The organism is Proteus sp. FME41 (genome assembly GCF_014897315.1).
Classification (GTDB): Bacteria; Pseudomonadota; Gammaproteobacteria; order Enterobacterales; family Enterobacteriaceae; genus Proteus.
This window is the reverse complement of record NZ_JABUYL010000016.1, coordinates 1-57671: the sequence shown is the minus strand read 5'-3', so window position 1 is coordinate 57671 and position 57671 is coordinate 1. Positions and strand designations below refer to the sequence as shown.

General features: G+C 39.4%; 53 protein-coding genes and 1 riboswitch (1 of these 54 running past the window's edge). Of the genes, 27 read left to right on the top strand and 26 right to left on the bottom strand.

The features are described 5' to 3' along the window. The 6 genes from bioB to INT04_RS14600 form a co-directional block, all read left to right on the top strand. On the top strand, positions 1-334 hold the final stretch of the coding sequence (gene bioB / locus INT04_RS14625; protein WP_193016832.1) for a biotin synthase BioB. It extends 704 nt beyond the left edge of the window; only the last 334 of its 1038 coding nucleotides appear in the window; the start codon falls outside the window, past its left edge; its stop codon occupies positions 332-334. Beyond that, entirely contained in the window at positions 334-1497 is a 1164-nt protein-coding gene (bioF, locus tag INT04_RS14620) for an 8-amino-7-oxononanoate synthase (protein WP_193016831.1), read from the top strand. Before bioB ends, bioF begins: the two co-directional genes overlap by 1 nt. Beyond that, on the top strand, positions 1472-2236 hold the full coding sequence (gene bioC, locus INT04_RS14615) for a malonyl-ACP O-methyltransferase BioC (protein WP_193016830.1): 765 nt from the start codon (positions 1472-1474) through the stop codon (positions 2234-2236). Before bioF ends, bioC begins: the two co-directional genes overlap by 26 nt. After that, a complete protein-coding gene (gene bioD, locus INT04_RS14610) occupies positions 2229-2912 on the top strand; it encodes a dethiobiotin synthase (RefSeq protein WP_193016829.1) in 684 nt (227 codons plus the stop codon). Before bioC ends, bioD begins: the two co-directional genes overlap by 8 nt. A gap of 470 nt (positions 2913-3382) precedes the next feature. Further along, complete coding sequence (gene uvrB / locus INT04_RS14605; protein ID WP_193016828.1) at positions 3383-5392, top strand: excinuclease ABC subunit UvrB; 2010 nt, start codon at positions 3383-3385, stop codon at positions 5390-5392. Between the two features lie 189 nt (positions 5393-5581). Beyond that, positions 5582-6532, top strand: a complete 951-nt coding sequence (locus INT04_RS14600) for a DUF1266 domain-containing protein (protein WP_193016827.1) — start codon at positions 5582-5584, stop codon at positions 6530-6532. A gap of 112 nt (positions 6533-6644) precedes the next feature. Here the strand turns inward: INT04_RS14600 and yvcK are convergent, their stop codons facing one another. Next, a complete protein-coding gene (gene yvcK, locus INT04_RS14595; RefSeq protein WP_193016826.1) occupies positions 6645-7571 on the bottom strand; it encodes a uridine diphosphate-N-acetylglucosamine-binding protein YvcK in 927 nt (308 codons plus the stop codon). Between the two features lie 278 nt (positions 7572-7849). Next, positions 7850-7992: riboswitch (molybdenum cofactor riboswitch) on the top strand. Between yvcK and moaA the strand changes: the two genes are divergently transcribed. The 5 genes from moaA to INT04_RS14570 all read left to right on the top strand — a co-directional run bounded on the left by moaA (position 7982) and on the right by INT04_RS14570 (position 11091). Further along, complete coding sequence (moaA, locus tag INT04_RS14590; RefSeq protein WP_193016825.1) at positions 7982-8962, top strand: GTP 3',8-cyclase MoaA; 981 nt, start codon at positions 7982-7984, stop codon at positions 8960-8962. (Overlaps the previous riboswitch by 11 nt.) 39 nt (positions 8963-9001) lie before the next feature. Then, entirely contained in the window at positions 9002-9481 is a 480-nt protein-coding gene (gene moaC, locus INT04_RS14585) for a cyclic pyranopterin monophosphate synthase MoaC (RefSeq protein ID WP_193016824.1), read from the top strand. After that, entirely contained in the window at positions 9478-9723 is a 246-nt protein-coding gene (gene moaD / locus INT04_RS14580) for a molybdopterin synthase sulfur carrier subunit (protein WP_193016823.1), read from the top strand. The genes moaC and moaD overlap by 4 nt, the downstream gene beginning before the upstream one ends. 1 nt (position 9724) lies before the next feature. Further along, positions 9725-10186, top strand: a complete 462-nt coding sequence (gene moaE / locus INT04_RS14575) for a molybdopterin synthase catalytic subunit MoaE (protein ID WP_193016822.1) — start codon at positions 9725-9727, stop codon at positions 10184-10186. A 194-nt stretch (positions 10187-10380) separates the two neighbouring features. Further along, a complete protein-coding gene (locus INT04_RS14570; RefSeq protein WP_072070555.1) occupies positions 10381-11091 on the top strand; it encodes a Bax inhibitor-1 family protein in 711 nt (236 codons plus the stop codon). Between the two features lie 136 nt (positions 11092-11227). On the opposite strand, the gene INT04_RS14565 is transcribed toward INT04_RS14570, so the two are convergent. From INT04_RS14565 to cecR, 6 genes are read right to left on the bottom strand one after another with little or no spacing between them, the layout of a single operon-like run. Beyond that, positions 11228-11668, bottom strand: a complete 441-nt coding sequence (locus INT04_RS14565; protein ID WP_193016821.1) for a glyoxalase — start codon at positions 11666-11668, stop codon at positions 11228-11230. 29 nt (positions 11669-11697) lie between these two features. Then, positions 11698-12807: an ABC transporter permease gene (locus INT04_RS14560; protein ID WP_193016820.1), complete on the bottom strand. Its 1110-nt coding sequence runs from the start codon at positions 12805-12807 to the stop codon at positions 11698-11700. Between the two features lie 13 nt (positions 12808-12820). Next, positions 12821-13972: an ABC transporter permease gene (locus tag INT04_RS14555; protein ID WP_193016819.1), complete on the bottom strand. Its 1152-nt coding sequence runs from the start codon at positions 13970-13972 to the stop codon at positions 12821-12823. Beyond that, a complete protein-coding gene (locus INT04_RS14550) occupies positions 13965-15734 on the bottom strand; it encodes an ATP-binding cassette domain-containing protein (protein WP_193016818.1) in 1770 nt (589 codons plus the stop codon). Before INT04_RS14550 ends, INT04_RS14555 begins: the two co-directional genes overlap by 8 nt. Before the next feature lie 14 nt (positions 15735-15748). Continuing rightward, on the bottom strand, positions 15749-16735 hold the full coding sequence (gene hlyD, locus INT04_RS14545) for a secretion protein HlyD (RefSeq protein ID WP_193016817.1): 987 nt from the start codon (positions 16733-16735) through the stop codon (positions 15749-15751). An 11-nt stretch (positions 16736-16746) separates the two neighbouring features. Further along, a complete protein-coding gene (gene cecR / locus INT04_RS14540; RefSeq protein ID WP_193016816.1) occupies positions 16747-17445 on the bottom strand; it encodes a transcriptional regulator CecR in 699 nt (232 codons plus the stop codon). A 372-nt stretch (positions 17446-17817) separates the two neighbouring features. Between cecR and rhlE the strand changes: the two genes are divergently transcribed. From rhlE to INT04_RS14525, 3 genes are all read left to right on the top strand, one after another. After that, entirely contained in the window at positions 17818-19251 is a 1434-nt protein-coding gene (gene rhlE, locus INT04_RS14535) for an ATP-dependent RNA helicase RhlE (RefSeq protein ID WP_193016815.1), read from the top strand. 9 nt (positions 19252-19260) lie between these two features. Then, positions 19261-20193, top strand: coding sequence for a tRNA dihydrouridine(16) synthase DusC (gene dusC / locus INT04_RS14530; RefSeq protein ID WP_193016814.1), 933 nt, complete (start codon positions 19261-19263; stop codon positions 20191-20193). A gap of 202 nt (positions 20194-20395) precedes the next feature. After that, positions 20396-20644, top strand: coding sequence for a GlsB/YeaQ/YmgE family stress response membrane protein (locus INT04_RS14525; protein ID WP_193016813.1), 249 nt, complete (start codon positions 20396-20398; stop codon positions 20642-20644). Positions 20645-20721: 77 nt separating this feature from the next. On the opposite strand, the gene sseA is transcribed toward INT04_RS14525, so the two are convergent. From sseA to metC, 4 genes are all read right to left on the bottom strand, one after another. Further along, entirely contained in the window at positions 20722-21564 is an 843-nt protein-coding gene (gene sseA, locus INT04_RS14520) for a 3-mercaptopyruvate sulfurtransferase (protein WP_193016812.1), read from the bottom strand. Positions 21565-21577: 13 nt separating this feature from the next. Further along, positions 21578-21763: a hypothetical protein gene (locus INT04_RS14515; protein ID WP_193016811.1), complete on the bottom strand. Its 186-nt coding sequence runs from the start codon at positions 21761-21763 to the stop codon at positions 21578-21580. A gap of 263 nt (positions 21764-22026) precedes the next feature. After that, entirely contained in the window at positions 22027-23394 is a 1368-nt protein-coding gene (gene dcuC, locus INT04_RS14510; RefSeq protein WP_193016810.1) for a C4-dicarboxylate transporter DcuC, read from the bottom strand. 35 nt (positions 23395-23429) lie between these two features. After that, positions 23430-24605, bottom strand: a complete 1176-nt coding sequence (gene metC / locus INT04_RS14505; protein WP_193016809.1) for a cystathionine beta-lyase — start codon at positions 24603-24605, stop codon at positions 23430-23432. Between the two features lie 402 nt (positions 24606-25007). Between metC and purB the strand changes: the two genes are divergently transcribed. Both purB and INT04_RS14495 read left to right on the top strand, forming a co-directional pair. Continuing rightward, the gene (gene purB / locus INT04_RS14500) at positions 25008-26375 is read left to right on the top strand and encodes an adenylosuccinate lyase (protein ID WP_193016808.1); all 1368 of its coding nucleotides are present in this window, start codon (positions 25008-25010) and stop codon (positions 26373-26375) included. Between the two features lie 80 nt (positions 26376-26455). After that, positions 26456-27844 carry an MmgE/PrpD family protein gene (locus tag INT04_RS14495; protein WP_193016807.1) on the top strand — a complete coding sequence of 463 codons (1389 nt, stop codon included), beginning with the start codon at positions 26456-26458 and terminating at the stop codon, positions 27842-27844. Positions 27845-27906: 62 nt separating this feature from the next. Here INT04_RS14495 and fabZ read toward each other — a convergent pair whose 3' ends face one another. The 4 genes from fabZ to INT04_RS14475 all read right to left on the bottom strand — a co-directional run bounded on the left by fabZ (position 27907) and on the right by INT04_RS14475 (position 30401). Continuing rightward, positions 27907-28332: a 3-hydroxyacyl-ACP dehydratase FabZ gene (gene fabZ, locus INT04_RS14490; RefSeq protein ID WP_193016806.1), complete on the bottom strand. Its 426-nt coding sequence runs from the start codon at positions 28330-28332 to the stop codon at positions 27907-27909. Further along, the gene (locus INT04_RS14485) at positions 28313-28570 is read right to left on the bottom strand and encodes a hypothetical protein (RefSeq protein WP_193016805.1); all 258 of its coding nucleotides are present in this window, start codon (positions 28568-28570) and stop codon (positions 28313-28315) included. The genes fabZ and INT04_RS14485 overlap by 20 nt, the downstream gene beginning before the upstream one ends. Beyond that, positions 28521-29402 (bottom strand): dihydrodipicolinate synthase family protein, encoded by an 882-nt coding sequence (locus tag INT04_RS14480; RefSeq protein ID WP_193016804.1) that lies wholly within the window; start codon positions 29400-29402, stop codon positions 28521-28523. The genes INT04_RS14485 and INT04_RS14480 overlap by 50 nt, the downstream gene beginning before the upstream one ends. 90 nt (positions 29403-29492) lie before the next feature. Next, positions 29493-30401 carry a LysR family transcriptional regulator gene (locus tag INT04_RS14475; protein ID WP_193016803.1) on the bottom strand — a complete coding sequence of 303 codons (909 nt, stop codon included), beginning with the start codon at positions 30399-30401 and terminating at the stop codon, positions 29493-29495. A gap of 256 nt (positions 30402-30657) precedes the next feature. Between INT04_RS14475 and dinG the strand changes: the two genes are divergently transcribed. Continuing rightward, positions 30658-32766 (top strand): ATP-dependent DNA helicase DinG, encoded by a 2109-nt coding sequence (dinG, locus tag INT04_RS14470; protein WP_193016802.1) that lies wholly within the window; start codon positions 30658-30660, stop codon positions 32764-32766. Positions 32767-32833: 67 nt separating this feature from the next. Here the strand turns inward: dinG and dps are convergent, their stop codons facing one another. Together dps and rhtA are read right to left on the bottom strand one after the other, a co-directional pair. Further along, complete coding sequence (dps, locus tag INT04_RS14465; RefSeq protein WP_072070537.1) at positions 32834-33340, bottom strand: DNA starvation/stationary phase protection protein Dps; 507 nt, start codon at positions 33338-33340, stop codon at positions 32834-32836. A 275-nt stretch (positions 33341-33615) separates the two neighbouring features. Beyond that, positions 33616-34506 carry a threonine/homoserine exporter RhtA gene (rhtA, locus tag INT04_RS14460; protein WP_193016801.1) on the bottom strand — a complete coding sequence of 297 codons (891 nt, stop codon included), beginning with the start codon at positions 34504-34506 and terminating at the stop codon, positions 33616-33618. A gap of 318 nt (positions 34507-34824) precedes the next feature. Here rhtA and INT04_RS14455 point away from each other — a divergent pair, with 318 nt between their 5' ends. Both INT04_RS14455 and INT04_RS14450 read left to right on the top strand, forming a co-directional pair. After that, complete coding sequence (locus INT04_RS14455; RefSeq protein ID WP_193016800.1) at positions 34825-35403, top strand: TIGR00730 family Rossman fold protein; 579 nt, start codon at positions 34825-34827, stop codon at positions 35401-35403. Positions 35404-35412: 9 nt separating this feature from the next. Continuing rightward, a complete protein-coding gene (locus tag INT04_RS14450) occupies positions 35413-35877 on the top strand; it encodes a GNAT family N-acetyltransferase (protein WP_193016799.1) in 465 nt (154 codons plus the stop codon). Positions 35878-35966: 89 nt separating this feature from the next. Here INT04_RS14450 and INT04_RS14445 read toward each other — a convergent pair whose 3' ends face one another. The 3 genes from INT04_RS14445 to moeA all read right to left on the bottom strand — a co-directional run bounded on the left by INT04_RS14445 (position 35967) and on the right by moeA (position 39952). Further along, complete coding sequence (locus INT04_RS14445) at positions 35967-37667, bottom strand: amidohydrolase (RefSeq protein ID WP_193016798.1); 1701 nt, start codon at positions 37665-37667, stop codon at positions 35967-35969. A 261-nt stretch (positions 37668-37928) separates the two neighbouring features. Further along, the gene (gene moeB, locus INT04_RS14440; protein ID WP_193016797.1) at positions 37929-38705 is read right to left on the bottom strand and encodes a molybdopterin-synthase adenylyltransferase MoeB; all 777 of its coding nucleotides are present in this window, start codon (positions 38703-38705) and stop codon (positions 37929-37931) included. Between the two features lie 5 nt (positions 38706-38710). Next, positions 38711-39952 (bottom strand): molybdopterin molybdotransferase MoeA, encoded by a 1242-nt coding sequence (moeA, locus tag INT04_RS14435; RefSeq protein ID WP_193016796.1) that lies wholly within the window; start codon positions 39950-39952, stop codon positions 38711-38713. Between the two features lie 218 nt (positions 39953-40170). On the opposite strand from moeA, the gene INT04_RS14430 reads away from it, so the two are divergent. The 3 genes from INT04_RS14430 (at position 40171) to yeiB (ending at position 43310) form a co-directional block, all read left to right on the top strand. Next, complete coding sequence (locus INT04_RS14430) at positions 40171-41331, top strand: YbfB/YjiJ family MFS transporter (RefSeq protein WP_193016795.1); 1161 nt, start codon at positions 40171-40173, stop codon at positions 41329-41331. Between the two features lie 155 nt (positions 41332-41486). Next, the gene (folE, locus tag INT04_RS14425; RefSeq protein ID WP_193016794.1) at positions 41487-42146 is read left to right on the top strand and encodes a GTP cyclohydrolase I FolE; all 660 of its coding nucleotides are present in this window, start codon (positions 41487-41489) and stop codon (positions 42144-42146) included. Between the two features lie 12 nt (positions 42147-42158). After that, on the top strand, positions 42159-43310 hold the full coding sequence (yeiB, locus tag INT04_RS14420) for a DUF418 domain-containing protein YeiB (RefSeq protein WP_193016793.1): 1152 nt from the start codon (positions 42159-42161) through the stop codon (positions 43308-43310). 12 nt (positions 43311-43322) lie between these two features. On the opposite strand, the gene sanA is transcribed toward yeiB, so the two are convergent. The 6 genes from sanA to metG all read right to left on the bottom strand — a co-directional run bounded on the left by sanA (position 43323) and on the right by metG (position 50521). Next, a complete protein-coding gene (gene sanA, locus INT04_RS14415; protein WP_193016792.1) occupies positions 43323-44051 on the bottom strand; it encodes an outer membrane permeability protein SanA in 729 nt (242 codons plus the stop codon). Positions 44052-44184: 133 nt separating this feature from the next. Continuing rightward, a complete protein-coding gene (locus tag INT04_RS14410) occupies positions 44185-45882 on the bottom strand; it encodes an NAD-dependent malic enzyme (RefSeq protein ID WP_193016791.1) in 1698 nt (565 codons plus the stop codon). A 213-nt stretch (positions 45883-46095) separates the two neighbouring features. Beyond that, positions 46096-46980, bottom strand: a complete 885-nt coding sequence (cdd, locus tag INT04_RS14405) for a cytidine deaminase (protein ID WP_193016790.1) — start codon at positions 46978-46980, stop codon at positions 46096-46098. A 204-nt stretch (positions 46981-47184) separates the two neighbouring features. Further along, positions 47185-47880, bottom strand: coding sequence for a CidB/LrgB family autolysis modulator (locus INT04_RS14400; RefSeq protein ID WP_193016848.1), 696 nt, complete (start codon positions 47878-47880; stop codon positions 47185-47187). A gap of 2 nt (positions 47881-47882) precedes the next feature. Then, positions 47883-48359, bottom strand: a complete 477-nt coding sequence (locus INT04_RS14395; protein WP_193016789.1) for a CidA/LrgA family protein — start codon at positions 48357-48359, stop codon at positions 47883-47885. 134 nt (positions 48360-48493) lie between these two features. Beyond that, positions 48494-50521, bottom strand: a complete 2028-nt coding sequence (gene metG / locus INT04_RS14390; RefSeq protein WP_193016788.1) for a methionine--tRNA ligase — start codon at positions 50519-50521, stop codon at positions 48494-48496. A gap of 204 nt (positions 50522-50725) precedes the next feature. Here metG and apbC point away from each other — a divergent pair, with 204 nt between their 5' ends. The 5 genes from apbC (at position 50726) to dcuC (INT04_RS14365) (ending at position 56966) form a co-directional block, all read left to right on the top strand. Next, on the top strand, positions 50726-51838 hold the full coding sequence (apbC, locus tag INT04_RS14385; RefSeq protein ID WP_193016787.1) for an iron-sulfur cluster carrier protein ApbC: 1113 nt from the start codon (positions 50726-50728) through the stop codon (positions 51836-51838). A gap of 220 nt (positions 51839-52058) precedes the next feature. Next, positions 52059-52700 (top strand): uridine kinase, encoded by a 642-nt coding sequence (gene udk / locus INT04_RS14380; protein ID WP_193016786.1) that lies wholly within the window; start codon positions 52059-52061, stop codon positions 52698-52700. Between the two features lie 67 nt (positions 52701-52767). After that, entirely contained in the window at positions 52768-53349 is a 582-nt protein-coding gene (gene dcd / locus INT04_RS14375) for a dCTP deaminase (RefSeq protein ID WP_193016785.1), read from the top strand. A gap of 47 nt (positions 53350-53396) precedes the next feature. Beyond that, on the top strand, positions 53397-55328 hold the full coding sequence (gene asmA, locus INT04_RS14370; protein WP_193016784.1) for an outer membrane assembly protein AsmA: 1932 nt from the start codon (positions 53397-53399) through the stop codon (positions 55326-55328). Between the two features lie 276 nt (positions 55329-55604). Next, complete coding sequence (gene dcuC / locus INT04_RS14365; protein WP_193016783.1) at positions 55605-56966, top strand: anaerobic C4-dicarboxylate transporter DcuC; 1362 nt, start codon at positions 55605-55607, stop codon at positions 56964-56966. Positions 56967-57671 lie beyond the last annotated feature (705 nt).

The window sequence follows — 57671 nt, the reverse complement described above, 5'->3', positions numbered from 1 at the left end:
TGACGATGTTGATCCTTTTGATTTTATTAGAACTATTGCCGTTGCTCGTATCATGATGCCACGCTCTTATGTGCGTCTTTCTGCGGGTCGAGAACAAATGAGTGAACAGACACAAGCATTTTGCTTTATGGCTGGGGCGAACTCTATTTTCTATGGTTGCAAATTATTAACAACAACCAATCCAACCGAAGATAAAGATCACCTATTATTCCGTAAATTAGGCTTGAATCCTGAACGATTAGCAGTATCTATGGGCGACAATCAGCAAGAAGACGCTTTGATGCACGCGGTTGCCAATAAAGACACTGAACAATTTTATAATGCGGCACTGTAATGAGCTGGCAAACCTATTTAGATGAACAACTTAATGCGCGTAGAAATACGCCATTATGGCGAAAACGTAAAGTGATCAAACAAGCTGATGGGCGTTTTTTGATCACAACATCAGGCGAAAAATACCTTAATTTTTCAGGCAATGATTATTTAGGTGTCAGTCAACATGCAGATGTTATTAAAGCATGGCAACAAGGTGCTGATGAATATGGCGTAGGTAGCGGTGGATCAGGACATATCATTGGATTTACCCAAGCTCATGCGCAATTAGAACAGCATCTTGCAGATTGGTTAGGTTACGATAATGCGCTGTTATTTTCATCTGGCTACAGTGCTAATCAAGGTGTTATTTCGGCATTACTTGAAAAAGACGATGCCATTATTGCGGATAAACTTTGTCATGCCTCGTTAATGGAAGCCGCTATATTCTCGCCCGCCACTTTGTGGCGCTTTTTACATAATTCACCCAACTCGTTATTTCAACGGCTAAATAAAACAGCGGCTAATAAAACCTTAGTGGTGACAGAAGGTGTCTTTAGTATGGATGGTGATAAAGCCCCATTAAGAGAAATAGCAATAATAAGCCAACAGCATCACGCATGGCTAATGGTCGATGATGCGCATGGTATCGGTGTTTTAGGTACAGAAGGCCGGGGCAGTTGTGATGACGCGGGTATTAAACCTGAGCTATTAGTGGTGACATTTGGTAAAGCTTTTGGTGTCAGTGGCGCGGCTGTACTGTGTAACAAACCAACGGCTGAGTTTTTTGAACAATACGCTCGGCATCTTATTTACAGTACATCCATGCCACCAGCACAAGCTATCGCTTTAAATGCAGCCCTAAATGTCATTAAGCAGGCGGATAATGAGCGAGAATATCTTCAACAATTAATTGATACTTTTCGTCAAGGTGTGGTTTCACTTCCCGTTAATTTATTGCCTTCACAAACGGCTATTCAGCCACTAATTATTGGTGACGAACAATTATGCCAAACACTTTCAGATTATCTGCAATCTAAAGGGCTTTGGGTAAAGGCAATTTTTCCCCCTACCGTACCTCCTCAAAGTGCGCGTCTACGGATAACGTTAACCACTCGCCATCACCTTTCAGATATTAAGCTGTTAATCGAGATGCTTCATGATTTCTTCAATCAAAACCGATAAACAACGTATAGCTCAAACATTTGGTAAAGCGGCTATTCATTACGATAATCACGCCAATATTCAGCGTTATAGTGGCAATAGATTAATGGATTTGGCACGTCATGATAGTGGCAATATTGTGTTAGATGCTGGATGCGGAACAGGGTATTTCAGTCAAAAGTGGAAGCAACAAGGGCGCTTTGTTATTGCACTTGATTTATCACATTCGATGCTACAGATGGCAAAACAACAACAACGAGCTGATGGCTATCTACAAAGTGATATAGAACATTGTGCGATTACACCCCATAGCGTGGATATTGTTTTTAGCAATTTAGCTATGCAGTGGTGTGATGATTTATCTGTTGCAATTCACACACTCATGAAAACGGTAAATAAAAAAGGTACGCTTTATTTTTCAACACTCGCTACGTTGACATTGCAAGAAGTCCGAGACGCTTGGCAATCAATTGATACATATCCGCATGTGAATCCTTTTTTATCTCCATCAGAAATTGAAAAAGCCTGTGTGGGTTTTCTGTGCCAATTTTCTACTGAGATAGTGACCGAGTACTACGATTCTTTACCTGCGCTGTTTACCTCGTTGAAAGGTGTTGGCGCAAATTTTGTGCAAGGTGATCGTCATAAAGGATTAATGACACGGCAAAAGCTTCGTGCGTTAGACAAGGTATGGAAAACCGAATCAGGTAAATATTTGCTCACTTATCAAATCATTATAGGAAAAATATCACATGGCTAAAACATGGTTTTTAACAGGAACGGATACCGAGGTGGGGAAAACTGTTGCAAGCAGTGCCTTATTACAATGTGCAGCTCAGCAAGGATATCAAACGGCGGGTTATAAGCCAGTTGCATCAGGAAGCGAATGGTTAAATGAAGATTTACGTAACTCTGATGCCTTAACACTGCAAAAATTCAGCACTGTAAAACCAGATTATCATCGCGTGAATCCTTATTGTTTTGAAACGCCAACCTCGCCCCATATTGTTAGCCAAGAAATGAATCAGCCTATTGATTTTAATGTGATGTCAGACGGCTTATCTTATTTAGAACAGCGAGCTGATTGGGTTTTAGTGGAAGGGGCTGGTGGCTGGTTTACGCCATTATCAGCAAACCAATTTTTTTCTGATTGGGTTATTAGTGAACAACTTCCCATTATTTTAACGGTGGGCGTTAAATTGGGTTGCATTAATCATGCGTTATTAACACAACAAGCCATTAGCCAGTCTGGTTTAATATTGGCAGGTTGGGTTGCTAATGAAATAGAGCCTGTAGGCAGATATCAACAAGAATATCTAGCAACATTAAAACAGCATATCAAAGCACCTTTTTTAGGCAAAATACCCTATTTAAAGGAAGTAAAAGAGCATAATTTTACTTCTTACCTCAATCTTTCCTATTTAAAGGAAGGTTGATAGTGCATTACTCGATTAATGATGAAAGCCTATTTATTGAGCCAATAAAAAAATAAAAAAAATAAATTTTGCCAATTTTTAGGGGTATTTTAAGGTAAAAAAAAAGACGTAACCTACCGTGAGATAACAACTTTGTGTAGTTATCCACTATTCCTGTGGATAACCTTGTGTATTACCATTATAAAAATACTCTGAATAGAGAGAATACAAGGCATTGCTAAAGATTGGCGCTATTCTCAACTTTTATTTTTAATTCTTATATATCAATTAATTAAATAAAATCAATAGAGCTAGTGATGTCTGTGTGCCTCTTTGAATAATTCACAAAATAGGGGGTTGCTTTTTGAAAAAATTCCAGTGTCAAAACTGGGGATAACTTATGCTAATTATTCAGACAATTTTTATGAGATAGAGATTGAAGCTGGATTTTTATCCAGTATCATAAGGAGTGTCAGCGAGGAGACGAAAATATGAGCAAAGCTTTTAAACTGCATTCTGAATTTAAACCGGGCGGTGATCAGCCTACGGCTATTGCTTCACTTTGTGAAGGGCTAGAAGATGGGTTAGCACATCAAACCCTTTTAGGGGTAACAGGCTCAGGTAAAACGTTTACCATTGCCAATGTGATTGCCAACTTAAATCGGCCGACGATGGTGTTAGCACCAAATAAAACCTTGGCGGCACAGCTTTACAGTGAAATGAAAGAATTCTTTCCTGAAAATGCAGTGGAATACTTTGTTTCTTATTATGATTATTATCAGCCTGAAGCCTATGTCCCAAGCTCTGACACCTTTATTGAAAAAGATGCCTCTGTTAACGAACATATCGAACAAATGCGTCTATCTGCGACAAAAGCCTTACTAGAACGTAAAGATGTGATTGTAGTGTCGTCTGTTTCTGCTATTTACGGTTTGGGTGATCCTGATAGCTACTTAAAAATGATGCTTCACCTAACTAACGGCATGATAATCGATCAACGTGCGATTTTACGTCGCCTTGCGGACTTACAATATACCCGTAATGATCAAGCTTTTCAGCGAGGAACATTTCGTGTTCGTGGTGAAGTGATTGATATCTTCCCCGCTGAATCGGATGACTACGCCTTACGTGTCGAATTATTTGATACAGAAGTCGAACGTCTTTCACTGTTTGACCCTTTAACTGGGCAAATCCATTATAACGTGCCTCGTTTTACGGTTTATCCCAAAACTCACTATGTCACACCTCGTGAACGTATTCTTGAGGCAATGGAAAGCATCAAAGTAGAGCTCGCAGAGAGACGTAAAGTGCTTTTAGCCAATGATAAGTTAGTTGAAGAGCAACGTGTCACTCAACGTACCCAATTCGATCTCGAAATGATGAATGAATTGGGATATTGCTCTGGTATTGAAAACTACTCACGCTATTTATCGGGTAGAGGCCCCGGCGAGCCACCGCCAACACTGTTTGATTATCTTCCTGCTAATGGCTTATTAGTGATTGATGAATCACACGTTACCATTCCTCAAATTGGTGGTATGTATAAAGGCGACCGTTCTCGTAAAGAAACGTTGGTTGAGTATGGTTTCCGCTTACCTTCTGCGCTTGATAACCGTCCATTACGATTTGAAGAATTTGAGGCTTTAGCGCCACAGACTATTTATGTTTCAGCCACACCCGGTAAATATGAACTGGAAAAATCGGGTGATGACATTATTGAGCAAGTTGTTAGGCCAACAGGATTACTCGATCCTATTATTGAAGTTCGACCAGTAACAACACAAGTTGATGATTTATTATCTGAAATACGTATTCGTGCCGCGAAAAACGAACGTGTACTTGTTACCACGTTAACAAAACGAATGGCGGAAGATTTAACGGAATATCTTGAAGAGCATGGTGAACGTGTCCGCTATTTGCACTCTGATATTGATACTGTTGAGCGTGTCGAAATTATTCGTGATTTGCGTCTTGGTGAGTTTGATGTATTAGTCGGTATTAACTTACTTCGAGAAGGTTTGGATATGCCAGAGGTTTCTCTGGTTGCCATTTTAGATGCTGATAAAGAAGGCTTCTTACGGTCAGAACGTTCTCTTATTCAGACTATTGGTCGTGCTGCGCGTAATCTTGAAGGTAAGGCTATTTTATACGGTGATAGAATTACAAACTCAATGGCAAGAGCTATTGAGGAAACTGAACGTCGCCGTGAGAAACAGCAACAATTTAACCTTGAACATGGCATTGTGCCTACAGGGTTAAACAAAAAAGTGAGTGATATCCTTAAAATTGGTCAGCCATCTCAAGGACGCAATAAGAAAGGGCATAAAACTACCGATCTTCACGATAATTATCCGTTGTTATCTACGGCTGAGTTGGAAAAAGAGATCCAACGTTTAGAAGCCGAAATGTATCAACATGCAAAAGATCTTGAATTTGAAAAAGCGGCAAGCACGCGTGATAAGTTACAAGCATTACGCGCACAATTTATTGCTAACTCTTAACAAGAGAACGCAAGTCAGCAATACAATAAAGGGATATCCTCAGTTTTATACTGGGATTATCCCTTTTTACCTTCTATCTTTCATTTTTACCTAGTTTGATATTCCCTTAATGGCGTTCAACTGTTTAAATATCACTACAAACAAAGGGTCAATTATTTACAAAGATAAAAAAGACATTAAGGACAGTGAATGAGTGGTTATGTTTACGCAGGGTTTTCAAGCTCTGTAGGAGTCATTGTTGGTGTTATTCTTCTTGTTATGCTTTTTAAATGGTTACGCAAATTTGCAGTACAAGATAGTGAATTATCAAAATCATCAACAGTAGGGCAGGAGCCCATTTTATCTGAAGCTGATACCCCTTCAAATCAACTCTTACCTCATGAGTGGGGATTATATGTAGCCGCGCCTTATGCTGAGATGAATGAGTGGGCATATAACGAATACAATCAAGGCAAGGATGATGGTGGGTTATCAGCAGGTTGGGGCATTAATGATCGTTGGGATTTAATTTATCAACTATTTTGGCTATTAACTCAAGGCCATACGAATGACTTTTACCAGCTTCGTGATCAGATTTTGGATGGCAAAGAAGATGATATTCAATCATTAAAAAATGATATTTTGCTCTCAGAGCTCACTGAACATGATAAAAATGAGCGTTTATGGCAAATCGATATGATGAACACCAATCGAATGAATATCCAAAACGTAAAATATCTTATTTGGGATCTTTGCCGTTTTAACAAGCTCTGTCTAGAAGGTTGTCAGCAAGGCTATATTACCCAGCAAGAAGCACAAACATGGTCTTTAATGAGTGCATCAATGCTACGTCGAATTTACGATGGTTGGGAAGATATGTGGCGAAGTTTTATTGCTGCACGCTGGTTTTGGGCGAGTGGTGATCAAGATTGGGTTTCTTCCCATCAAGCCTTCACAGATGTTGTGCAAAATATTCTGAATGCCGAAGAGACGTTAGCAACAGAAGAAAATTGGATAATGGATTTACCTCCATTAGATTTAATGTCTTTCTCTCGTACTGTTGCTGGACTTGGTTTAATGAAAGAAGACGTGCCAATGACATTATCTGAAATCGAAGAAGCCATTAGCCAGCGTATTACGCTAAAACAGCTTAATAGCTAATATATGATTAAACACGGATAGCAATAATTTATTCGTTATTAATAAAAAACCGCACTTTATTTCAGATGCGGTTTTTTAATAGATATAGATTATTTAAATACAGTGTAACGGTTTAGTTTGATGCGTTACGTTGCCCTAATTGTTGCAACGTTAACTCAATGGCTTTACCTAACAGATGGCGATCATGACGATAAGGAATATCTTTAGCTTCTAATTGAGCCTGCACAATTAACCGACCTTTCATCGATTCATATTGTGTTTCAGGGCTAATAATTACTGCATCTATTGTTTGTAGACCAATATAATTTTCCATCATGGCAATCTTATCTGACATCGTCATGCTGGCGGCGGCTGGACTTAATTCTTTACCCAAATTACCAATATAAATCGTTGTTGCACTGCTACGGCGTAATGCTTGTGCAAGCTCTGGCAATAATAATAAAGGCATTAAACTGGTAAAGAAGCTGCCTGGGCCAATTAAGATTAAGTCGGCTTGTTCAATAGCTTCAATCGCTTCTCGTGTTGTTGGCACTTTAGGGTAAAGATCAAGTTTTTGTGGGATCTTGGGTAAAATATCAACATTAACTTCACCATAAACCTCATTTCCTTGGTCGTCTATCGCCATCAGATCAACGGCTTGTTCCGACATAGGAATAAGGTGCGCATTGACTCTTAATAACCCGCGAATAAGATTAATTGCCTCTAAAGGTCGAACACTTAAGTTATCTAGCGCTTTAAGCATTAAATTTCCTAAATTGTGTCCAGCAAGCTCTCCTGTACCTGAAAAGCGATATTCAAACATTGCAGAAGCCACAGAAGGTTCTGTGATTAACTGATTAATACAATTGCGCATATCTCCCCACGCAATGCCACCTTCTTCTTGACGAATACGGCCAGTAGAACCGCCATTGTCTGTTGTTGTGACAATACCGGTAAGGCGAGAGCCTAAGTAGGCGAGTGCTGAAAGCACACGTCCAAGGCCATGACCCCCCCCTAGGGCAACGACACGATCTAAATCACTTAGCGTGCGATTTCGCATATTTGTTCGACTCATCTTTAAAAATTTGCGGCTAATTTATCACAATTAAATTTTAAGCCTATGATCATGACGTGATTTCGTCACATTCCTAGTTCTATTTTACTTTTGACAGCCTAATATTTAATCAATGAAAGTGTTTTTACTTATGTTATCAGAGTAACTAAAGTGTCGTAAGTCGTTGTGTTGTAAGTTGTATAGCGAAAACATTATTCGCTTTTTACATAATTAGCAGGTAGAATCCACAATAAATATATTGGTATTAGAACCTGTTAAAAACAGGTAAAGATTAACTCCTAGCCTTAACGTCTAAGTCGTGTATTAATACGATATGATGCTCTGGCCGTGACGAAATAAGTCACCAGGGTGCAAGGTAGAAATACCCGCATCTCCCGATTTGGAAAGGTGTTACTATGCAACAACTTATTGATGCGTTTTCCCGCAAATTCTTCTATTTACGTCTTTCAATTACAGACGTGTGTAATTTCCGTTGTACTTATTGTCTACCTAATGGGTATAAGCCTAACGGGCACAAATCATTTCTTTCATTAGATGAAATCGGCAGACTCACCCAATCTTTTGCCGCACTCGGCACAGAGAAAATCCGCTTAACCGGGGGTGAGCCGACAATGCGCCGTGATTTTACAGATATTATTGCAACGATTAATGAAAATGCGTCCATCAAAAAAATCGCAGTGACCACCAATGGTTATCGAATGGCGCGTGATGTTGCTCAATGGCGCGATGCCGGTTTAAGTGCCATTAATGTTAGCGTTGATAGTCTAGATCCCCGTCAATTCCATGCTATTACGGGTCAAGATAAGTTTGGTCAAGTGATGGAAGGTATTGATGCTGCATTTACTGCGGGTTTTGAAAAAGTGAAAGTCAACGTTGTGCTGATGCGCAATGTTAATGATAAAAATCTTCCTGACTTTCTTCATTGGATCAAAGACAGACCTATTCAATTACGTTTTATTGAATTAATGGAAACCGGTGATGGTAGTGATATTTTTAACCGTTTTCATTTGTCTGGTGATGTTATTCGCCAACGCCTTCTTAATGAAGGTTGGTTACACGTTCCCCGCGCTCGCAGTGACGGGCCAGCTCAAGTATTTACCCATCCTGATTATCAAGGTGAAATTGGTCTTATCATGCCTTATGAAAAAGACTTTTGTCTAACTTGTAACCGTTTACGTGTTTCCGCTATTGGTAATCTCCATCTTTGCCTGTTTGGTGAAAATGGGATCCCTTTACGTGATTTACTGGCTGATGATACTCAACAAGAGGCATTACAACAGCGTATTCAGGGTGGTCTCCTTCATAAACGAGAAACGCATTTTCTTCATCAAGGTGATAGCGGTATTACACCGAATTTATCTGTTATTGGTGGATAGTTTTTCGCTCTGTTATTTCGTTAATTTCAGGAGTTGTGCATGTCTCAACTAACTCATATTAATGCTGCCGGTGAAGCTCACATGGTGGATGTTAGCGCTAAAGCTGAAACAGTGCGAGAAGCGCGTGCTGAGGCCTTTGTTGAAATGTCAGCAGAAACATTAAGTATGATCACCGAAGGTAAACACCATAAAGGTGATGTGTTTGCAACGGCAAGAATTGCAGGTATTCAAGCTGCAAAAAGAACATGGGAATTAATTCCGTTATGCCATCCGCTGTTATTAACTAAAGTCGAAGTGCATTTAGAAGCACTCACTGAATCTAACCGTGTCCGCATTGAATCTGTTTGTCGTTTAACCGGTAAGACTGGGGTTGAAATGGAAGCACTAACGGCGGCTTCAGTCGCTGCTTTGACGATTTATGATATGTGTAAAGCCGTTCAAAAAGATATGGTGATAGGGCCTGTACGTTTGTTAGAAAAGACAGGTGGTAAATCAGGTCACTTTAAGGTGGAAGCATGATTAAAGTTCTCTTTTTTGCTCAAGTCCGTGAATTAGTCGGTGTGGATTCTCTCGAATTAGATTGTGCATACCATACAGTTGATGATTTACGTAACGCATTAATCACTAAAGGTGATCGTTGGTCATTAGCCCTTGAAGATGGCAAGTTACTTTCTGCGGTAAATCAATCCTTTGTTCAAGGTTCTCACATTATTACTGATGGTGATGAAATCGCCTTTTTTCCACCTGTTACAGGAGGATAAGATGGGCACATCAACTCGTATTTCAGTCCAAACCGAAAATTTTAACGTTGGTGATGAATATCAATGGCTATCAGAGTGCGACAGTGATGGTGCCGTTGTGACATTTACGGGGAAAGTCCGTAATCACAATTTAGGGGATGAAGTGAGTACGCTCACGCTTGAACATTACCCAGGCATGACTGAAAAAGCGCTTAATGACATTGTCAGTGAAGCACGAGGCCGTTGGCCTTTACAGCGTGTAAGTGTTATTCACCGTGTAGGGACTTTGCATATTGGTGAGGAGATAGTGTTTGTCGGTGTTACCAGTTCTCATCGTAATAGCGCTTTTGAGTCCGCTGAGTTTATTATGGATTTCTTAAAAACACGTGCACCCTTTTGGAAAAAAGAAGGGCTTTCTGAAAATAAAAATAGATGGGTTGATGCTCGCCAAAGTGATTATGACTCGGCTGAGCGCTGGGAATAAACTATCACACTCAATTAAACACGACATTACTTTACCTAAATTTATTTTGTGATGACATTTCATACAGTTTATTTCATGGAAATGTAAAATCAGTGTGATAAAATTAAATTCTAATGAGCCGACTATGGGCTCTTTACTGAAATAAACGTTATCGTTAAACCTAACGTTATCACTATGATTAAAGGGTAATCATCATGGATCGATTTTCACGTTCAAATGATTCAATCGTACAGCGCACAGGTTCTGGCCTACAAACCTTCATGGCTCAGGTTTATGGTTGGATGACTGTAGGTCTGTTATTAACTGCGTTTGTTGCATTCTACGTTGCATCAAGCGAAGCATTATTATCAATGATTTTCTCAAGCAAGATCGTCTTCTTTGGCCTGATCATTGCTCAATTAGGGTTAGTTTTCGTGTTATCAGGTATGGTCCATAAAATGAGTGGTGCAATGGCAACCTCATTATTTATGCTCTATTCTGTGCTAACGGGTGTGACTATCTCAAGCGTATTACTGCTTTATACCGCCTCTTCAATTGCGAGCACATTCTTTATTTGTGCGGCAATGTTTGGTGCATTAAGCATTTACGGTTACACGACTAAGCGTAGCTTAACGGGTATGGGTAGCTTCCTGTTTATGGGGCTTATCGGTATCATTATTGCTTCTATCGTTAATATCTTTATGCAAAGCTCAATGATGAGCATGGTTATCTCTTACGCAGGTGTGTTAATTTTTGCAGGTTTAACTGCTTACGACACCCAAAAATTAAAAGATATGGGTAATGAGATTAACCAAGAAGATAAAGAAAATATGCGCCGTTACTCAATTATGGGTGCATTAACGCTTTATTTAGATTTCATCAACCTGTTCTTAATGTTACTGCGTATTTTAGGCGATCGTCGTTAATTTTAACGATATTTGCGGATAAACGTAGTTTAAAAACAGCATAAAAAATAAATCCCATCACTTTATAAGTTGTGGGATTTTTTTTGCTTTTATTAAGAGAATTTTTCTGTTGCACACAATTGAAATAGAATGAAGCTTAGTTATTTCGCAGCCAAGGTGTAATAGTTAACCCCACTAAAGTACCTTCAGGGCTTAATAAGCGTGTGACTGTTTGCCCCCAAGGTTCAACGCGATTATCAACCAGCAGTTGATAGCCTTTTTGTTTTAAGGTTTGAGTTGCCGTATTAATATCTTCAACTTCAAATTCAACCCACGATTGAGGAATTGGCAAATTGTTCGGCCAAACCTCATTACCAAAGCAAGATATCGCCGCTTGTGTTAATGGCCATAATGCAAAGTGCTTAACACCGTTTAATTCACCTTCCGATGTTGATAAATAATCACTATTACCTTCCATAGGCTTTAATGGCAGGTTAAGCGCATCTTTATAAAAAAGCTGGCTTTGTGCATTATCGCGGGTAATAGGGCCAAAACCCGCAACAAAGAGAACATTGATATCAAAAATAAAAGGTGTCATAAAATGCCTTTAAATTAATTGCTATTGTTTTAAGCAATCTTCCGTTGGAAAAGATAATACGCAAAGGAGCCTGTGCCTGCTGCAATCACCAATAAAGGCCATAAACTGTGCCATATTACAGTGATATCGGCATTTTTAAGGTAAATCTGTTTTGTGATATCGGTGAAATGACGAATAGGGTTTATCCAAGTGGCATGTTGTAGCCAAATAGGCATATTTTCTACGGGGGAAATATAGCCTGATAATAAAACGGCAGGCATCATAAATACAAATACACCAATAAAAGCCTGCTGTTGTGTTGAGCTTAATGCCGAGATTAATAAACCAAATCCCACCAGCGATAAGCCATAAATAAGCATGGTAAAGTAAAATAGAAGTAGCGAGCCTGAAAAGGGAATTTGATAACCAAATATCCCGATAATCAATACAATAGTACCTTGAATGGCAGCCACAACCATTGCTGGAACCGCTTTGCCTACAAAAATTTGCCATGTTGATAATGGCGAAACTAATAATTGATCTAATGTGCCTTGCTCTCGCTCTCTAGCAACAGAAAGTGAAGTGACTATCATCACACCAATGGTAATAATCAGTGCGACTAAAGAAGGCACAATAAACCATTTATAATTCAAATTAGGGTTATACCAATTACGGACAACCAACTCTGTTTTATTCAGTAAAGAGGGCGTATTTCCCGTTAATGCAGTTTGATAATTTTGTACGATTTGTTGCACATAATTAGCAGCAATTTGTGCGCTATTAGAATTTCGACCATCTAGGATTATTTGTAATTTAGCAGAAACATGACTTTCTAAATCAGCACTAAAATTCTGTGGAAAACGAACTAATAAAAGCGCTTTGCGGTTATCAATGGTTTCTTTTATTTCATGCTCATTTTTCAGTAACAATGTTTTAGAAAAGGCACTCGCTTTGGCGATCCGTTGAGTTAACTCAATAGAGTGTTTACCGTTATCTTCATCAAAAATAGCAATAGAGGCATTGGTAACATCTAATGTGGCAGCAAAAGGGAATAAGATCATTTGAAAGATAACGGGCATTATTAAAATAATGCGAGTTTGAGGCTCTTGTAATAATGACTGTAACTCTTTCATTATCAGGGTGAGAAGGCGATAAAACATAAACACTCTCCCTTTAATCTAATCGACGACGTGTTGCTAACGCCGTTAAGCCAATAAAAAATATTGCCGATACGATTAATAACCACATATCTAGCATTAATATCAACGGAATATCACCTGCTAAAAATAATGTTTGTAAGCTACTGACAAAATAACGCGCAGGAATAAAGTAGGTTACCACTTGAATAAAGAATGGCATGCTATCAATTTCAAACACAAAACCAGATAACATAATCGCGGGTAAAAAGGCGGCATTTAAGGAAATCATAGCAGCATTAAATTGATTACGTGTCAGTGTAGAAATTAACAATCCCATTCCTAACGCTGTCGCTAAAAAGAGCGATGTAATTCCTGCTAAAATCCACAGTGATCCTCGATAAGGCACGCCCAATACAAAGACAGTAACCACCATACATAACACCATGACAAAGCTACCTAAAATTTGATAAGGAATAAGCTTTGAAAGGAGAAGTTCGGTACGTGTTATCTGAGTTGAAAGCAGGGCTTCCATCGTGCCCCGTTCCCATTCACGGGCAATGACTAAAGAGGTGAGAATAGCACCCACTACAGTAATAATAATGGTCACAGCACCCGGAATAATATAGTGCTGACTTATTGCCGCAGGATTAAACCAATAGCGAGGTTCTATTTCAATTAAAGGCGTTGTATCAATACCTTTACTTATCGCTTGTTGTTGTAGCCAAATTTGCCAAACACCTTTGGTATATGCTTGCACAAAGTTTGCGGTATTGGGTTCACTGCCGTCGGTGATCACTTGAATAGGCGCTTGTGTATCTGGACGAGCCAGTAACTCTGCAAAATTGACAGGAATAACCACGATGCCCCGAATTTGTCCCGCTTGCATTTTATCAATTAATAATTGGCGATTATCACTAATGGTTGCGTTGATATAAGGTGAATTGGTAAACGTATAAACTAACTCTTGTGCAGGCTGGCTTTGCTGATTGGTTAAAATGCCAACATTTAACTTACTTGAATCTAAATTAATGCCATAACCAAAAATAAACAACAAGGTGAGCGGAATGACAATCGCTATTAAGGCACTACTGGGATCACGGGTAATCTGCTTTGTTTCTTTTAAACACAGTGCGTATAAGCGACGCCAAGAAAAACGGGCATGAGAGGATTGAGCTACATTACGCATTTTTTTCGCTCCCTTTATCATTTTCACGTTCAAGTTTCTTATCGTAATCCAACACTAAACCAATAAAAGCATCTTCCATGGATGGGTTTGGGTTTTCTTGAGTGGCAACCCTTTTTTTCAGTGAGTCTGGCTCGCCTGCGGCAATAATTTTTCCACGATAAACTAAACCAATACGATCACAATACTCGGCTTCATCCATAAAGTGAGTCGTCACCATCACGGTTACGCCTTTATCAACCATGCCATTAATGTGTAGCCAGAATTCTCTTCGCGTTAAGGGGTCAACGCCTGATGTGGGTTCATCTAAAAAGAGAATATCGGGCTCGTGCATTAATGAACACGCGAGGGCAAGGCGTTGTTTATAACCAAGAGGCAAGGTATCTGTGATTTGGTTTACCATGGGTTGTAAACCAAACGCAGTTATCATGTCGTTGATTTTATCTCGCTGTTGTTTGCCATGTAAGCCATAGACACCAGAGAAGAATTTCAAATTTTGTCCCACTTTTAAATTGCCATAAAGTGAGAATTTTTGTGCCATATAACCTAAATGTTGGCGTGCTTTACCTGAGCTTTCTTTTAAATCCATACCTAACACCAGCGCTTTACCGCTAGTGGGGACTAATAAACCACACATCATTTTAAATGTCGTTGATTTACCTGCACCGTTAGGTCCCAATAAACCGAAAATTTCACCGCGTTTAACTTGAAAATCAACGTGATCGGTTGCTGCAAATTGACCGAACATTTTGGTTAATTTCTGTGCTTCAATCACGGTTTCATCAGGTGCAGAAGGGATCTGAGGCATAATTTCAGCTAATTCAGACTTATGTGAAGGGCCACCTCCTAATAAATCTATAAAAGCATCTTCAAAACGCGGTGTAGCGGGAATAAGCTTTGCATCAGGTTTACCCAAAGCACTTAGTAATTCAGTTTGATTACTCTGCTTTTTCAAGATCAAACGGACAGATTGCCCTTGAATAACGCCATCAGTGACTTGAGGTTGAATAATGGCTTGTTGCAATACTTTTCTACGTTGATGACCTTCAACATTGAGTAGAAAAGAACGACCTGTCATTTTTGCTGTTAAATCTTGAGGAATGCCACTGTAAAGTAACTCTCCTTTGTTAAGTAAGAGAATGTTTTTACATTGTTCTGCTTCATCAAGATAAGAGGTGCTCCACAGTATCAACATACCATCGCTGGCCAAAGCATGTACCATTTGCCAAAGCTCACGGCGTGCAATAGGGTCAACACCGACACCTGGCTCATCAAGCAGCAAGACTTTAGGGCTTCCTAATAAGGTACAAGCCAGCCCCAGTTTTTGTTTCATCCCACCAGAAAGATTGCCCGCAAGGCGAGAAGTAAAGCGTGTGAGATCGGTAAAAGTGAGCAACTGTTGATAGACTTTTTTGCGCTCATCACCGACAACATTTTTTAAATCAGCATAAAGATTGAGATTTTCTAATACGGTTAAATCTTCATAAAGACCAAACTTTTGTGGCATATAGCCAAGGATCGCTCGGACATCCACGCTTTGTTTTTGCGGATCCATTCCTAAAATACGAATATCACCTGCATTTGGTTTTAATAGCCCTGCAAGCATGCGAATTAGTGTTGTTTTTCCCGCACCGTCAGGCCCCACTAATCCTGTGACAGAGCCACCCGTTATGGTGGCTGTTAATGCAGAAACCGCAGGGTTTTCCAGTCCAGTAAAGCGTTTTTCAACACCTTGTAGTTTAATTGTGTAATCAGTATGTTCCATTTTTTGCTCCCCACTTAATGAGTGGGTGCAAATTTTAGGGTCACAGGCATGCCTTGGCGTAATGCGTCATCAGCATCAGTGACAACTACTCGGAGTCGATAAACTAAATCGGTTCTTAATTCAGGGGTTTCAACGCTCTTTGGCGTAAATTCTGCTGTCGGTGAAACAAAACCAATAGTGCCATGATAAGGCTTATCTTTGCGTCCATCAGTGTAGAGATAGACTTCCCGATTAGGGATTGCTTCACTTAAGTGGGTTTCACTAATATACGCTCTAACCCAAACTGGGTTAGTTAAAGACACCGTAAATACGGGATTACCTGCAGATAAAATGGTGCCAGGTTCAACAGCTCGAGTTAATACGGTACCTTGTGAAGGTGAGATTAATTGAGTGTCTTGAAGGTTTAATTCTGCTTGAGCAACAGCGGCCTTAGCCTGCATGACTTGCCCCTTAGCGGCATCTATATCTTCTTTTCGATATCCATTTTGATACTGATTTAACTTGTCTTGGGCTGCTTTTAAGGCTGCCGAGGCTTGATTGCGATTATTTCTTGCGCTATCTAACTCATTGGCTGAAATGACTTTACGATGAGCTAAATCTTGTTGACGCTTATAAAAATTCTCTGCATATTGCCAAGCTGCTTGTTTTAATGACACGTCAGATTGCGCTTGTGCGATTTCTTCAGTGCGATAGCCTGCCTCCATTAACGCTAATGCAGCAATAGCGCTGTCACGCTCACCATAAGCTTTGTTAAGGGCATTACGATAAGGAGCGTCATCAAGTTGGCCGAGTAATTGGCCTTTTTCAACAGGAGCGCCTTCATCAACGTGTAATGAATCTAATTTCCCCGCAACACGAAAACTCAGGTTTACGGTACGTATATCGACATTGCCATAGAGCACTAATTCAGACTCTTTGTTTTCTTCATAATAATAGATACCTGCAACAAGACCGATAATAATCATTAAGATGATAAAGAAGCTGACTTTTTTAGTTTTCATAATAACTCTATTTATGCATGATGTGGGTGAGTGTAAATCTCTCTTAATCCATTGAGTAATAAAGTAATGTGCGTTTTTAACGTATTGGAGATAATCTGATACTCATTCTTACCAATCCTATCCCATCCTGTTTGTCTTAGAATGGTTTCCCGCACTAAACGAAATGATAACACTTCTCCTAATATAGCGTGAGTGTGTAGCATTGTTGTCGGAAGTGAGGCATCTAAACCAATATAAATTGCTAATAATTTATTTACACGTGTTAAAAGTGGCGATAATGCTTGCTGGTGGATAAGGGAATAGGCCTCAGTGGGAACAAGCTGTTCTCTTGCCATAATACGGCTAAGGTGAATATTCGCTTTATCAAGCACCAGTTGGGCATATTGCAAGAAACTATCCGTGATAAGCGTTTGCAGTAATGGAAGATGTTCTGTTGGATTTGGTCGTTCAAGAAATTCGTCAAGGATGATAACAGTCGGTTCAAAATCAAGACGAATTAAATCTGCGATATGTTGGGCAACGGCAAGATACAACCCTTCTTTTGAACCAAAATAATAAGCAATAGCGGCAATATTTTGTTGAGCAGCTTGTGCAATTTGGCGTGTTGTGGCGGCATCGGGCCCGTTTTTACCAAAAATTTCACATGCCGCTTCCAATAATTGTCGTTTTGCTAGTTCACCACGTGTCGTCTTCTGATGGGTTTCTGACATAATAGAAGATACCTTACTTAAGTAAAATGTAACAAAACCAATGATATTAAAAACAGCGATAACAAGGCGTATTATATTAGATGATATTGAACAATAGGAAAATTTTGTAATAAATAATCAAATAAAGCTGATTTGTAATAAAAAAACGCTATCTATTATTGAAAATTATTTTTGTATTCTGAATATAGCAAAAACTGTTAGAATGGGGGTTATTAGGTTAACCTAACAAGGTTCATTCTCTTTCATTACTGTTTTTACTAATAAATGATAGTACCTATAGCGTAATAATACCTATAGATTGACAGTATGAAAGCTCGTCATTTTTAATTTCAATCACCGTGTTATACGTTCTGGTTGTAGGAGACTACTGTTTTGACCGATTTTACATCGCTTGGCTTAAGTGAGGCGCTTCTCCGCGCTATTGATGAACAAGGGTATAAAACCCCAACCCCTATTCAACAGCAGGCAATTGAGCCAATTTTGGCGGGTAAAGACGTATTAGCAAGTGCGCAAACAGGGACAGGTAAAACAGCGGCTTTTACATTACCAATATTGGAAAAGTTGACTAAATCAACAGAAAAAACCAAAGGTCGCCAGCCTGTTAAAGCGTTAATTTTAACACCAACACGTGAATTAGCTGCGCAAATTGCTGAGAACGTAAAAGCGTATAGCCGTTATTTACCGATTCGTTCACTTGTGGTTTTTGGTGGAGTGAGTATTAACCCACAAATGATGAAGTTGCGCAGTGGCGTGGATGTGCTTATTGCAACCCCTGGGCGTTTACTCGATCTCGAACATCAAAATGCGGTTGATCTTTCTCGTGTGGAAGTCTTAGTCCTTGATGAAGCCGATCGCATGCTAGATATGGGCTTTATCCACGATATTCGTCGTGTGATCAATAAATTACCTAAAAAACGCCAAAATTTATTGTTCTCAGCGACGTTCTCTAAAGATATCACTGGGTTGGCAAATTCATTATTAAACGATCCAGTCAGCATTTCAGTGGCAGCTCGAAATTCGGCTGCTGAATCTGTCGAACAACATGTCCATTTAGTGGATAAAAAACGTAAAACAGAACTGTTATCACATCTGATTGGTTTAGAAAATTGGTCACAAGTACTGATTTTTACACGTACTAAGCATGGTGCTAATAAGCTTGCTGAACAGTTAAATATGGATGGCATCAAATCAGCCGCTATTCATGGCAATAAAAGCCAAGGTGCAAGAACTCGCGCTTTAGCTGATTTTAAAGACGGTAAATTAAAAGCCTTAGTGGCAACGGATATTGCGGCTCGTGGTCTTGATATCGACCAACTGCCTTATGTTGTTAACTTTGAATTACCACAAATAGCAGAAGATTATGTTCACCGTATCGGTAGAACAGGTCGCGCCGCAGCAACAGGCAAAGCTATTTCATTGGTTTGTGTTGATGAACATGGTTTATTAGCTGATATCGAGCGTTTATTAAAACGCGAAATTCCGCGTTTAGCGTTAGAAGGCTATGATCCTGACCCTTCAATTAAAGCGGCACCTTTGCATAAAAAACCAAAAAATAATGCACCACGTAGAAGCGGCGGTGGCAGTAGCCATGGTCGTGCAGATATTCGTGGTAAAGATAATCGCAATAATGCTCGTAAAGAGGGTGATAGCGAAGGAAGTAAAGAAGGCGGTCGTAATAAAAGTAAAGAAAACTATCGCAATAAAGATGGCTCTCGTACTGGTAAATTAGGGCCTCGTCGTTCACGTAAAAGTGATGAAAGTAGTGACAATCAAAGCCCTTGGGCAAAAGCTAGAAAAGAGTTTTGAGGTTAAAAAGTGCGAGTTCTATTAGCGCCAATGGAGGGGGTTTTAGACCCCCTTGTGAGAGAGTTACTCACCTCGATTAACGATTATGATCTCTGTATTACTGAGTTTGTACGTGTTGTTGATTCATTGCTGCCAACCAAAGCGTTTTATCGTTTATGCCCTGAATTGCAGACAAAAAGTCGCACGAAAAGTGGAACACTTGTACGAGTACAATTATTAGGGCAACATCCTCAGTGGTTAGCGGAAAATGCCAATAGAGCCGTTTCGTTAGGTTCTTGGGGAGTGGATTTAAACTGTGGTTGTCCTTCAAAAACAGTTAATGGCAGTGGGGGTGGCGCTTCACTTTTAAAACAACCAGAAACAATTTATCAAGCAACCAAAGCGATGCGCAGTGCAGTACCTTTAGAATTACCTGTATCAGTCAAAGTCAGACTGGGTTGGGATTCTTCTGCTTATAGTCATGAAATTGCTGATGCTGTGGCGCAAGGTGGTGCTACTGAAATTACGGTACATGGTAGAACCAAAGAAGATGGCTATAATGCTGAAAAAATCAATTGGCAAGCTATTGGTGATATTCGCCAAAGACTTTCAATTCCTGTGATTGCCAATGGTGAAATCTGGAACCGTGAAGATGCATTAGCCTGTTTAGCCACAACGGGTTGTGATGCGATAATGATTGGTCGTGGTGCGATGAACACGCCTAACTTAAGCCGCGTTGTTAAAGGTATTGAAACAAGAATGCCATGGCCTGAGGTTATTCAATTATTAAAGCGCTATGTTCGTTTAGAAAAGCGCGGTGATACGACAATTTACCACGCATCACGTATTAAACAGTGGTTTAGCTATTTACGAAAAGAGTACACCGAAGCTGATGATTTATTTAGGCAAATAAGAATACTAAAAACTTCACCAGAAATTGCAGTGGCAATAGAGGCTCTATAGTTTAAACATAATCTTATTCAATAAAAATAGCGCTAATTAATCAGCGCTATTTTTTTATTCATTAAGAAATAATCCCTCTATTTATCCTAAATATCATGTCATTTATCTCCAATAATTGGAAAAAATTACTTTTTCGACTTACACTCAATAAGTGACATTTTTTAGGTATGTTGTTTATATCAAGACTATTTTAGGGGGAAATATGGGAATTATTGCTTGGATTATCTTTGGTCTGATCGCGGGTATTTTGGCGAAATTCTTAATGCCGGGCTCTTATGATATTGGTCTGATATGGACTTGTATTTTAGGTATTGTGGGGGCAGTTGTCGGTGGTGCAATTAGTAGCTTCTTTGGTAAAGGTAAAGTGGATGGCTTTAACTTTGGTAGCTTTATTGTCGCTGTAATTGGTGCCATTGTTGTGCTCTATCTTGCCAAAATATTTGCAAGTTAATACCTTTACACCAAATAGATATTGATAATAAACCCGCTTAATGCGGGTTTACTTTTTTAAGGCACAGACAGATTAAATTAACATACACAAGGAAGGGCACTTTCAGCACCCCATTGCGCCCAAGAGCCGTCATAAAGTGCAATGGATTGGCAACCTAATACAGTTAACGCTAAAAATAAAATTGCCGCAGTCATACCAGAGCCACAGGTAACAATAATGGGCTGTGATAAATCAACGCCCGCTTGCTCAAATATTTGTTTTAATTCTGTTTTCTCTTTTAATTGCCCATTAACCACTAACTCATTCCAAGGCACATTTTTACTGCCAGGGATATGCCCACTACGTAGGCCTGGGCGAGGTTCTGGTGCTCTACCATAAAAACGATCAGCAGAGCGCGCATCAACTATCTGTTTTTGTTTAGTGTTTAAATTATCGAGAAGTTGCTGTTTATTGGCATAACGTTGAGTGTGACGTTCAACCACAAAAGGAGACCGTGCTGGTACTTTGATTGCCTCACCTTGTTCTGTCACAAAACCTGCATCTACCCATGCTTGTAAGCCACCCGCTAAAATTCGTACATTACGGCAACCTAATGTTGTTAATGTCCACCAGCCTCTTGGTGCGGAGAATAAGTTACCTTGATCGTAAAGAATAACCGTCGTGGTATTGGTGATCCCTAATTGCGTTAGTATTTCTGAAAACAGTGCATCAGATGGCAACATATGGGGCAGTGTCGTGGATTTATCGGCGACTTCGTCAAGGTTAAAAAAATGGGCATGAGGAATATGGCGTTCAAGATAAAGTGCTTGGTAGTCAATGCATTGGGTTGGCATTGGTGCACTGACATCAAGGATCACAAGATCACTCTCGTTCTGATGTTCAAATAGCCATTTGGGTGTAACAAAGTAATTGTATTCCACGGTGCGACCTCATTTATTTAGCAGAAGGTGAGCTGTCTGGGATAGCTGGAAATTGCTGTGTCGGGGATGTTTCAGGTTGCGTTTTTTCTGTTTCTATCGGTGTGGTGGAGCGTGTATAGATATTTAATCCCGCAAGGAAAACCCCTCCGATAGAACCAAAAGCCAGTAGCGCGATAATCACAATAATTATTTTTTTCATAAGGTTCATTTGCAGATGAATGTTGCGCAAAAGTATATCGAGATATGAAGTTGAAACAAGTGCTAAGTCCGTTTAATCGACAAATGATAGTGGCCACCAACGGGGGGAATAGATAAATAAACAGGCTATTTATAAAAAATAAATAGCCTGTTTAGAGTTAATGTTGACGTTAATTATTTCAATCAAAGGTTACAGTCAATGATAAGAAAAAGCCCTTAAACTCAGGAGTAAATAAGTTTAAGGGAAGGGGTAACGCCACTTAATTAAGTGTATAAAAACCAGAATGTCATTGCCAAATTCACTATTGCCGCAACCGCCATAGGAATAGCTGTACGTTTAACAATTTGGAATGGTGAAACATTCGCGATCCCTGCAATAGCGACAATGGCTGCAGTAATCGGCGAAACAGTACGACCAAAGCTGGTCATAATTTGCATGGGTAAAATTAAGGTAATAACATCCACTTTTAAGAAGGCAGCAATTTTGGGCGTTAAGGCAGCAAATGAGAAGAATGCTGCATTACCTGAGCCCATTAAAAATGCGGCTAATGCAAGAATAGCACTCATGACAATGATCATAGCGGCAATGCCAAAACCCGCATCTTGAGCAGAGCTAATTAGCGTATCAACAGCACCACTTTTTAATAAACCGTTAGCAAAGAATTCGCCCGATACAATCAGAGATACCACTAAAACAAATTGTTTACCCATACCTTCAAAGAACAACATAAAGCTGTTCATCACCGCTTTTGCATCACGTAAGCGAACATATTCAAAAAGAAGTGCAATTACGGTACTAATAATCATTGCTGTGGTGACTTCTAATTTAATATAAGGGTGTAGCAAAGGACTGAAGCCAATAATCAGAATTAAAGGAATAACAGGTAATAAGGCATACGATAATGGAATTTTACTGCCTTCTTCTTTTACGACATCAATAGTCGTTGGGTCAAAGACAAAACCTTCACGTTTATCCCACCAGCGCTGAATAAAGAAGTGAGTGATCGCAACAGCAATAATAATAGGAATAGTAATAGGCAACTGGTGCTGAACAAAATAGACGGCAGGTTCAATCTCCGCTGTTTTTGCTGCCATAATCACATTACCAGAGCCAGGACCATGGTCGATAAATTGGCAACATCCAATCACGGCTAAAGCAGAAAGTGGACTAATACCTGAACGAATGAGTATTGGATACATGGTGACCATTAACAACATACCTAAACCAGCATGGCTAGGAATAAAAATCACCAAGATTTGAGTCACTAGAAATGAAATCACCAATAATAAATAAGGTGATTTTATGGCTTTTAAAGGCTTTTCAAAAATAGCAAATAAAGCACGGCTTGCGCCGACATGTTCCATATAACGAGAGAAACCCGCAATTGCCATCAATGTTAAACCTAGGCCAGCTAAGCGTGAGCTCATAATATCCGTAAAGATTTGAAAGACATCAAAATACTTAAATTGAGTGGTCTTATTTTCTGGTAATAACGGATTCAGGTCGAGAGACGCCGTCAGGAGCAACAGCAGTAACCCCCCGAGTAACAATACTGGCTGAGGTTTATAACCTCGCGCCAGTAGATAAACCACCAACGCTGTTACCAGCGCGGCAATGATTAAACCTGTCATAGTTAATTCCCCGGTAGTGATGCAATATTTTTTTGTTATTGGTTTAGTGCTGTAAACGCTTGTGTAATATCTGCAATCAGATCATCCGTTGCTTCAAGGCCGACATGTAAACGCACAAAAGGGCCATGACCTTCACGCCAATTAGACGCTGTTCTTGCGCCAACGACATTGGCCGGCAATGCCAAGCTTTCAAATCCGCCCCAAGATGCACCAATGCCAAATAATTCAAGGGCATCAATAAATTGTTCTGATTGTTTTGTGGTGAATTTTTGTTTAAATTCAATGGTTAATAGCCCATTACTGCCTTTGCAGTCACGTTTCCATAAATCATGACGAGGGTGATTAGGCAATTCAGGGAACCATACTTTTTCAACTTCAGGACGGGTTTCCAACCACTGCGCAATTGCGAGTGCAGATTTACCATGAGCGGCGATACGTTGACCTAACGTTCTCATACCACGAAGGACTAATGCTGCATCGTCAGGGCTACTGGCTTGGCCTAATGCTTCTGGCAATGCGCCAATTTTTTCCCATGCTTTTTCATTTGCAATCATAATGCCCATCATGACATCAGAGTGACCACATAAGTATTTGGTTGCTGCGATAACAGAGACATCTGCACCTAACTCTAGAGGGTTATAAAGCCATGCAGAACCCCAAGTGTTATCAACACCAACAGGGATATTCCTCTCATGGGCAATACGGCAAATTTCAGGTAAGTCGAGCATTTCATAAAGTAATGAACCCGGTGATTCAACAAAAATAAGTTGCGTATTGGATTGAATTTTTTGTTCAAAATCTGAGCCATCAGTTTTAAAGAAGCTATAAGCAATGTTATTGGGTTCAAGAAAAGCAGAGGCGATTTTACGCACAGGTTCATAAACAGAATCGGCAAATAAAACATGTCCACCACTGCGTGCATATCCCATAATGGTCACCGCAATCGCAGCTAATCCGGTAGGAAATAACTGAGCACGATGACCGCCTTCTAATTCAGTAATTAACGCTTCAAGTGCAAATGCGGTTTCTGTACCCCGAGCGCCATAACTCAATACACGTTCTGTGGCACGACGATCACGCACATCACGCCAGCTTTTAATTGAGTCAAAAACAATGGTACTTGCTCTCATTACAGGGGGGTTAATGGGGCCAGAGGTTTTAATTTCTTGACGTCCGCTGTGTATTAGTTTTGTTTGTTTATTTCGTTTCATTATTTATATCTCCAAATATAAAAATAGAGTTCCCTGGTAATTAAATAAAATACTTAATTACTGTTTGTGCTTATTTTGTTTCTATTATTTATAACAAACTTATTTATTTTTAAAATAGCTATTTTCTAAAAATGATGATCTTCCTCTAACTTTTTAGCATTAATTATTCTAATTAAATCTTAAATAACATTTAAGATTTAAAAGTTATAACTAATAAATAAAACGTTATTTATAACTTATTGAATTAATGTTACTTTTTAATTGATTAGAAATATTTGGATTTAGATTAAAATTATCAAAGTGTTTTTGTTGAGATTATATTGCATAAATAAAATAAGAATCTAACAAGTCATTTGATTAAAAAAATGATTTCTTTATTATTTTTAAACAGGGGAAGTAATTATGGGAACCAGCGTTTTCGATTCGGTTTTATTAAAAAATTTATGGTCAACAGAAGAGATGAGAACTATTTTTTCTGATAAAACAAGAATGCAAAATTGGCTTGATTATGAAGCGGCATTAGCGATTGAGCAAGCCGAATTAGGATTGATCCCCAAAGAGGCTGCCGAGGTGATTGCCGATACCGCGAAGCTTGAAAAACTGGATATGGATTATGTATTAGAACAAGTCCGTTTAACTCGTCATCCATTAGTACCCACTATTCGTGGTTTAGAGCATGCTTGTCCTGAACATTATGGTGAATATGTCCATTTTGGACCCACAACACAAGATGTGATGGATACCGGCCTAGTACTCCAACTAAAAGAAGCGCATCACACTTTTTTGCGTGATATTAAAATAGTAGGCCGAGCATTACTTTCATTGAGTGAACAGCATCGCAATACGCCGATGGTAGGACGCACATTAGCATTACAAGCACTACCTATTACTTTCGGTCATAAAACGGCGATTTGGCTGACAGAGTTAGCGCGACATTATCAACGTCTTAAAGAAGTTGAGTCTCGTTTATTTGTTGGCAGTGTGGTCGGTGCGGTAGGAACTAAAGCCTCTTTAAGTGATAAAGCTGATGAATTAGAAGAACGTGTATTAAAACGTTTAGGCTTAGAGGTACCCGAAATTTCATGGCAGCCCGCGCGTGATAGATTCAGTGAATATGGCATGCTAATAGGCTTAATTAGCGGTACATTAGGCAAAATCGCCAATGAAATCTTGCTATTAGCCCATAACGAACTGGGTGAATTATCAGAGCCTTTCAGTAAAGGGCAAGTCGGCTCTTCTACCATGCCACATAAGCGTAATCCCGCAATTGTTGAAAATGCAGCTTGTGTGAGCAATACCTTAAAAGCCAACCTTTCTGTTTTAACAGACATGATGAAACATCAACATGAGCGCGATGGTGCCATCTGGAAAATGGAATGGAAAATCATGCCTGAGATGTGCCTGATGCTTTCTGTTATCTTCGATAATATGAAAACCGTATTAGGTGGGTTAAACGTGCATGTTGAGAAAATGCGCGAAAATATGGATATTTTGGGGGGCTTTATGCTGGCAGAGCGTGTGATGTTTGCATTATCTGATAAAGCAGGTAAACAAACGGCACATGAAATTGTGTATGAGGCCTCAATGTCTGGACAAGAAGAGGGTATCACCTTTGTTGAGGCAATTAATCGTGATACTCGCATTCGTGATCACATCACCCAAGAAGAACTTGATGCGTTGTTAGATCCAACCACTTATGTGGGGAATGCACCAGCACAAGTTGATCGTGTAATAGCACAAACCAAAGCATCTGGTTGGTTAAATGATTAAGTGACTTGACGGAATTCAACCTTCTTATTATCTAAAAGCCGGTGAAATGCTGGCTTTTTCTTATCTGTTTCGAGGTGTTTATGACATTAAGTCAGCAATTAGCCCAATTTATTACCACAACAACGTTTTCTGATTTACCTGCGCAAGTTGTTGAGCGAGCAAAAATACATTTATTAGATACATTAGGTGTTGCTCTTGCTGGCAGTGTGCAACAAAGTGCGATTCAAAGTCGTCAAGGTGTCACGTTCTTACCTGACAGACAAGGGACTATTCCTATTTGGGGCAGTTCACTCACAACAAGCACAACAGTGGCTGCACTTGCCAATGGTATTGCGTCACATGCATTAGATTTTGATGATACTCATACAGATTCTATTGCACATGGTAGTGCGGTATTAACGCCTATTGCCTTTGCATTAGGTGAATCTATCGGTGCGTCATCACAAGATATTTTAACGGCGTGGGTTATTGGTTGGGAAGTTGCTGCAAGGGTAGGCTTAGCAAGTCATAGTGGGTTTCACCAACGTGGTTTTCACGCCACAGCCATTGCTGGGATTTTTGGCGCAACGGCTTGTGCTGCCTCGCTATTGAAATTGACACCAGAACAGACGGTGAATGCTTTAGGGCTTACAGGAAGCCAAGCGGGCGGTGTGGCGGAGTATTTGACTAATAGTTCGTCTTCTAAATGCTTTCATGCGGGATGGGCTGCACAATCCGGTATTATTGCTGCGTCACTAGCAAAAGGCGGAATGACAGGCCCTGAAACCATATTTGAAGGTCGTTATAGCCTTTATCAAACCCATGGTATTCGAGAGCTAGCACAACCAGAACAAGTGACATTAGGATTGGGTAAAGTATGGGAATTCTTAAATGTTTCTATTAAGCCATATCCTGTGTGTCATTTTGCCCATGCAACCGTTGATTGTGGGCGTCATTTATTGAAAAAAGGTATCACAGCGGATGATATTGAAAGTGTGGAGTGTGTGGTTGATCCTGTCGCAGCGGCGTTAATTTGTGAGCCACTTGAAACCAAGTGGGCACCTCAAACGGCTTACGGGGCAAAATTTAGTTTGCCATGGCTATTTGCAGCGGGTTTTTTAGACAATGCGCTAACATTATCGTCGTTATCTTTAGAAAATTTACAACGTGAAGATATTCAACGGTTAGCGAAAAAAGTGAGTTATCGTTATCCTGAAAAAGGCGAAATTCCATTTCCAATCTATTTTCCGGGATTAATTTTCGTGACATTAAAGAATGGCGAGAAGATCACCGAAAGATTAGATATTCAGTATGGTAACCCGAAAAACCCAATGACAGATGAAGATGTGATCAGTAAATTTTATGATAATGCCTTATTGGCGATAGAGGCTCCACAATCAAGGCTGCTGGTTAAAAAGGTACTGAATTTTGATAATGTGATGCTTTCTGAGATAACACAATTATTGCAAATTAAAGAGGCAACACGTTAAGCCAAAGATAAAGTAAACAAGATGATTAAGTGAAGGATTGGTTTTGTCTGCCAATCCTTTTTTTATTGTCTTGCACACATAAATTCTGATGTACAAACCACTTTTTCGCCAATACGTACGACACCTAAAAAGCTGACAATTGTGCGGCGCTGTCGGCGAAATTGAATATCAAGGTGTAGTTGATCTCCCGCTTTGACGACATCATAGAACCGCGCATTTTTTATGCTAGCAAAGTAGCATTGCTGGCCTTCTTCCATTGGGGAAAGATAGTAATGAGCGAGAACACCCGCCGCTTGAGCCATACTTTCAAGCAGTAATAAAGGAGGATAATATTCACCAAAAACAACAGTGTCGTTAGTAGTGATATTTTTAATTGCCGTTAATTTGCCGTTGGCAAGTTCAGCGGGCTCAGAAATGACGCGATCAATTAATAAGAATGGATAACGATGAGGTAATATTTCCATTATTTCACTGACGGAAATGGGCATACTTTTTCTCCTCGCTATGGTGATAGAACAGGCACAGTGTTGTGGCAATGGTCGCTATTATTCCATTCTTATTCAATACCGTACAGTAGTACTGCGTGTTTTTAAATGAGAAATTGGTGTTAAAGAGAGAACAAAGACGAGCATAGAGAGATATTCCGTCTTTGTTATCACTAAATAAGAATAGCTTATTAATTGAGGCGGGCAATAATTTGGCGTAGGTCAGCCATTGCTGCTTCATTCAGAGGCTCTTGCGGTAAAATAGGTGAGCCCACGTCAAAGCCTTGAATATTAAGAGAGGCTTTAATACATGATGCCAACGAATATTTAGTAAAGGCCTCGTTGATTTGCCACATCTCTTTTTGTTTTGCCAATGCGGTATTAAAATCACCTTTGGTGGCTAATTCATAAAGTTCGACACATTGTTTTGGTAATACACAAGCAGGGCCCGCCATCCAACCAACACCGCCCAGTTTTAACACAAGCAAGGGAATATGCGCAGAGGCACTGAAGATTTTAACGCGTTCACCAAAGGTGTTGATCATGGTGAGTAAGCGACCTGTATTGCTTGACGCATCTTTAATATATTCAATGTTCGGGATATAGCTAAGCTCATTGAATAAAGAGATAGGTAGAACATCCCCCAAGAGCCCCGGATTGGTATAAATTGTCATCGATTTTTCAGGAAATGCGTCAGCGATAGTTTGGAAATAGCCTGCTTGAGCGGTTTCACTTAATGGATACATTTTTTGTGAAATCAGTACCATGCCATCTACACCTAATTGGGCGTATTGTTCAGCTTGATGACAAGCATCTGCGGTTGAAAACCCAGCAACACCCGCAATAACAGGAACACGCCCCGCAGTTTGATCAACAGTGATACGCACAATTTCATTACGTTGCGCTTGAGAGAGATAAGCATATTCACCTGTGCTACCTAATGGGCTTAAACCATGAACGCCACACGAGATTAAATGCTCCACTAAGCGACGTAATGACGCTTCAAGAATAGTCCCTTTTGTTTGATCAATAGGGGAAACAAGGTAAGGAAAAATGCCATGAAATTGGGTCATAATCGGTGTCCTGTTTTGTGGTTTTACTTTTCTATTACTTCTATTATTACTTTGATTATCAATGGTATTTTTTGTATAGGGTCTGCTTTTTTATTCTTGTTGAAGTGTTATATCAGCGTGATTAATTACTTCATTTTGCTCATTTTTCAATGAATCAAACAGTATTTGAGCGGCTTTTCCTGGACTATTGGCATTGAGATATAGGTTATAGCTAATTGCGGGTAAGGCGGGTAAACCTTCTTTTTCGCCCAAAATACGCAAGTCATCACCTGCAAGCTCAATTGAACGCGCCATAATACCTAAACCTGCACGTACTGCGGCTCTTGCGCCTGACAAGGTGGTGGCAACATAAGCAATTCGCCAACGAATACTTTGCTGATCAAGATGGTTTATCATCATATCTCGGTAAGTGCTGGGCTCATCAAGTACCACTAATGGCAGAGGCTCATCCAGATCAAATCTGAAATGTTTTCCGCAATACCATAATGAAGGAGAAACTCGTAGGACAATTTTGGGATACCCTACATGTTCTTCTGTGGAAATGGCTAAATCAAGTTCGTTATTTTCTAACATTGACATTAAAAACGGGCTACGTTTAACAATAATTTCCATAATAAGGCGGGGGTATGCCCCAGAAAAACGCGCAAGTAGATCAGGTAAAATTGTGTTTGCTGTGTCATCAGGAGAACCAATTTTTAAGATCCCATCGATTTCTTCATGCATTAATGAAAGGCACGCTTCATCATTGAGGCGTAAAATGCGGCGAGCATAATTAAGAAGTTGTGTTCCTGCGTCGGTCAGTGTTTTATTTCGGCCTTGCCGAGCGAAAAGCTCTTTACCGATGAGTGATTCAAGTCGTTGCATTTGCTGGCTGACGGCAGATTGTGTACGACAAACGGATTCTGCGGCTGCAGCAAAGGTATTTCCATCGACAACAGCAACAAAGGTTCGGAGTAAATCAAGTTCTAAGTTAAAAATAGGGCGCTTTGCAGAGGTCATTATTGTGTCTCTTAACAGGTGTTGTTGTATTTAATGAAGCCAAGAAATCATATTTTTTTATAAAGCTATTTTTAGATGTTACGTAATCAATACTCATACTATGAAGAGTTGAATTAATAATCTATAACAAAGCTCAATAATTTCGAGACGTTATCCATTCTTTGATGAAAAAAGATCGTAAATGAAGGTAACTACTGATTTTTATACAGTGTTATGAGACAATGGCGCCTTTCTTAAAATCAGTCGTAGAGTGGTTATGTCCCTTTCTCAATCAGTTAAAAATCAAATAAGTCAGTGGTATAAAGCCCTACCAGAGCATATAGAAGGGTTTATTCCGCGTGCACCACAGCGTGAAATGATCGCTGAAGTGGCCAAGACTTTTTCTGATGAAATGGGACGTCATTTGGTGATTGAAGCCCCGACAGGGGTGGGTAAAACACTCTCTTATCTTATTCCGGGCATTGCGATTAGCCGTGATGAGAAAAAACCTCTGATTATCAGTACCGCGAATGTGGCACTTCAAGATCAAATCTACAGTAAAGATCTCCCCTTACTTAAAAAAATCATTCCTGATCTCACGTTTACAGGAGCTTTTGGTCGTGGGCGATATTTATGTCCGCGTAATTTAGAGGCAATTTGTGCAACTGAAGGCGAACAAATTGACTTAATGTTTTTGCTAGAAGACAAAGTGGATGTGGCGACCAGTGCAGAAAGAGAAATTTGCCAAGAGCTAAAAAATGATTTTACAAGCTTTGGTTGGGATGGTTTGCGTGATCACCATAAACGAGCATTAACTAACAGTTTATGGCGCAAAATTAGCACTGATAAAATGAACTGCTTAGGGCGTAATTGCCAATATTATCATCGCTGCCCATTCTTTATTGCTCGACGAGAAATTGATGAAGTGGATGTCGTTATCACCAATCACGCTTTAGTGATGGCGGCAATGGAAAGTGAGTCAGTATTACCTGATGCAAAAAATCTACTTTTAGTGCTAGACGAAGGGCATCATATTCCAGATGTTGCACGAGATGCGCTAGAAGTAGAAGGGGAAATTACCTTAGTTTCTCTTAATAACCAACTTGATAATATCACGCGCCATGTTAGCCAATATTTAGCGCAATTTATTCCTGTAAAACCGCCTAAATTGGCTGATCCTATTCGTTTTGATGCACATATTGCGAAGCTACGTGAAGCCTATCAAGAGGTTGATACTTTTGCGCGGGCATTATTACCTGAACGCAGTGAGAAAGATGAATATCTCTTCCCGTTAGGTCAATTACCTGAACAACTTCTGTTAAGTTGCCAAACCTTATTTAAGCTAACGGATGGCTTAAAAATGCTAGGTGAAGCTATTTTGACTGATTTAACAGAACGTACTGCCAAAGAAGATGTTGTGCGTTTACACCGTGCCATTTTAACCACTAGCAGAATGGTCGGTTATTTAGAAAATATGGCGAAATTGTGGCGTCTAGCAACGTTAGAACAGACTTCCAAAGCTCCTGTGTCGAAATGGCTCTCACGTCGTTACGATAAAAAACAGTCACATCTCTATTTTCATTGCGCAGGAATTCGAGTCAGCGAGCAACTGACGCAATTATTATGGAAAAATATCCCGCATGTGGTTATTACATCCGCCACATTACGTTCCTTAAATAGCTTTTCGCGTATTCAAGAGCTAACTGGGTTGAGTGAACATTTTGATGATCGCTTTATGAGTTTATCCTCACCTTTTGAGCATCAAAAACAAGGCAAATTAGTGATCCCTAAAATGCACTATGAGCCCACAATGAGCCATGAACGTGAACACTTAAAAGAGATGGCACAATATTTTCGACAAGGAATGGAAGAGAATAACCACCGAGGTCAACTGGTTTTATTTAGTAGCCAACGGGCAATGGAGGGTTTTTTAGATGAAGTCAAAGATTTACGCTTGTGTTTATTAGTGCAAGGTGATCAACCTCGCTATCGATTAGTTGAAACACATTGCAAACGGATTGATGCGGGTGATAATAGTGTGTTGATAGGGTTACAATCTTTTGCTGAAGGGCTTGATTTAAAAGGTGATTATTTAACACAGGTACATATTCATAAGATTGCCTTTCCGCCCGTGACTGATCCGGTGATTATAACAGAAGGTGAGTGGCTTAAATCTTTAAAACGTTATCCCTTTGAAGTCCAAAGCTTACCAAGTGCATCATTTAATTTAATTCAGCAAGTTGGGCGTCTTATTCGTAGTCATCATTGCCGTGGTGAAATTGTGATTTATGATAGACGTTTATTAACCAAGAATTATGGTTCTCGTTTATTAAACGCACTACCGGTTTTTCCTATTTATCAGCCTGATATACCTAAAATAAAATAAATAAAAAGGCCACCTAAATAAATGAAGGTCGCCTTTCTAAGGTATAAACGTATTTTATAATGACGAATTAATTTTCAATATTGGCTTCAATAAACCATAAGAACTTATCAAGATCACGCGATGCCGCGGTAAACATATCGGCTGTATCTTCGTCTTCAACTTCATCAATAGCTTTACGAATATCATTAGCAACAATAGCGTAACGATCGGCTAGTGCTTTTAAGTGGTCTTGCACATCATGAATATCCAGTGGATAGGCTTTCAATGGTGTTTTCTTGCTGACAACTTGAGCGGTGCCTAATACAGTGCCACCTAATTGAACAATACGTTCTGCGAATTCATCAGTGTGCTCATTAATGGTATCGCGGAAGCCATCAACCATCTCATGGACAGAAATAAAGTTTCTGCCACGCATATTCCAGTGCGCTTGTTTTGTGATAAGAGATAAGTCGATAAACTGCGTTACCATCTGTTGCAGTAATTCGATAGCATGCAGTTTTACGCTATCATCAAGATTATTACGGGTATAAAGCAGAGTTGATGGTGTGGATTTGACTAATTTAGCAGTACTCATAATCGTTCTCCCTAAATAATTAATAAATCAATATCTTAATTTCTGTTAATTATGATAGTGAATTATTAATGGTTAGTCTTATCGATTGATACTATTAAATTGATAGGTCATCTATTAAAAAAATCTAATCTATCGAAATAGTCTATTTAGAGTAAGACAATGAGCGAAAAATAGCAATGATAGGTCAGTAAAGTTATTATTTAATAAGTAAAAAGGATCACAAGATCCTTTTAAAATTAATATTTATTTTCTGATGAGTAAATAACGTTAAATATCTATTTAACTTCCTCAATTTTGGTTTTACTTTTCATTGTCGTTGTTGAACCAATAGAGGCTAAAACAATAAAGGCTAAGGCAACCCATTGTATTAACGTCAAATGTTCGTGTAGGAAAATAATACCAATAAAGGCTCCCATACAAGGCTCTAAGCTCATTAATGTGCCAAATGTTTTTGCAGGCAGACGCGTGAGAGCAATCATTTCTAAAGTATAAGGGAACGCAGTGGATAAAATCGCAATGGCTAAGGCAATAGGTAAAATAGACCAACTAAACATAAGGTCAGGGCTGCTTTGCAATAGACCAATAGGCACGAAAATAAAGGCGGCCACTAATGAACCAATAGATACAGTTGCTGCACCATAGCCTTTTCCTGCACGTTGTCCGAATACAATATATAACGCCCAACCGACACCTGCGCCCAGTGCGTATAAAATACCCAGAGGATCCAGTCCGTGAATATTGTCACCAATAGGAAGCAATAATCCTAAGCCCGCAATCACTAACGCTATCCATAAAAAGTCGATAGCTCTACGTGATGAAAACATGGCTACAGCCAAAGGACCCGTAAATTCGAGTGCGACGGCAATACCCAAAGGAATAGTTTCAAGCGCGAGATAAAAAAGATAATTCATTGCGCCTAAAGATAAGCCATATAAAAATAGGGGCATTATTGATTCACGAGTTAATTTGAGTCGCCACGGTTTAAAAATAAAAAAGAGGATCAAAGTGCCTAATAATAAGCGTAACGCTGTGACTGCTGGGGCACCGATAACTGGAAATAGGCTTTTAGCAAGGGATGCGCCGCTTTGTATCGAAAGCATGGAAAGAAGCAAAAGAAGTACAGGATAAAATACCTGTAATTTAGCTGAGTGTCTGGCTGACAACATCCTATAAAACCTCATCAATAATCATTCGTATGTGTGCTCTGTTAGCGGTATAACAAAGGATCGCATAATATAAAATAAAATCACAAGCTTTAATATAGTTATTTATTAATTAAACTAATTAATTTATTTTTAGTTTAAATATAAATAAATTTATTTTTAATAGAATAAAAATTAAATTTATTTAAGTATCTAGCTTTAATAAAATTTAAATATATCTGCGTGATAAAAAGAGTAAAAACACTTTTTTTGACCTTTTTTATTAAAAGTACCTTCAGTATAATTCCAAGCTCGTTTTAACTAGCTAAAAGAGAATAAAAAATGAGTAAAATAAAATCTATCGCAGTGTATTGTGGTTCTAGTTTAGGGGCTTCACCTATTTATAAAGAACAAGCAATTATTTTTGCCAAAGAGCTGGTTAAACGTAATATTACCTTAATTTATGGTGGTGCAAGTGTCGGTATTATGGGAACACTCGCCGATACTGTATTAGCCGAAGGTGGAAAGGTAATTGGTGTTATTCCTACGCTGTTAGAAGGGCGTGAAATTTCACATAAAAATCTGACTGAACTACATGTTGTTGAAACAATGCATCAGCGTAAAAGCAAAATGATTGAATTAGCTGAAGGTTTTGTCGCTTTACCCGGTGGTTTTGGTACATTAGAAGAGTTTAGTGAAGTCTTTACATGGAGCCAAATTGGGTTACATCAAAAACCGTTAGGCATACTCAATATTAATCAGTTCTATTCTCCATTATTAATGATGATTGATAAAATGGCTGATGAACAATTCTTACATGAAAAATACCGGAATATGGCGATTGTGGAACAATGTCCTATTCAACTTTTAGATAAATTTGAAACGTACACCGCACCTCCTGTAAAAACCTACAACAAATAAAGGTAAAAAATGATAATAATAAGAAAAGCAATTTTGTCTGATGTAGAAGAAATTAATACGCTTTACACTTATTTATTTAATGAAATGGCGAATTTACAACCCGATCGATTAAAGCCGGGTAAGCAAGATGAAGCTTTTATTATTAATGGAATAAAAAATAATAAGTTTCATCTTTTAGTGGCAGATTTAGACGGTAAAGTAGTTGGATTTAGCATGGCGCAAATCCAAGAAACACCAATGTTTAACTGCTTAGTTCAGCGTAAATATGCTTATATTTATGATATTGTTGTTGCCCCTTCAGTACGTAGCCAAGGCGTAGGAAGTTTATTATTAACAGCAATGAAAGAGTGGGCTAAATTAGAGAAAATGACGCATCTTGAGTTATCTGTATTAGCTGAAAATGGTGCTGCTAAACGTTTTTACGAGCGTGAAGGATTAAAAGAAGTGAGCACAGTAATGGCGATTGCTTTATAGCAGGCTAAATTTACGTTAATTCTCATAGAATTAAGTGCATAGATAAAAATAAACCCGCTCAACGCGGGTTTATTAATTATATTATTCAGCTAAATTGTGGGTTTCCCCGCAATGATCGTACACAATACCCTGACATTTTCAACATCTTCTGCCGATATTTCAAACAAGTCTCTATCTAATACAATAAAATCGGCAAATTTTCCGACTTCTAGTGATCCAATTTGTCTATCCATATCCAATGCTTGAGCCGCGTTAATTGTGGCTGCACGTAGGACTTCAATTAATGTTAGGTTACGATCATTATCAAGGCGAGGGCTTACTGTATCTTTTTGGCGCGTCATCGCTACTTTAAAATCGTACCACTCGTTAAGTGGGTCAATCGGCCAATCGCTACCAAAAGCAACAGTAACGCCAGCATCAATAAACTTGCCAGCAGTCTCTAAATAGTTACAGCGAGATTTACCGAGCATTTCAATATCTTTCTCGATATTGCTCTGTTCTACAGCTGCCCATTGGAAGGAGATAAAAGGGGCGGTTTTTAGTTGTGCAAAACGTGCATAATCTTTTTCACACATCAATTCATTATGTGCCAGGCCCGGTCTTATGTCTTTTTCAGGTAAGGCTTTACGCATTTCACTAATAGCATCAAGTGCCGTGCTAATCGCTCCTTCAGCAACTGTATGAATATGAGGATGGTAACCCGCACGAGCAATTTCTGTGACTAACGGCGTTAATATATCAGGTGAGAAATAGAGATCACCAATATGCTCAGAAGCCTGCCAATGTGGCGTGTCATCCGTTCCTACATTAATGCGATAAGGTGAGTGTAAGCGTGCTGTCATAATCGGTGCTTGTAATACACCATCAAGGAAAAGTTTGATATGGCGGATCGCAACACTAGGTTGAGCTCCATCGCTGATTTGATGCCATTGTGAAAACCGAGTTGTAGCATGGTGTACAGCGTTTGGAATATCATCAACACAAGATACCTCATCTGGCGTGATTTCAACGGCATTCTCTACACGAAGAGTCAGTTCACCTGTTTTTCTTAATGTATTAAAGGCACGCAGTTGAGGCTCACCCACACGCGCATCCATAATGGTGGTTACCCCTTGTTCATTTAACAATGCTTGAACATGACGGGCTATTTGCAGGTTTTGTGCTTCCGTCAGTGGGGGCAAGTTATCCATGGCCTGCATTGCTGGGGCATCTTCAAGAATACCTATCGGGGTTCTGTCACCGTCGCGTTCAATATTCCCATCGGGAGGATCAGGCGTTTCAGCTGTAATATTCAATAATTCTAAAGCACGAGAGTTCGCTAAAGCACTATGACAATCACTGGAAAAAAGCAAAATAGGACGAGATGTGTGTAAAGTATCAAGGTGATAACGTGTCATTTGCACGCCTTCGGGTTGCATCCCTTCACGATACCACGCAGAGACTTTTAACCATTCGGTATCACTTTCAATCACGTTTTCATCAAGGTATTTTTGAATGCGCAATAAAATGTTATCAATAGAGAGTGATTGATAATCAAGATGACAACCCGCTAATGTTGCACCTCCCCAGAATGGGTGCATGTGTGCATCAATAATGCCCGGCATCCCCATTTTTCCCTGTAAATCAATCTGCTCAGTATTTTCATTACAGTAAGAAAGTAACCGTTCTTTTTTACCTGTCGCAATAATCATACCTTGAGCTATGGCGATAGCATCAACGAAATTATCATTATGATCAGCGGTATAGATTCGCCCGTTGTAATAAAGAGTATCTGCAATTTGAAATGTCATTCTTCTACCTTGTATTGCTTTTTTAGCACCTTGAGAGAGTGCTTAAATGAGTATCTGTGCTTATTGGGCATCCTGTTGCGTTTTGACGCGGGCGGTCATAGTAGAATTAAATCAGAGGGAATACTACAAGCTTATTACATTGATTTAACGAGAAATATGACTTGGAAAATAATTAAAATTATTAAAAAACAGATAAATACCATACTGTTTGAGAGGTGATAAGGTAAGTTTGAAAAAGTTAGACTTACCTTATCAAGAATATCAGAGGGGGGCGTTGTCTGGTAAATTGGCAGAACACACTTCACAATGCGGATTTTTAGGGAGTTTGAATTCACGAAATTGCATTCGCATTGCGTCAAACATTAATACTTTGCCATGCAAGTTTTCACCATAACCAGTGAGTAATTTTATCGCCTCAACGGCTTGTAAAGTACCCATTGTTCCTACAACAGGCGCCATGATGCCCGCTTCAACACAACTTAACGCATTATCACCAAAAAGGTGACTCAAACAGCGATAACAAGGCTCGTTATCTTGATAGGTGAATACACTGATTTGGCCTTCCATTCGAATAGCCGCGGCAGATACCAGCGGTTTTTTCTGGTGGAAGCAGAGTCGATTAAGTTGCTCGCGTACTGCCACATTATCCGTACAATCCATTACGATATTATGGTGGTGAATAAGTTCAGCTAAAGCCTCATCTTCCAGTAATGCATCAACGGTTTCTATTTTGACATGAGGATTAATCGCTTCTAATGTTGCTTTTGCAGATAACACTTTAGGCTGACCAATCGTTGTATCACGATGCAGAATTTGGCGTTGAAGATTAGAAAGTGAAACCGTATCAAAATCTAGTAAAGTTAATTGGCCTACACCTGCAGCAGTCAAATATTGAGATGCACTACAACCTAAGCCACCTGCTCCGACAATCAGTACAGAGGCACCTTTTAGCGCCTCTTGACCATCAAAATCGAAACCTCTTAATACAATTTGGCGATTGTAACGCAGTGTTTCTTCATCGGTTAATTCGATACTCATAAAGACTATTCACTTTTTAACAGGGAATTAAAGAGCTCAATAGTCACCGTATCGCCTGCGGCAACTTTACCGCGCTCACGCTCTAATACGATAAAGCAGTTAGCCTCACTAAAGGAGCTATAAACATGAGAACCTTGGTGGCCTGAAGTATCGACTTGCCATGCACCCTCAGCATTAATACTGGCTATACCTCGTTGAAAATCAAGACGACCCGCCGATTTTTTTAAAGGTGATTGCGCTATGGCTTGGAAACGCTGTGGCGCTTTCCAATGACTAAAGCCTGACAAGCGTGCGATTAAAGGTTGAACCAATTGATAGAACGTAACGGTTGCTGAGACAGGATTACCCGGTAAACCGCAGAACCAAGCATTGTGTAATCGACCAAAGGCAAAAGGTTTTCCAGGCTTAATGGCGAGCTTCCAAAAACCGATTTCACCAATTTCATCAAGAATTTGTTTGGTGTAATCAGCTTCGCCCACAGAAACGCCACCACTGCTGATCACTAAATCCGCTTCTTGGTCTGCTTTTTTAAAGGTTTCACGCAGTTTCTCAGGCGAATCAGGAATAACGCCTAAATCTAAAACTTCACAACCTAGTTTTTCAAGCATTAAGCGTACCGCAAAGCGGTTGGTATCATAAATTTGGCCCGCTTTTAATGGCTGGCCAATAGTTTGTAGTTCATCACCGGTTGAGAAAACAGCAACTTTTAAGCGTCGATAAACTTGTACAGTGGCGATCCCTAAAGAGGCAATTAACGGTAATTGTGCTGTTGAAAGCTTAGTGCCAGCCGGTAATACCCCTTCATTTTCTTTAATATCTTCACCAATACGGCGAATATTTTGACCTTTTTTAGCAGGGTGAGGAAAGCGAATACCACTTTCGGTTACTTCAGCTTCTTCTTGCATAATGACGGTATCAACACCCGAAGGAACCATTGCGCCAGTCATAATACGGACGCATTGTCCCGCTGGGAGCTCACCTTCAAAAGGAATACCCGCGAACGATTTTCCTGCCATAGGCAGTGACGTTTTAACGGTTAAGTCAGCATAACGAAGCCCGTAACCATCCATTGCTGAATTATCAAAAGGCGGAACATTCAGCGGAGACGTTATTGCTTCACTGAGAATATAGCCTGCTGCATTATTTAATGGGATGTTAAGGGTATCGGTAATTGCCAGCGGTTTTTCAAGTAGTTTTTCTAGCGCTTCATCAAGAGATAATAAACCGCTAACGTGACATTGACTCATTGCATACTCCAAGATCTATCGAAATGTTCTGTTTTATTTCATGATACTAATCTATCACGATGAACATCATCATGTCAGAGATCATCTTGTGAATAGAAAGAAATGAAACTTCTTGTCACAGAAATGTTATCTGTTTGAGGTTAATGTGTTGCTTGTTCTGTTATTAGTAAAGAGCACATTAAAATATATAAAACGATAAAACAAAATAATGGATATCAATGAATACTTCAAATCGCCAAAGCCATTCAGCGCAAGCCTTTCATATCGCGTTTAGTGGTTTTCTTGCTTTAGTGGTTGCTATGGGGATAGGGCGTTTTACCTTTACACCACAAGTACCGTTAATGATTGCAGAGTCTCAATTAACATTAACCAGTGCGGGTATTGTGGCGGCGTTTAATTACCTTGGTTATCTCGCCGGCTCTTATGATGCAATGAAAGCTGTTAAAGGCGTAGGATATCGTTTGTGGGCGGGGCTTTGGGGAGCCGTCATTATTACCCTATTATCTGCTTTTTTAAATGATGCATTTATGCATAGTATTGCTCGTTTTTTTATCGGGTGGGCAAGTGGTTGGACATTAGTGCTGGTGGCATCATGGGCAAATGAGTTACTGGCTCGGTTAAATCGTCCTGCATTAAGTGTGGCTGTTTATGCAGGAACTGGCGCAGGTATATTTATCAGCGGTATGCTTGCTGTGTTAATTATGAAATGGCAAATGAGTGCTATGACTGGCTGGCTTATTTATGGCTTACTTGCTTTTATTTGTGCAATATATGTCAGCTATCATCTTCCTAAACCTTGGACAATGAGCCGAGAAGAGGTAAACGTAGCCCCTTTAACGCTGACACCTGCGATGAAAAAGCTGATTTTGGGTTATACCTTTGCGGGTTTTGGTTATATTTTACCTGCAACATTTCTTTCTCAAATGGCAGCAGAGCGCTTTCCAGGAAGCTTAATTGCTCAATTCGTTTGGCCTGTTTTTGGCGCTTCTGCGGCATTGTGTATTGGGATCGCAATTTTAACGCGTAATGTATTAAACACACAGTTACGATTAGCTATTACGCTTTGGCTACAAGCGTTAGGTATTTTAATTGCAGAGTGGATACCGTCGATAACAGGGCTTGCCATTGGTGCATTTCTAATTGGTGGTGGCTTGATGTGTGCGGTACAACTCGCTTTTTTACGCGGGAAAGAGTTGGCACCTGACCATGGTCGTTATATGGCAGGTTTGCTCACTACTTTTTATGCAATTGGGCAATTAGTCGGTCCCGTTATTTCGTCATTTTCAACGGCAGTGACAGGGAAATTAGAACCAGCCCTTTATGTCGCTTTTATTGTGTTGATAATTGGTGGTTTTCTGGTGTGCTCAAAAGAAAAATAGCAGGCTTAAACTAAAAAAACTGCATACAAAAATGCAATAATTTCATAACGAAAAATGCGGTATCGCTGGATAATGTGATTCAGGTCATCTAAAGTGTAGACGTTGTCGCTAACAGCGAAACAGATACTTAATTAATGTGTTTATCGGAGAGTCCAATGTCATCATTAAGTAAAGAGGCGCAATGGGTACACGCTGCGTTGGTTGAGCGCGGTTTGGAAACGCCTCTTCGTGAGCCAAAGCTATCTCCAAGTGAGAGTAAACTGCAAATTGAACATCATATGACAGAAGTGATGAAGCTGTTAAACCTAGATTTAAGCGACGATAGCTTAGCTGAAACGCCTCGTCGTATTGCTAAAATGTATGTTGATGAGATTTTCTCAGGGCTGGATTATCACAACTTTCCCAAAATCACGCTAATTGAAAATAAAATGCAAGTTGATGAAATGGTGACAGTACGAGATATCACATTAACAAGTACATGTGAACACCATTTTGTCACGATTGATGGCAAAGCGATTGTGGCTTATATCCCGAAAGACAAAGTGATTGGGTTATCAAAAATTAATCGTATTGTGCAATTTTTTGCTCAACGCCCTCAAGTTCAAGAACGCTTAACACAACAAATTCTGATTGCATTACAAACGTTGCTTGGCACAAAAAATGTAGCGGTATCTATCGATGCGGTTCACTACTGTGTTAAAGCCCGTGGCATTCGTGATGCAACCAGTGCAACGACAACAACCTCATTGGGTGGACTATTTAAATCGAGCCAAAATACGCGTCAGGAATTTTTGCGCGCTGTTCGTCATCTTTGAGATTTTAAATAAATGAATGAATCGTCTCATCAACGTATTGAAGCACTCGATGCGTTGAGAGGAATGGCGATCCTTGGCATTTTATTGCTCAACATTTCAGGTTTTGCCTTATTAAGAGTTGCCTCATTCAACCCGTTACATTCGGGTGAGGCGACTTTTAGTGGTCGTCTAACATGGATGGCATTAAATCTTTTTGCTCAAGGTAAATTCCTCTTTATATTTGCACTTCTCTTTGGTGGTACGCTCTATTTATTATTACGCAAAGGAACGCGTTTTAATGTATCTCGATTAGTGGTGTTAGCGTTAATAGGGCTTATTCACACATTATTTATTTGGGAAGGTGATATCTTATTTCCCTATAGTGTGTGTGGTTTATTTGTTTTAGTTTTTATTAAATCGATGTCAATAAAACGCCAATTTATACTAGGTGCTGGGCTCTATATTATTGGCGCGTTCATTTTAGGTGCTCTGTTTTATTATTATCGCGACTTTATCGATACCGTTTGGTATAGCACGCCGTATTCTCAGCTTGTTGAATCAGACTGGAAAACAGGTCCTTACATGAATAGTGTCTATTATCGGCTAAATGAATTAAGTCTCTTTATTTTTAATTTGATACGTCAATATAGTTGGTTTTTATTCGGTGCAATGTTAATGGGCTCTGCATTAATGGCATCGGGGTGGTTACAACAGAAATTTAGTCGTGCTCATTATGGTTATGTGGCGTTCTATTTCCTCTCGACGAGTTTAAGCCTACAAACACTTATTGTGCTGGTGGATTACTATTCTGATTGGCATTACCGTTGGGCTGCTGTTGTTGCACAGCCTTTGACTATGCTTATTCAAGTAATACAAAGTTTAGGATATATCGCACTATTTTATTGGAGTTGGAATGCAATTCAACACTCCTATTTTGCCTATGCTTTACGTTGTATTGGGAAGATGGCGCTAACCACCTATTTAATGCAAAGCCTTCTGGGTATTATTTTATTCCAGCGAATGGGGTTATTTAACCAATTCACACTACCTGAGCTAATGCCGTTTGTTGCTGTTATTTGGGCAATCAATATCGCTTTTGCTGTAGTTTGGCTGCGCTATTTTCCACAAGGACCAATAGAGTGGAGTTGGCGTAAGTTATCAGCTAAATTAGCGCACTATATTTAGATTTAGCGCTTTTTATTGCGTTTTTTCGTTATCACTGAGAGGAAGTAATTCGACTTCCTCTGGTGAAACCGCAGGGTAAGCTTTAATGCCTTCGGGAATAGATTGTATTGCAGGAATTGTTTCTGGTGGACCTAAAAAACGAGGTTCGCGGTTTAAAATATAGACATCAATTATGGCTCCAGCTCTTGCAAACACTTCACGTACTCGTACTTTAAACATACTTTTAGGTGAGGCAACGGCAAAACACTGCGCATCAATACCTTTTTCAAGTGCGATAAAAACGGCTCGCTCACAGTGAAAACGCTGTGTGATAATGGTAAATCCATCGGTGCCAAAGACTTCTTTAGTACGCACAACGGAATCAAGTGTTCTGAATCCAGCAAAATCCATCACAATGCGAGAGGCAGGAATACCCGCCTTAATCAGATCTTTACGCATGGTATTCGGTTCATTATAGCTATGCTTTGCATTATCTCCGCTTAATAATAAATACTGAATTTTACCACTGTTATAGGCATTGACAGCACCTTGTATGCGATATTGGTAAAATTGATTAATGTAACCGCTGGTGTAGTACTTTGATGTACCCAGCACCATTCCTACTTTTTTAGCGGGTAAGGTATCAATATCTTCAAAGATATAAGAATTAGTTTTCCATCCGATCCAGCGATCGCAGGCAATCAAGGTGATAGCCAGCAAAATAAAGAGTGTAAGAAAGAGATAAACGAGGCGTTTTAGCATGTCCTTGCCTTAATGACGCATGACTTTAATAATACTTAAGGCTACTTGAGCCGAGAAATGGAAGCAAGAAAAAAGCACCTCATATTAAGTAATGAAGTGCTTTTCAGAATGGTACTTAGTGGTAAAAACTGACTTAGAACGAAGTTCTTTTATAAATACGGTACTCAGGTTGCCAGTAATTACGTTCAATAGCTTCTTCTAATGCAGAATCTGATGTGACGGTAGCTACGCCTTGAACTTGCGCTTCTTTAGCAACTTGTTTGGCAATATAACGTGAAACTTGTTGGATGTCAGACAGTGGTGGTAATAATGAACCATCACCCTCTTTTGCCATTGGTGAGCAATCTGCTAATGCACGGCTAGCGACCATTAACATGGCATCGGTTATACGTTTAGCACCACTTGCAATTGCACCTAGCCCAATACCAGGGAAGATATAAGAGTTGTTACATTGCGCAATTGGATACTCTTTATCTTTGTATTTAACGGGTGCAAATGGGCTACCTGTTGCCACTAAAGCTTGTCCATCAGTCCAGTTGATAATATCTTCAGGACGTGCTTCTACGCGGGACGTTGGATTAGATAATGGCATCACGATAGGGCGTTCACAATGCTTGTGCATTTCACGAATAATTTCTTCAGTGAACAATCCTGCTTGTCCTGAAACACCAATTAAAATAGTAGGTTTTGCGTTCTTAACCACTTCTAGCAGTGAGATTGCATCACTTTCTGTATTCCAATTAGCAATCGTTTCACTTTTTTGGATTAGCTTGCTTTGGAAATCAAGTAGGTTTGGCAGTTTATCAGTTAATAAGCCGAAACGGTCAACCATAAAGATGCGCTCGCGTGCTTGCTCATCACTTAAACCTTCAGATTTCATTTGGGCAATAATTTGCTCAGCAATCCCACAACCCGCAGAACCCGCACCTAAGAAAGTAACGGTTTGGTCTTTTAATTGGCGACCCGCGGCACGACTTGCTGCAATGAGACTACCTAAAGTAACAGATGCTGTACCTTGAATATCATCGTTAAAGCAACATAATTCATCACGATAACGGTTTAACAAAGGCATCGCATTTTTTTGCGCGAAATCTTCAAATTGCAGTAAAACATTTGGCCAGCGACGTTTAACCGCTTGAATAAATTCATCAACGAACTCGTTATATTCATCACCTGTGATACGAGGATGACGCCACCCCATATACAGTGGATCGTTTAAACGTTGTGGGTTATTCGTGCCGACATCAAGCACAACAGGTAGAGTATACGCTGGGCTAATGCCCCCACACGCGGTATATAAAGAGAGTTTACCAATAGGAATACCCATACCACCGATACCTTGGTCACCTAAACCAAGAATACGTTCGCCATCTGTCACAACAATCACTTTTACGTTCTGTTTAGTGGCGTTTTGTAGCATATCGTCGATATTGGCGCGGTTAGGATAAGAGATAAATAAACCGCGGGCACGACGATAAATATCGGAGAAATGTTCACACGCTTCACCCACTGTTGGTGTGTAAATGATAGGCATCATTTCAGTGAGGTGAGATTCCAATAAACGGTAAAACAGTGTTTCATTGGTGTCTTGAATATTTCTTAGGTAAATGTGTTTATCGTTATCGTTTTTGAAATCAAGATATTGGCGATAAGCGCGTTCAACCTGTTCTTCAATGGTTTCAACAGCTTCTGGCAGTAAACCATGTAAGTTAAAGGTGCTGCGTTCTTCTTCGCTGAAAGCACTACCTTTATTTAACAGGGGAAATTCAAGCAGGATTGGACCTGCATACGGGATGTAGAGAGGGCGTTTACTTTCGTGTTCCAGTTCCATGAAAAATACTCTTGTAAGGCAGTTAGTCACATGACAATAGTAGATCCTACAAAATAATAAAAATATGTACAGCTTATGTTATTTTTTTATGATTTTTATACTTAGAAATGAGAGATAGATACAGTTGTTACAACTTTTTATGGTAAGCATCAGCAAAATTTACATGCTGATGCTTTTTTAGGCGCGATTTTTAGAGGAATAAGTTAAAAATTTTTACAAAGTGATGCGCTGCATCTGGCGGCAACCTAAAGCCGTTAATGTCGCTTGAGTCGCATCCCATTGCGTTAAAATAGTCTCTGCTTTTTCAATTAATACCGCAGATTCAATTTCCATTACACTCTCACCCGCCATATTTAATAAAATCAATGCTGCTTGTAATGGCGGTAGGCTTGGGTTAAATGCGGCATTTTCAGCATAACTACCTTGGAAAATTTTACCGTCTTTCATTTGAACGGCAATACCGCTATGGGACTCACTATAAGGAGCATGGCTACGATTAGCCGCTTGTAAGGCTTGTTGTGCTAATTCACTTGGGTTATCAATTTTGTAACCGTGATTAACTTTATCCATCAATAACGTTGTGATATCCAGATCTTTTGGGCCAAAACTATCAGGTAAGTAATCACCTAATGTCGCCACTTTTCTACCGGGTAATTGAATTTGAATATGGGTGCCACTGTTGAGTTCGTTCATAAACTGGCGACAATGACCACAAGGTGTATAGTTAACCGTAATCGCGATTAAGCGAGATTCACCACGTAACCATGCGTGAGTGACCGCACTTTGTTCAGCATGAACGGTTTGTTGTAGTGGTGCGCCAGCAAATTCCATATTGGCACCAAAATAGAGATTACCACTTTCACCGCGGGCAACCGCACCCACTTTGAAATTAGAGATAGGGGCAACAGCACAAGTTGCGGCAACCGGTAAAAGTGCAAGGGCTAAGGCCTCATCATTACATTGTAACTGTGTTTTTATGGCATTGACCTGTTCTGCCGTGAACATTGCAGGAAAATCATCTTGCTCAAGATAAGGAGCAAGTGCGTGTTGTAACTGCGGGGGTAAATCTGACCAAATTGCCTGAAAACGAGTATGCATACATGAGTCTCCCATTAATCTTTCTGTATTATAAGATTCTAGGCATCTTTACCCATTCTTATATGTGATGAAAATCATATTTTCAATGAAACAATTGCAACAAATTCATTAATTGAGAGATGTATCTCAAATTTATAGTAAAAATCCCCGAAATAAAATGAATTAAATCGGGGATTTCAAAGGACAAGAAGAGTAAAAATTAAATTAGCTATAAAGATGCAAAATAATAGGGAAGATAAATGGTGCGGTAAGGGAAGTAATAATCCCGCAAGTCATTAATGCTAATGAGCTGTAAGCGCCTTCAATATAATCTACTTCAGCCGCTCTTGCGGTTCCCACTGCGTGAGAAACGGTTCCCATAGCTAAACCACGAGAGGCGTGGGTAGGAATACGCAATAGTTTAAAGAGCGAATGACCAAAAATGGCACCTAAAATACCTACTGCAATAACACATGCAGCACTGATTGCAGGAATACCCCCTATAGAGTCTGCGACAGCCATTGCGATAGGTGTTGTGACTGATTTGGGTAAGATTGATGCGGCAATTTCAGGTGTTGCTCCTGCCCATAAGGCAATCGCGGTACCGCTGACCATGGCGGCAATACTGCCAATAAAGCAAATACTGATCAGCGATTTCCACTGAGCACGAATTTGGTGTAGTTGTTGGTAAAGTGGGATCGCTAAAGCCACAACGGCAGGCTGTAATAAATCATTTAAAACACGACTCCCTGCAAAATAGTCTTCGTAAGGGACTTTCGCTATTAATAGAATAGGAATAATTACCACAATCGCGATTAAAAGTGGATTTAAAATAGGTAATTTAAATCGGGCAGCCAGTTTGCGTGCTAAGTAAAAAATAAAAATACTTAAAGGAAGTGACCACCAAATATTTATTAACATGGCTAACATTTTTTCTTCTCACTTAACGCATTATCGTCATCATCTTTTTCTTTTATTTCAACAATGTCATTAACTTGATCTGGTTTTGAACCCACGATAACACGCTCACGATGCACATAGTGCGAGCAATAAGCAACCAACGCCATCACACCAAAGGTACTTATTACACTGGCTAAAACGATAGGAAAAAGCTGCTGACTAAGTAAATCATAATAGTTCATTACGCCCACACCGATAGGGATAAAGAGTAACGACATATTTTTTAAGAGGATATTGGCACCGGGTTTAACCCAGCGTAAAGGAATAAGCTGGAAAGCGAGTAAACCAAAGAGAATAAGTAAGCCAACAATGCTACCTGGAACCGCGAAGGGTAGAAGGGCTGATATAAGATTACCCGCAAAAAGGCAAAGATAAAGTACCAAAAAAGATCGTAAATAATGCCAAAGTGTAATCTGCAATCGTGCCCGTTTAGATTTCATAAGTAAGTGTCCCAAATCAACTAACAGAATTATCATACACCGATTTTGAAAGTGTGCTATGGATCACAATAAAAAAAGAGCGGGGCTCTAATAGAACCCCGCCTTTTATTTATTTAGCAAATGAATTTTGGTTGCTATTTTACTTGCTGACCTGGTTTTGCCCCAGAATCTGGGCTGAGTAAGAAGATATCTTTATCGCCAGGGCCTGCTGCCATTACCATGCCTTCTGAAATACCAAAACGCATTTTACGAGGTGCTAAGTTTGCGACCATTACCGTCAAACGACCTTCTAACACTTTAGGATCTGGATATGCAGTACGAATACCAGAAAATACTTGGCGAGTCTCACCACCTAAATCCAACATTAATTTTAGCAGTTTGTCTGAGCCTTCAACAAAATCTGCTTGTTTAATTTCAGCGATACGCATGTCTATTTTTGCAAAATCATCAAACTTAATGGTGTCTTGAATAGGGTCATCCGCTAGTGGGCCTGTCACTTCTTTTACAGGTGCAATGGTACTTTTTGAGGCTTCAACCATTGCGTTAGCTTTATCCATTTCAATGCGGTTAAACAGCGCTTTGAATTTTGTGATATCTTGATTTAACAGCGGTTGAGCAAGAGCATCCCAAGTTAATTGGGTTTGTAAAAATGCTTCTGTACGCTCTGTCAGTGAAGGCAAAACAGGTTTCAGGTAAGTCATCAGCACGCGGAATAAGTTAATTCCCATGGTGCAGATAGCTTGTAACTGTGCATCTTGGCCTTCTTGTTTTGCCACTACCCACGGTGCTTTTTCATCAATATAACGGTTAGCTTCATCTGCTAATGCCATAATTTCACGAACCGCTTTACTAAATTCACGGTTTTCAAAAGATTGGGCTATGGTTTCTTGCATATCAACAAAGTGTTGATACAGCTTAGGATCATCTAAGGTGTCCGCTAATTTTCCATTAAAACGTTTACTGATAAAACCTGCGGTACGTGATGCAAGGTTAACCACTTTATTCACAATGTCACTGTTTACACGTTGAACAAAGTCTTCTAAGTTTAGATCAATATCGTCAATGCGAGATGAAAGTTTTGCTGCATAGTAATAACGCAAGCAATCGGCATCAAAATGATCAAGATAAGCACGCGCTGTAATAAAGGTGCCACGAGATTTTGACATCTTCGCACCATTTACGGTGACATAACCATGAACAAACAGGTTGGTTGGTTTACGGTATTCACTGCCTTCTAACATCGCAGGCCAGAATAAGCTGTGGAAATAGACAATATCTTTACCAATAAAGTGATAAAGATCTGTCTTGCTGTCTTTATTCCAAAACTCATCAAAACTTAAATCATCCCGTTTTTCACATAAGTTTAAAAATGAACTCATGTAGCCAATAGGAGCATCTAACCATACGTAAAAATATTTACCCGGTGCATCTGGAATTTCAAAGCCGAAATACGGTGAATCACGAGTAATATCCCACTGCTGTAAACCGCTATCGAACCACTCTTGCATTTTGTTCGCAACTTGCTCTTGCAGTGCGCCAGAACGTATCCATGCTTGTAACATGTTGCTAAATGCAGGTAAGTCAAAGAAGTAGTGTTCAGTTTCACGCATTACAGGGGTTGAGCCTGAAACAACAGATCGTGGATTAATTAATTCTGTTGGGCTGTAGGTGGAGCCACACACTTCACAGTTATCGCCATATTGGTCTTCGGCTTTACATTTAGGGCAAGTGCCTTTTACAAAGCGGTCAGGTAAGAACATCCCTTTTTCTTCATCATAAAGCTGAGAAATCGTTTTGCTTTTGATGTGACCATTTTTTTTCAGTGCCAGATAAATTTTTGTCGATAGCTCACGGCTCTCATCACTGTGTGTAGAGTGATAATTGTCGTAACTAATATTGAAACCAGCAAAATCCTGTTGATGTTCTTTGCTCATTTCTTCAATCATCGCTTCTGGGGTAATACCCAGTTGTTGTGCTTTCAGCATAATAGGTGTGCCGTGGGCATCGTCAGCGCAGATGAAATGAACTTCTTTGCCGCGCATTCGCTGATAACGGACCCAGATATCTGCCTGAATGTGCTCAAGGATATGACCGAGATGAATTGAACCGTTAGCATAAGGTAACGCGCAGGTTACCAATAATTTATTCGCGACGTGAGACATAGTAAGGATCTTACTTCCATAAAATTAATAAAAGGGTCTTTGATGGTAACCGATCCGTCTTGATGTCGCTAGGGCAATAATTGAGTTTTTGCAAGAGAAATTTCAGTTAGCAAATTGAGGTAAGGCATTATCGTAGTCATCTACTATCTGATATGATAGGTGTACTCATATATTTAATAAATAATGAAAACGAGAGGAGCCGGGATGAGTGAAAAATCCCCCGAGCAGACCACCCCTGAGATTCTGAATGAAAAAGTTTCAGGTGTCTTGTCTACTTTTGAACACCCGACATTGAAACGTAATCTGCTTTCTTTAAAAGCATTACATCAATGTGCAATGATTGACGATGTTCTTCATATCGAATTAGTCATGCCATTTGTTTGGAAAAAACCTTTCCAAGTGCTAATCGAAGAAAAAACAGCGGAACTTCGTCAGATCACTGGCGCAAGCGCCATCGAATGGAAACTCAAGCATAATATTTCTACTTTACGTCGTGCAAATGATCTGCCTGGTGTAAATGGTGTACGTAATATTCTTGCGGTCAGTTCTGGTAAAGGTGGTGTAGGTAAATCAAGTACAGCCGTTAACCTTGCTTTAGCACTCGCACAAGAAGGCGCTAAAGTCGGTATTCTGGATGCGGATATTTACGGGCCGTCTATTCCTAATATGTTGGGTACCACAATGGAGCGTCCAACGTCTCCTGATGGACAACATATGGCGCCAATTATGGCTTATGGTTTAGCGTCTAATTCTATTGGTTATTTAGTGACTGACGATAATGCAATGGTGTGGCGTGGCCCTATGGCAAGCAAAGCATTGATGCAGATGCTTCAAGATACGCTGTGGCCTGACTTGGATTATCTGGTTATCGATATGCCACCGGGAACAGGTGATATTCAATTAACCTTATCCCAAAATATCCCTGTAACTGCGGCGGTTGTAGTAACAACACCACAAGATATTGCGCTGGTGGATGCGATGAAAGGGATTGTCATGTTTAAAAAAGTCAATGTGCCTGTATTAGGTATTATTGAAAACATGAGTGCGCATATTTGCAGTAACTGTGGTCACCTTGAGCCTATTTTTGGGACAGGGGGAGCGGCGAAATTGGCAGAAAAATACCATTGTGAATTATTAGGCCAAGTACCTCTTCATATCTCGTTGCGTGAAGACTTAGACCGCGGGCAACCTACAGTGATGCGTGATCCTGAAGGCGAATTTACTGATATTTATCGCGAAATTGCGTCTACGGTTTCAGCACAAATGTATTGGGATGGCGATGCAATTCCAACGGAAATTTCTTTCCGCGCAGTGTAATTACAGTAAAATAATACGTTGAATTATTTACTGATTTAAATGGAGAGTCATTCGGCTTTCCATTTTTTACATGTGATTTCCGACTATTTTTGATAAAAAACAAATAGATTTCTGGTTTTACGCTGGAACCAGAGTGATTTCAAAACTATAATCTGCGCTAGCGTAATATTTACATATTATTACGTTATCCCTCTTTTTATTTCAAACCAGGTTTTTGATTATGGCTGACACAGCACATCAGTGCACAATTGTAGGTATCGCTGGAGCCTCTGCTTCGGGTAAAAGTCTTATTGCGAGTACGCTTTACCGTGAATTAAGAGCGCAAGTAGGTGATCATAATATCGGTGTGATACCAGAAGATTGTTATTATCGTGACCAAAGTGATTTAACGATGGAAGAACGATATAAGGTTAATTACGACCACCCTAATTCGATGGATCACTCTCTTTTATACCAACATTTGTGTGAACTAAAAGCAGGAAATGCCATCGAACTCCCCCAGTATGACTACGTAGCTCACACGCGCAAAACAGAATCCATTCCTTTTAAACCCAAAAAAGTTATTATTATTGAAGGTATCTTGTTATTAACAGATAAGCGCCTGCGTGAAGAGATGGATTTTTCTATCTTTGTTGATACCCCGTTAGATATTTGCTTAATGCGCAGAATTAAACGTGATGTAAATGAACGCGGGCGTAGCCTTGACTCAGTCATTGAACAATATAATAAAACCGTTCGTCCGATGTTCTTCCAGTTTATTGAACCTTCTAAACAATATGCCGATATTATTGTTCCAAGAGGGGGTAAAAACCGCGTTGCAATTGATATTTTGAAAGCAAAAATTGGGCAATTCTGCGAATAATAGGTTCATTTGTGGGCAGCTTTCATGCATGATGAAACTGCCTGTTTAATTTGAAAAAGGAAATAAAATGCGATTATGCGACCGTGATATTATTCAGTGGCTAGATGAGGGTAAATTAGTCATCGAACCCCGCCCGCCCGTCGAGCGAATTAACGGCGCAACAGCAGATGTTCGCTTAGGGAACCAATTCCGTGTTTTCCTAGGTCATACTGCACCTTATATTGATTTAAGTGGCCCTAAAGCCGAAGTGAATGCTGCGTTAGAACGTGTAATGAGTGATGAAATTGTTTTACCTGAAGGTGAAGCATTTTATTTACACCCAGGTGAATTAGCATTGGCGGTAACGCTGGAATCGGTCACATTACCTGATAATGTGGTGGGGTGGTTAGATGGACGCTCATCATTAGCACGCTTAGGTTTAATGGTACATGTGACGGCTCATCGCATTGATCCTGGTTGGCATGGGCAAATCGTATTAGAATTTTTTAATTCAGGTAAACTTCCTCTTGCATTAAGACCGGGTATGGTAATTGGTGCATTAAGTTTTGAACCAATGTCTGGCTCTGCTGATAGACCTTATAATCGTCGTCAAGATGCTAAATATAAAAATCAACAAGGTGCAGTAGGTAGTCGGATTAGTGAAGATTAACTATCTTTATAATCATCATTATCAGATTTCACTAAACGGGTAATTATATGAAAAGGTTTCTGACAACACTGGCTATTTTGCTTGTGGTTATTTTGGCAGGCTTAACAGCGTTAGTTCTACTCATTAACCCCAATGATTTCCGTGGATATCTCGTTGAGAGAGTCGAAAAACAAAGCGGTTATAAACTCACATTACAAGACGATATGCGTTGGCATGTTTGGCCAAAACTCAGCATCATCAGTGGTAAAATGTCATTGACGGCACCGGGTGCGGAAATGCCTTTAATTACGGCAGATAATATGCGTCTGGATGTTGAACTATTTCCGCTTTTCTCTCATCAACTTGAAGTAAAAGAAGTGATGCTTAAAGGTGCTGTTGTTCGTCAAACACCTGAAAGTAAAGCTATTCCTAAGATAGTACCGCCTTCTACGCCTAAAGAAACCTCTCATCCTGTTATTGAACCCAGAACTCATAGTTGGCAATTAAATATTGCTAAAGTGAAAATTTCAGACAGCTTAATCATTTGGCAAATGAAAGACGGTGAGCAACTTAATTTACGCGATATTAATTTGTCGTTGAAAACCGATGATAAAAAACAAGTTAATCTTGAGATGAGCACGAAAGTGAATCGTGATCGTCGTGAGGTCACGTTGAATGTTATCGCTAATGCGGATATGAATACATATCCTTATCAAATTAACGGGAATATTACGCAGTTAGATTATGCTTTATTAGGAATAGGGATCCCTGAAAATGGCATCGCAGGAAGTTTAACCTCAGATTTTACGATTAGAAATGAAGGTGTTAGACGAATTTCCTTTGATAATTTAAATCTCACAGCTAATGACAGCCAATTACACGGTAATGTCAGTGCGGAGTTCGCCAATAAAACACGTTATCAGGTTGATTTAACCGGTGAGCAATTAAATTTAAATACCTTGTTGCCAGAGTTAGCTGAAGCTAAAACGGCAGAAACGGTATTATTGAAGCCGATGACGGATAATACATCATCATTTTCATTATTTAATACCGCACACGCTGCACCTGCACCAAATGCCACTATTATGGCAAAACCCATTATTACTTCAGTGGCCGTCGAAAATAAAGAATATGATTTAACTCACTGGGGTGATGTCGAATTTACGTTGAAGCTAGCGTTAAATAAGCTTCTGTATAAAGAATTAGAAATTAATAATTTTAAAATTGAAGCGTTAAATAATCCTCACTCGCTAAACATTCAAACATTAACAGGGCAAATTCTTAACGGTGATTTTTCACTTCCTACTGTAATTTCAACAGGTATTGTGCCAGCACATATCAGTATGGATATTACAATGAACAATATCCCGTTACAGCCACTATTACGTGTTTTTAATCAGCCAGAGAATTTCAGTGGATTGATTTCAGCGAAAGGAAATTTGGAAGGTGCTGGGTATAACCGAAATGCCTTTTTTAACCACTGGCAGGGTAAACTTGATACCTCATTAACTCAATTTAAAATGCAAGGGTTAAATGTGCCTCAGGTTATTCAGCAATCAGTGGCTCAGGCTACAGATAAAGTTGTTTATCCCGAAGATATTGAAAGTTTTACTCAAGCCGATAATGTGATTGCCCAATTTAAATTAGCCCCTAAAGGGCAAGTTACTGTTAATGCGTTAGATGCTCAGGCAGAGGCTTATCAAATTAAAGGGCAGGGTAAAGTTAACCTTCAACGTCATGATTTGGATGTGGTGTTGTTGGTCAATATTAAAAAAGGCTGGGGTAAAGAAAATGAGTTAATTCGCCAGCTTGCTAAAATTGATATTCCGTTAAGGCTTTATGGTGATTGGAATGCGGTTCAATATGAGTTTAACGTTGAAAAATTACTGCGTGATCAATTACAGCAAAAAGCGAAGCAAGCTATCGATAACTGGCTTAATAAGCAAGATGCTGATAGCCCAGAAGTCAAAGCATTGAATCAGTTATTGAAGAAAATCTAATCTCACAAATTTTAACTTCATCACACTCTGAATAAAAGCACACTATTTTGATAATCGTGTGCTTTTTGCTTTATATCTATCATTTAATTTATGTTTTGAATGAAAAGTAAGCATTTGTGCTATGCCTATGTAAAAAAATAGTCGTTTTTTTTGATATATGTCATACACTGCAACGTTGCCTTTGGGCAGAGTGTGTCAATCGCACTAAACGCAAAAATGATGATAAAAATAAAAAACTTCATTTTATAAATAACTATTTTTAGACAGGAAATATAAATGATCGAAATTCTTATCGGCGCCTTCGTTGCTGTAGGTGTTGGACGTTATATTGTAAAAGGCTATTCACCAACGGGTGTTTTAATGACGGGTGGTCTGTTATTACTGATCATCAGTGTTATTATGGGAAGGGCTGTTTTACCACCAAGCGCAGCCGCAACAGGGTATGGTTTAATTGATATCGTTGAGTATGTGAAAAATCTACTAATGAGCCGTGGTGGCGATTTAGGTATGATGATCATGATACTGTGTGGCTTTGCCGCTTATATGACGCATATTGGTGCCAACGATGTGGTGGTAAAATTAGCATCACGTCCATTAAAAATGATTAACTCACCTTATCTTCTGATGGTTGCGGCTTACATTGTGGCATGTTTGATGTCACTGGCGGTTTCATCAGCAACAGGTTTAGGGGTGTTGTTAATGGCAACGCTATTCCCTGTTATGGTGAATATGGGAATTAGTCGCGGTGCCGCTGCTGCAATTTGCGCATCTCCAGCTTCTATTATTTTAGCGCCAACGTCGGGTGATGTTATTTTAGCCGCTGAAGCTTCTCAAATGTCGCTCATTGATTTTGCCTTTAAAACCACATTACCTATCTCTATTGCTGCAATTATTGGTATGTGTATTGCCCACTTCTTCTGGCAGCGTTATCTTGACCGTAAAGAGCATATCGAAACAGAAATGTTAGATGTGAATGAAATTAAAACTCACGCACCCAGTTTCTATGCGATTTTACCTTTCACACCTATTATCGGTGTTTTAGTTTTTGATGGTAAATGGTTACCAGAGCTTCATATTGTTGCCATTATTATCATTTGTATGATTTTAGCGGCTATTATCGAATTTATTCGCAGCTTCAGTGCAAAACAGGTTTTTGAAGGCTTAGAAGTTGCTTATCGCGGTATGGCAGATGCATTTGCTCAAGTTGTTATGTTATTAGTCGCTGCAGGGGTATTTGCTCAAGGCTTAACGACCGTTGGCTTTATTAATGCGTTAATTGAAGGGGCTCAGTCATTAGGCTCAGGTGCGATTGTTATGATGATTGCTCTGGTATTAATTACCATGTTAGCTGCAATGACCACAGGCTCTGGTAACGCACCATTTTACGCTTTCGTTGAATTAATTCCTCGCTTAGCCAGCAACATGGGTGTTAACCCTGCTTATTTAACTATTCCTATGTTACAAGCTTCAAACTTAGGCCGTACATTATCACCCGTTTCTGGTGTGGTAGTGGCAGTATCGGGTATGGCAAAAATTTCACCGTTTGAAGTGATGAAGCGTGTTTCTGTTCCTGTATTAGTGGGTCTGGTTATTGTTATTGTTGCGACTGAAATTCTTGTACCCAGTACTTTAGGTTAATTATTAACTTATTGAAATAAAATTAATTTTATCTAATTTGCTTTTATTTTTATTGACGGGTTTTGTTATCAATTAACAAAGCCCGTTTTTTTATTGGATAAAATTAAAAAGCCACCTTAATGTTTTCACATAGCATGCATATATAGATAAATAATTATAATGTTTTTTGTGGTTTACACATATCTGGAGTAATTAGATATATTTATGTTGTGAGTTCTCTATATCCAATTAAATTTCATTTCAAATATTCTATTAATATCCTTCATCTCATCAAAGTTAGATTATTTTTATGTAACTAACTGTATTTAAATAAAGTATTATTTTTTGGTAATTATTCGTAAAAAATGAGCTATAAATACATTACCAATATAAATAAGAATAACTACTTATTTATTCCTATTTTTTTACTATTAAATCACATTTAAAAATAAATATGTTTAATTTAATTTATCTATCATGATATGTTTGGCTTAATTTATTGGTGGTATTGTTTAAATATGCTGTTTTATTGGCTAAAAATGATGCTGTGGATAATAAATTGGCATTACGCCTTATGTGCTTTGGTTTACGGCAAAGGGCGGTAGCGTGTTTTATGGTGATCAATTAAATACATAAAAAAGAGAATGTAAAAATGGAGAATATGGCTAGGTTTAATGGACACAATCGCTATCATCTTACTGTACAAGGGTGTGATGTTTTACTTGA

What these genes read in the sequence shown, in the direction of transcription:
- INT04_RS14475 (WP_193016803.1), bottom strand. Translation starts at nt 30,401, where the DNA reads ATGACCTCTGCAAAGCGCCCTATTTTTAACTTAGAACTTGATTTACTC.
- apbC (WP_193016787.1), top strand. Translation starts at nt 50,726, where the DNA reads ATGAGTGAAAAATCCCCCGAGCAGACCACCCCTGAGATTCTGAATGAA.
- udk (WP_193016786.1), top strand. Translation starts at nt 52,059, where the DNA reads ATGGCTGACACAGCACATCAGTGCACAATTGTAGGTATCGCTGGAGCC.
- INT04_RS14550 (WP_193016818.1), bottom strand. Translation starts at nt 15,734, where the DNA reads ATGGAACATACTGATTACACAATTAAACTACAAGGTGTTGAAAAACGC.
- metG (WP_193016788.1), bottom strand. Translation starts at nt 50,521, where the DNA reads ATGTCTCACGTCGCGAATAAATTATTGGTAACCTGCGCGTTACCTTAT.
- cecR (WP_193016816.1), bottom strand. Translation starts at nt 17,445, where the DNA reads ATGTCAGAAACCCATCAGAAGACGACACGTGGTGAACTAGCAAAACGA.
- dcd (WP_193016785.1), top strand. Translation starts at nt 52,768, where the DNA reads ATGCGATTATGCGACCGTGATATTATTCAGTGGCTAGATGAGGGTAAA.
- INT04_RS14570 (WP_072070555.1), top strand. Translation starts at nt 10,381, where the DNA reads ATGGATCGATTTTCACGTTCAAATGATTCAATCGTACAGCGCACAGGT.
- INT04_RS14485 (WP_193016805.1), bottom strand. Translation starts at nt 28,570, where the DNA reads ATGAAGCAGCAATGGCTGACCTACGCCAAATTATTGCCCGCCTCAATT.
- hlyD (WP_193016817.1), bottom strand. Translation starts at nt 16,735, where the DNA reads ATGAAAACTAAAAAAGTCAGCTTCTTTATCATCTTAATGATTATTATC.
- dinG (WP_193016802.1), top strand. Translation starts at nt 30,658, where the DNA reads ATGTCCCTTTCTCAATCAGTTAAAAATCAAATAAGTCAGTGGTATAAA.
- bioF (WP_193016831.1), top strand. Translation starts at nt 334, where the DNA reads ATGAGCTGGCAAACCTATTTAGATGAACAACTTAATGCGCGTAGAAAT.
- INT04_RS14525 (WP_193016813.1), top strand. Translation starts at nt 20,396, where the DNA reads ATGGGAATTATTGCTTGGATTATCTTTGGTCTGATCGCGGGTATTTTG.
- yeiB (WP_193016793.1), top strand. Translation starts at nt 42,159, where the DNA reads ATGAATGAATCGTCTCATCAACGTATTGAAGCACTCGATGCGTTGAGA.
- moaA (WP_193016825.1), top strand. Translation starts at nt 7,982, where the DNA reads ATGCAACAACTTATTGATGCGTTTTCCCGCAAATTCTTCTATTTACGT.
- INT04_RS14600 (WP_193016827.1), top strand. Translation starts at nt 5,582, where the DNA reads ATGAGTGGTTATGTTTACGCAGGGTTTTCAAGCTCTGTAGGAGTCATT.
- bioD (WP_193016829.1), top strand. Translation starts at nt 2,229, where the DNA reads ATGGCTAAAACATGGTTTTTAACAGGAACGGATACCGAGGTGGGGAAA.
- INT04_RS14410 (WP_193016791.1), bottom strand. Translation starts at nt 45,882, where the DNA reads ATGGAACTGGAACACGAAAGTAAACGCCCTCTCTACATCCCGTATGCA.
- yvcK (WP_193016826.1), bottom strand. Translation starts at nt 7,571, where the DNA reads ATGCGAAATCGCACGCTAAGTGATTTAGATCGTGTCGTTGCCCTAGGG.
- metC (WP_193016809.1), bottom strand. Translation starts at nt 24,605, where the DNA reads ATGAAACGAAATAAACAAACAAAACTAATACACAGCGGACGTCAAGAA.
- INT04_RS14495 (WP_193016807.1), top strand. Translation starts at nt 26,456, where the DNA reads ATGACATTAAGTCAGCAATTAGCCCAATTTATTACCACAACAACGTTT.
- INT04_RS14555 (WP_193016819.1), bottom strand. Translation starts at nt 13,972, where the DNA reads ATGCGTAATGTAGCTCAATCCTCTCATGCCCGTTTTTCTTGGCGTCGC.
- moaC (WP_193016824.1), top strand. Translation starts at nt 9,002, where the DNA reads ATGTCTCAACTAACTCATATTAATGCTGCCGGTGAAGCTCACATGGTG.
- moeB (WP_193016797.1), bottom strand. Translation starts at nt 38,705, where the DNA reads ATGAGTATCGAATTAACCGATGAAGAAACACTGCGTTACAATCGCCAA.
- INT04_RS14395 (WP_193016789.1), bottom strand. Translation starts at nt 48,359, where the DNA reads ATGAAATCTAAACGGGCACGATTGCAGATTACACTTTGGCATTATTTA.
- INT04_RS14430 (WP_193016795.1), top strand. Translation starts at nt 40,171, where the DNA reads ATGAATACTTCAAATCGCCAAAGCCATTCAGCGCAAGCCTTTCATATC.
- fabZ (WP_193016806.1), bottom strand. Translation starts at nt 28,332, where the DNA reads ATGCCCATTTCCGTCAGTGAAATAATGGAAATATTACCTCATCGTTAT.
- INT04_RS14400 (WP_193016848.1), bottom strand. Translation starts at nt 47,880, where the DNA reads ATGTTAATAAATATTTGGTGGTCACTTCCTTTAAGTATTTTTATTTTT.
- dcuC (WP_193016783.1), top strand. Translation starts at nt 55,605, where the DNA reads ATGATCGAAATTCTTATCGGCGCCTTCGTTGCTGTAGGTGTTGGACGT.
- dps (WP_072070537.1), bottom strand. Translation starts at nt 33,340, where the DNA reads ATGAGTACTGCTAAATTAGTCAAATCCACACCATCAACTCTGCTTTAT.
- bioC (WP_193016830.1), top strand. Translation starts at nt 1,472, where the DNA reads ATGATTTCTTCAATCAAAACCGATAAACAACGTATAGCTCAAACATTT.
- purB (WP_193016808.1), top strand. Translation starts at nt 25,008, where the DNA reads ATGGGAACCAGCGTTTTCGATTCGGTTTTATTAAAAAATTTATGGTCA.
- INT04_RS14450 (WP_193016799.1), top strand. Translation starts at nt 35,413, where the DNA reads ATGATAATAATAAGAAAAGCAATTTTGTCTGATGTAGAAGAAATTAAT.
- INT04_RS14565 (WP_193016821.1), bottom strand. Translation starts at nt 11,668, where the DNA reads ATGACACCTTTTATTTTTGATATCAATGTTCTCTTTGTTGCGGGTTTT.
- moaE (WP_193016822.1), top strand. Translation starts at nt 9,725, where the DNA reads ATGGGCACATCAACTCGTATTTCAGTCCAAACCGAAAATTTTAACGTT.
- INT04_RS14445 (WP_193016798.1), bottom strand. Translation starts at nt 37,667, where the DNA reads ATGACATTTCAAATTGCAGATACTCTTTATTACAACGGGCGAATCTAT.
- asmA (WP_193016784.1), top strand. Translation starts at nt 53,397, where the DNA reads ATGAAAAGGTTTCTGACAACACTGGCTATTTTGCTTGTGGTTATTTTG.
- INT04_RS14560 (WP_193016820.1), bottom strand. Translation starts at nt 12,807, where the DNA reads ATGTTTTATCGCCTTCTCACCCTGATAATGAAAGAGTTACAGTCATTA.
- sanA (WP_193016792.1), bottom strand. Translation starts at nt 44,051, where the DNA reads ATGCTAAAACGCCTCGTTTATCTCTTTCTTACACTCTTTATTTTGCTG.
- rhtA (WP_193016801.1), bottom strand. Translation starts at nt 34,506, where the DNA reads ATGTTGTCAGCCAGACACTCAGCTAAATTACAGGTATTTTATCCTGTA.
- moeA (WP_193016796.1), bottom strand. Translation starts at nt 39,952, where the DNA reads ATGAGTCAATGTCACGTTAGCGGTTTATTATCTCTTGATGAAGCGCTA.
- cdd (WP_193016790.1), bottom strand. Translation starts at nt 46,980, where the DNA reads ATGCATACTCGTTTTCAGGCAATTTGGTCAGATTTACCCCCGCAGTTA.
- INT04_RS14480 (WP_193016804.1), bottom strand. Translation starts at nt 29,402, where the DNA reads ATGACCCAATTTCATGGCATTTTTCCTTACCTTGTTTCCCCTATTGAT.
- INT04_RS14515 (WP_193016811.1), bottom strand. Translation starts at nt 21,763, where the DNA reads ATGAAAAAAATAATTATTGTGATTATCGCGCTACTGGCTTTTGGTTCT.
- dcuC (WP_193016810.1), bottom strand. Translation starts at nt 23,394, where the DNA reads ATGACAGGTTTAATCATTGCCGCGCTGGTAACAGCGTTGGTGGTTTAT.
- folE (WP_193016794.1), top strand. Translation starts at nt 41,487, where the DNA reads ATGTCATCATTAAGTAAAGAGGCGCAATGGGTACACGCTGCGTTGGTT.
- INT04_RS14455 (WP_193016800.1), top strand. Translation starts at nt 34,825, where the DNA reads ATGAGTAAAATAAAATCTATCGCAGTGTATTGTGGTTCTAGTTTAGGG.
- moaD (WP_193016823.1), top strand. Translation starts at nt 9,478, where the DNA reads ATGATTAAAGTTCTCTTTTTTGCTCAAGTCCGTGAATTAGTCGGTGTG.
- uvrB (WP_193016828.1), top strand. Translation starts at nt 3,383, where the DNA reads ATGAGCAAAGCTTTTAAACTGCATTCTGAATTTAAACCGGGCGGTGAT.